Origin of the sequence: Sulfitobacter sp. HNIBRBA3233 (assembly GCF_040149665.1) — a bacterium.
GTDB lineage: Bacteria > Pseudomonadota > Alphaproteobacteria > Rhodobacterales > Rhodobacteraceae > Sulfitobacter > Sulfitobacter marinivivus.
In genome coordinates, this window is sequence record NZ_JBEFLP010000004.1 from 1 (window position 1) to 56196 (window position 56196).

52 protein-coding genes (1 of these 52 only partly in view) are annotated in these 56196 nt (G+C 62.7%); 25 read left to right on the forward strand and 27 right to left on the reverse strand.

From position 1 onward, the window contains the following. Nucleotides 1-275: 275 nt before the first annotated feature. A complete protein-coding gene (gene ubiG, locus ABMC89_RS16735; protein WP_349569938.1) occupies nucleotides 276-986 on the reverse strand; it encodes a bifunctional 2-polyprenyl-6-hydroxyphenol methylase/3-demethylubiquinol 3-O-methyltransferase UbiG in 711 nt (236 codons plus the stop codon). A gap of 101 nt (nucleotides 987-1087) precedes the next feature. Continuing rightward, a complete protein-coding gene (locus tag ABMC89_RS16740; protein ID WP_349569940.1) occupies nucleotides 1088-1399 on the reverse strand; it encodes an ETC complex I subunit in 312 nt (103 codons plus the stop codon). A 136-nt stretch (nucleotides 1400-1535) separates the two neighbouring features. Between ABMC89_RS16740 and uvrB the strand changes: the two genes are divergently transcribed. The 3 genes from uvrB to ABMC89_RS16755 all read left to right on the forward strand — a co-directional run bounded on the left by uvrB (nucleotide 1536) and on the right by ABMC89_RS16755 (nucleotide 4868). Beyond that, complete coding sequence (uvrB, locus tag ABMC89_RS16745) at nucleotides 1536-3740, forward strand: excinuclease ABC subunit UvrB (protein ID WP_349569944.1); 2205 nt, start codon at nucleotides 1536-1538, stop codon at nucleotides 3738-3740. Between the two features lie 150 nt (nucleotides 3741-3890). Next, the gene (locus ABMC89_RS16750; RefSeq protein ID WP_349569947.1) at nucleotides 3891-4076 is read left to right on the forward strand and encodes a PLD nuclease N-terminal domain-containing protein; all 186 of its coding nucleotides are present in this window, start codon (nucleotides 3891-3893) and stop codon (nucleotides 4074-4076) included. A 123-nt stretch (nucleotides 4077-4199) separates the two neighbouring features. After that, nucleotides 4200-4868: a hypothetical protein gene (locus ABMC89_RS16755; protein WP_349569949.1), complete on the forward strand. Its 669-nt coding sequence runs from the start codon at nucleotides 4200-4202 to the stop codon at nucleotides 4866-4868. Nucleotides 4869-4874: 6 nt separating this feature from the next. On the opposite strand, the gene ABMC89_RS16760 is transcribed toward ABMC89_RS16755, so the two are convergent. From ABMC89_RS16760 to ABMC89_RS16770, 3 genes are all read right to left on the reverse strand, one after another. Continuing rightward, complete coding sequence (locus ABMC89_RS16760; protein WP_349569951.1) at nucleotides 4875-7169, reverse strand: glycosyl hydrolase family 28-related protein; 2295 nt, start codon at nucleotides 7167-7169, stop codon at nucleotides 4875-4877. Nucleotides 7170-7279: 110 nt separating this feature from the next. Then, nucleotides 7280-7681, reverse strand: a complete 402-nt coding sequence (locus tag ABMC89_RS16765; RefSeq protein WP_349569953.1) for a DUF4864 domain-containing protein — start codon at nucleotides 7679-7681, stop codon at nucleotides 7280-7282. Between the two features lie 63 nt (nucleotides 7682-7744). Beyond that, nucleotides 7745-9325: a lysine--tRNA ligase gene (locus ABMC89_RS16770; RefSeq protein WP_349569955.1), complete on the reverse strand. Its 1581-nt coding sequence runs from the start codon at nucleotides 9323-9325 to the stop codon at nucleotides 7745-7747. 124 nt (nucleotides 9326-9449) lie between these two features. Between ABMC89_RS16770 and ABMC89_RS16775 the strand changes: the two genes are divergently transcribed. Then, a complete protein-coding gene (locus tag ABMC89_RS16775; RefSeq protein WP_349569957.1) occupies nucleotides 9450-9872 on the forward strand; it encodes a tellurite resistance TerB family protein in 423 nt (140 codons plus the stop codon). 82 nt (nucleotides 9873-9954) lie between these two features. On the opposite strand, the gene dacB is transcribed toward ABMC89_RS16775, so the two are convergent. Next, nucleotides 9955-11445 (reverse strand): D-alanyl-D-alanine carboxypeptidase/D-alanyl-D-alanine endopeptidase, encoded by a 1491-nt coding sequence (gene dacB / locus ABMC89_RS16780; RefSeq protein WP_349569959.1) that lies wholly within the window; start codon nucleotides 11443-11445, stop codon nucleotides 9955-9957. 90 nt (nucleotides 11446-11535) lie between these two features. Here dacB and ABMC89_RS16785 point away from each other — a divergent pair, with 90 nt between their 5' ends. Next, on the forward strand, nucleotides 11536-12360 hold the full coding sequence (locus ABMC89_RS16785; protein WP_349569961.1) for a DMT family transporter: 825 nt from the start codon (nucleotides 11536-11538) through the stop codon (nucleotides 12358-12360). Here the strand turns inward: ABMC89_RS16785 and ABMC89_RS16790 are convergent. Then, nucleotides 12352-12942 carry a nicotinate-nucleotide adenylyltransferase gene (locus ABMC89_RS16790; RefSeq protein WP_349570210.1) on the reverse strand — a complete coding sequence of 197 codons (591 nt, stop codon included), beginning with the start codon at nucleotides 12940-12942 and terminating at the stop codon, nucleotides 12352-12354. The two genes, ABMC89_RS16785 and ABMC89_RS16790, sit on opposite strands and share 9 nt — an antisense overlap. Before the next feature lie 197 nt (nucleotides 12943-13139). Between ABMC89_RS16790 and ettA the strand changes: the two genes are divergently transcribed. Continuing rightward, a complete protein-coding gene (gene ettA / locus ABMC89_RS16795; protein ID WP_349569963.1) occupies nucleotides 13140-14795 on the forward strand; it encodes an energy-dependent translational throttle protein EttA in 1656 nt (551 codons plus the stop codon). Nucleotides 14796-14853: 58 nt separating this feature from the next. Here ettA and ABMC89_RS16800 read toward each other — a convergent pair whose 3' ends face one another. After that, complete coding sequence (locus tag ABMC89_RS16800) at nucleotides 14854-15834, reverse strand: response regulator (protein WP_349569965.1); 981 nt, start codon at nucleotides 15832-15834, stop codon at nucleotides 14854-14856. 457 nt (nucleotides 15835-16291) lie between these two features. Between ABMC89_RS16800 and ABMC89_RS16805 the strand changes: the two genes are divergently transcribed. The 3 genes from ABMC89_RS16805 (at nucleotide 16292) to ABMC89_RS16815 (ending at nucleotide 17847) form a co-directional block, all read left to right on the forward strand. Beyond that, the gene (locus ABMC89_RS16805; RefSeq protein WP_212704843.1) at nucleotides 16292-16498 is read left to right on the forward strand and encodes a cold-shock protein; all 207 of its coding nucleotides are present in this window, start codon (nucleotides 16292-16294) and stop codon (nucleotides 16496-16498) included. A gap of 154 nt (nucleotides 16499-16652) precedes the next feature. Beyond that, nucleotides 16653-17207: a L,D-transpeptidase gene (locus tag ABMC89_RS16810; RefSeq protein ID WP_349569967.1), complete on the forward strand. Its 555-nt coding sequence runs from the start codon at nucleotides 16653-16655 to the stop codon at nucleotides 17205-17207. A 160-nt stretch (nucleotides 17208-17367) separates the two neighbouring features. Then, nucleotides 17368-17847 carry a DUF6841 family protein gene (locus ABMC89_RS16815; RefSeq protein WP_349569969.1) on the forward strand — a complete coding sequence of 160 codons (480 nt, stop codon included), beginning with the start codon at nucleotides 17368-17370 and terminating at the stop codon, nucleotides 17845-17847. Between the two features lie 34 nt (nucleotides 17848-17881). On the opposite strand, the gene ABMC89_RS16820 is transcribed toward ABMC89_RS16815, so the two are convergent. The 6 genes from ABMC89_RS16820 to ABMC89_RS16845 form a co-directional block, all read right to left on the reverse strand. Then, entirely contained in the window at nucleotides 17882-18877 is a 996-nt protein-coding gene (locus ABMC89_RS16820; RefSeq protein ID WP_349569971.1) for an ABC transporter substrate-binding protein, read from the reverse strand. 48 nt (nucleotides 18878-18925) lie between these two features. Beyond that, the gene (locus ABMC89_RS16825) at nucleotides 18926-19768 is read right to left on the reverse strand and encodes an ABC transporter permease (RefSeq protein ID WP_349569973.1); all 843 of its coding nucleotides are present in this window, start codon (nucleotides 19766-19768) and stop codon (nucleotides 18926-18928) included. Beyond that, on the reverse strand, nucleotides 19765-20685 hold the full coding sequence (locus tag ABMC89_RS16830) for an ABC transporter permease (protein WP_349569975.1): 921 nt from the start codon (nucleotides 20683-20685) through the stop codon (nucleotides 19765-19767). Before ABMC89_RS16830 ends, ABMC89_RS16825 begins: the two co-directional genes overlap by 4 nt. A gap of 153 nt (nucleotides 20686-20838) precedes the next feature. Beyond that, nucleotides 20839-21624 (reverse strand): ABC transporter ATP-binding protein, encoded by a 786-nt coding sequence (locus ABMC89_RS16835; RefSeq protein ID WP_349569977.1) that lies wholly within the window; start codon nucleotides 21622-21624, stop codon nucleotides 20839-20841. 30 nt (nucleotides 21625-21654) lie between these two features. Continuing rightward, nucleotides 21655-23115, reverse strand: a complete 1461-nt coding sequence (gene hydA / locus ABMC89_RS16840; RefSeq protein WP_349569979.1) for a dihydropyrimidinase — start codon at nucleotides 23113-23115, stop codon at nucleotides 21655-21657. Between the two features lie 112 nt (nucleotides 23116-23227). Next, nucleotides 23228-24478 carry a Zn-dependent hydrolase gene (locus ABMC89_RS16845; protein ID WP_349569981.1) on the reverse strand — a complete coding sequence of 417 codons (1251 nt, stop codon included), beginning with the start codon at nucleotides 24476-24478 and terminating at the stop codon, nucleotides 23228-23230. Between the two features lie 169 nt (nucleotides 24479-24647). Between ABMC89_RS16845 and ABMC89_RS16850 the strand changes: the two genes are divergently transcribed. Together ABMC89_RS16850 and ABMC89_RS16855 are read left to right on the forward strand one after the other, a co-directional pair. Next, the gene (locus ABMC89_RS16850) at nucleotides 24648-25262 is read left to right on the forward strand and encodes a TetR family transcriptional regulator C-terminal domain-containing protein (protein WP_349569983.1); all 615 of its coding nucleotides are present in this window, start codon (nucleotides 24648-24650) and stop codon (nucleotides 25260-25262) included. 111 nt (nucleotides 25263-25373) lie between these two features. Continuing rightward, complete coding sequence (locus ABMC89_RS16855) at nucleotides 25374-25751, forward strand: hypothetical protein (protein ID WP_349569985.1); 378 nt, start codon at nucleotides 25374-25376, stop codon at nucleotides 25749-25751. Here the strand turns inward: ABMC89_RS16855 and preA are convergent, their stop codons facing one another. The 4 genes from preA to ABMC89_RS16875 form a co-directional block, all read right to left on the reverse strand. Further along, complete coding sequence (preA, locus tag ABMC89_RS16860; RefSeq protein ID WP_349569987.1) at nucleotides 25752-27056, reverse strand: NAD-dependent dihydropyrimidine dehydrogenase subunit PreA; 1305 nt, start codon at nucleotides 27054-27056, stop codon at nucleotides 25752-25754. 31 nt (nucleotides 27057-27087) lie between these two features. Then, nucleotides 27088-27873 carry an Fpg/Nei family DNA glycosylase gene (locus ABMC89_RS16865; protein WP_349569989.1) on the reverse strand — a complete coding sequence of 262 codons (786 nt, stop codon included), beginning with the start codon at nucleotides 27871-27873 and terminating at the stop codon, nucleotides 27088-27090. Next, nucleotides 27866-29197 carry an NAD(P)-dependent oxidoreductase gene (locus ABMC89_RS16870; protein ID WP_349569991.1) on the reverse strand — a complete coding sequence of 444 codons (1332 nt, stop codon included), beginning with the start codon at nucleotides 29195-29197 and terminating at the stop codon, nucleotides 27866-27868. The genes ABMC89_RS16865 and ABMC89_RS16870 overlap by 8 nt, the downstream gene beginning before the upstream one ends. A 134-nt stretch (nucleotides 29198-29331) precedes the next feature. Then, complete coding sequence (locus ABMC89_RS16875) at nucleotides 29332-29997, reverse strand: arylesterase (protein WP_349569993.1); 666 nt, start codon at nucleotides 29995-29997, stop codon at nucleotides 29332-29334. 48 nt (nucleotides 29998-30045) lie between these two features. On the opposite strand from ABMC89_RS16875, the gene ABMC89_RS16880 reads away from it, so the two are divergent. From ABMC89_RS16880 to ABMC89_RS16890, 3 genes are all read left to right on the forward strand, one after another. Continuing rightward, complete coding sequence (locus tag ABMC89_RS16880) at nucleotides 30046-30714, forward strand: ABC transporter ATP-binding protein (RefSeq protein ID WP_349569996.1); 669 nt, start codon at nucleotides 30046-30048, stop codon at nucleotides 30712-30714. Next, the gene (locus tag ABMC89_RS16885) at nucleotides 30711-33227 is read left to right on the forward strand and encodes an ABC transporter permease (RefSeq protein ID WP_349569998.1); all 2517 of its coding nucleotides are present in this window, start codon (nucleotides 30711-30713) and stop codon (nucleotides 33225-33227) included. The genes ABMC89_RS16880 and ABMC89_RS16885 overlap by 4 nt, the downstream gene beginning before the upstream one ends. Nucleotides 33228-33293: 66 nt before the next feature. Continuing rightward, nucleotides 33294-34178 carry an inositol monophosphatase family protein gene (locus ABMC89_RS16890; protein ID WP_349570000.1) on the forward strand — a complete coding sequence of 295 codons (885 nt, stop codon included), beginning with the start codon at nucleotides 33294-33296 and terminating at the stop codon, nucleotides 34176-34178. 6 nt (nucleotides 34179-34184) lie between these two features. Here ABMC89_RS16890 and gcvH read toward each other — a convergent pair whose 3' ends face one another. After that, nucleotides 34185-34550 carry a glycine cleavage system protein GcvH gene (gcvH, locus tag ABMC89_RS16895; RefSeq protein WP_349570002.1) on the reverse strand — a complete coding sequence of 122 codons (366 nt, stop codon included), beginning with the start codon at nucleotides 34548-34550 and terminating at the stop codon, nucleotides 34185-34187. 77 nt (nucleotides 34551-34627) lie between these two features. On the opposite strand from gcvH, the gene ABMC89_RS16900 reads away from it, so the two are divergent. Further along, entirely contained in the window at nucleotides 34628-35212 is a 585-nt protein-coding gene (locus ABMC89_RS16900; protein ID WP_349570004.1) for a gamma-glutamylcyclotransferase family protein, read from the forward strand. A 62-nt stretch (nucleotides 35213-35274) separates the two neighbouring features. Here ABMC89_RS16900 and gltX read toward each other — a convergent pair whose 3' ends face one another. Then, on the reverse strand, nucleotides 35275-36615 hold the full coding sequence (gene gltX / locus ABMC89_RS16905; protein ID WP_349570006.1) for a glutamate--tRNA ligase: 1341 nt from the start codon (nucleotides 36613-36615) through the stop codon (nucleotides 35275-35277). A 258-nt stretch (nucleotides 36616-36873) separates the two neighbouring features. Here gltX and ABMC89_RS16910 point away from each other — a divergent pair, with 258 nt between their 5' ends. After that, a complete protein-coding gene (locus ABMC89_RS16910; protein ID WP_349570008.1) occupies nucleotides 36874-37800 on the forward strand; it encodes an MBL fold metallo-hydrolase in 927 nt (308 codons plus the stop codon). Between the two features lie 81 nt (nucleotides 37801-37881). On the opposite strand, the gene ABMC89_RS16915 is transcribed toward ABMC89_RS16910, so the two are convergent. The 3 genes from ABMC89_RS16915 to ABMC89_RS16925 all read right to left on the reverse strand — a co-directional run bounded on the left by ABMC89_RS16915 (nucleotide 37882) and on the right by ABMC89_RS16925 (nucleotide 41386). Then, nucleotides 37882-38685: a CE1 family esterase gene (locus ABMC89_RS16915; protein ID WP_349570010.1), complete on the reverse strand. Its 804-nt coding sequence runs from the start codon at nucleotides 38683-38685 to the stop codon at nucleotides 37882-37884. Between the two features lie 139 nt (nucleotides 38686-38824). Beyond that, complete coding sequence (locus ABMC89_RS16920) at nucleotides 38825-39502, reverse strand: DUF1236 domain-containing protein (RefSeq protein WP_349570012.1); 678 nt, start codon at nucleotides 39500-39502, stop codon at nucleotides 38825-38827. 225 nt (nucleotides 39503-39727) lie between these two features. Further along, entirely contained in the window at nucleotides 39728-41386 is a 1659-nt protein-coding gene (locus ABMC89_RS16925; protein WP_349570014.1) for an NAD+ synthase, read from the reverse strand. A 165-nt stretch (nucleotides 41387-41551) separates the two neighbouring features. Here ABMC89_RS16925 and ABMC89_RS16930 point away from each other — a divergent pair, with 165 nt between their 5' ends. The 4 genes from ABMC89_RS16930 to ABMC89_RS16945 all read left to right on the forward strand — a co-directional run bounded on the left by ABMC89_RS16930 (nucleotide 41552) and on the right by ABMC89_RS16945 (nucleotide 45675). Beyond that, nucleotides 41552-42997 (forward strand): MORN repeat-containing protein, encoded by a 1446-nt coding sequence (locus ABMC89_RS16930; protein WP_349570016.1) that lies wholly within the window; start codon nucleotides 41552-41554, stop codon nucleotides 42995-42997. 97 nt (nucleotides 42998-43094) lie between these two features. Continuing rightward, a complete protein-coding gene (locus ABMC89_RS16935; protein WP_349570018.1) occupies nucleotides 43095-43439 on the forward strand; it encodes an antibiotic biosynthesis monooxygenase family protein in 345 nt (114 codons plus the stop codon). Between the two features lie 333 nt (nucleotides 43440-43772). Next, complete coding sequence (locus ABMC89_RS16940) at nucleotides 43773-44195, forward strand: acyl-CoA thioesterase (RefSeq protein WP_349570020.1); 423 nt, start codon at nucleotides 43773-43775, stop codon at nucleotides 44193-44195. 58 nt (nucleotides 44196-44253) lie between these two features. Then, nucleotides 44254-45675, forward strand: coding sequence for a tetratricopeptide repeat-containing sulfotransferase family protein (locus tag ABMC89_RS16945; RefSeq protein WP_349570022.1), 1422 nt, complete (start codon nucleotides 44254-44256; stop codon nucleotides 45673-45675). Here the strand turns inward: ABMC89_RS16945 and ABMC89_RS16950 are convergent. Further along, nucleotides 45672-47198, reverse strand: coding sequence for a cryptochrome/photolyase family protein (locus tag ABMC89_RS16950; protein WP_349570024.1), 1527 nt, complete (start codon nucleotides 47196-47198; stop codon nucleotides 45672-45674). The genes ABMC89_RS16945 and ABMC89_RS16950 overlap by 4 nt on opposite strands. After that, nucleotides 47195-47860 (reverse strand): SDR family NAD(P)-dependent oxidoreductase, encoded by a 666-nt coding sequence (locus ABMC89_RS16955; RefSeq protein WP_349570026.1) that lies wholly within the window; start codon nucleotides 47858-47860, stop codon nucleotides 47195-47197. Before ABMC89_RS16955 ends, ABMC89_RS16950 begins: the two co-directional genes overlap by 4 nt. A 323-nt stretch (nucleotides 47861-48183) precedes the next feature. On the opposite strand from ABMC89_RS16955, the gene ABMC89_RS16960 reads away from it, so the two are divergent. Next, the gene (locus ABMC89_RS16960; RefSeq protein ID WP_349570028.1) at nucleotides 48184-49749 is read left to right on the forward strand and encodes a 2-isopropylmalate synthase; all 1566 of its coding nucleotides are present in this window, start codon (nucleotides 48184-48186) and stop codon (nucleotides 49747-49749) included. 87 nt (nucleotides 49750-49836) lie between these two features. On the opposite strand, the gene ABMC89_RS16965 is transcribed toward ABMC89_RS16960, so the two are convergent. Continuing rightward, entirely contained in the window at nucleotides 49837-50700 is an 864-nt protein-coding gene (locus ABMC89_RS16965) for a porin (RefSeq protein WP_349570030.1), read from the reverse strand. Between the two features lie 152 nt (nucleotides 50701-50852). After that, complete coding sequence (locus ABMC89_RS16970; RefSeq protein WP_349570032.1) at nucleotides 50853-51437, reverse strand: VOC family protein; 585 nt, start codon at nucleotides 51435-51437, stop codon at nucleotides 50853-50855. 200 nt (nucleotides 51438-51637) lie between these two features. Between ABMC89_RS16970 and ABMC89_RS16975 the strand changes: the two genes are divergently transcribed. The 4 genes from ABMC89_RS16975 to mrdA all read left to right on the forward strand — a co-directional run. Next, complete coding sequence (locus tag ABMC89_RS16975; RefSeq protein WP_349570034.1) at nucleotides 51638-52684, forward strand: rod shape-determining protein; 1047 nt, start codon at nucleotides 51638-51640, stop codon at nucleotides 52682-52684. A 109-nt stretch (nucleotides 52685-52793) separates the two neighbouring features. Next, on the forward strand, nucleotides 52794-53705 hold the full coding sequence (gene mreC / locus ABMC89_RS16980; RefSeq protein WP_349570036.1) for a rod shape-determining protein MreC: 912 nt from the start codon (nucleotides 52794-52796) through the stop codon (nucleotides 53703-53705). A gap of 2 nt (nucleotides 53706-53707) precedes the next feature. After that, nucleotides 53708-54340 (forward strand): rod shape-determining protein MreD, encoded by a 633-nt coding sequence (locus ABMC89_RS16985; protein ID WP_349570038.1) that lies wholly within the window; start codon nucleotides 53708-53710, stop codon nucleotides 54338-54340. 16 nt (nucleotides 54341-54356) lie between these two features. Then, nucleotides 54357-56196: the 5' portion of a penicillin-binding protein 2 gene (gene mrdA, locus ABMC89_RS16990; RefSeq protein ID WP_349570041.1), read on the forward strand. Its footprint extends 83 nt past the window's final position; the window shows 1840 of its 1923 coding nt (coding positions 1-1840); its start codon is at nucleotides 54357-54359; the stop codon falls past the right edge of the window.

Sequence of the window (56196 nt, forward strand, 5' to 3'; positions counted from 1 at the left end):
AATAAACGACCAAAAGATCGCTTTTTTCCGCCTGCCTCGGGTTCACCGCTCATTATCTCCTTGTTTTTATGGCCCTCTCGAAGAATTCCGCCAAGAAAAATCTTCGCTGTTAGCGCAAAAAACTGCCCTCTGGCGGCCAGCTGCCCCCGATTGCAGCACCGGTTTGCCCGAATTTGGAGGCTTCGGGCGAGTCGCTTGGGGTGAATCGGGGATTCTTTGCCCCGTTCCGACTCGCGGCGCGCAGATCAGCGGGCCGTTCCGAGGGCTTCGCCCCGTCATTCCGGCTTCGTCGCGTGCCCCATGTAGATGATCGCCGTCAGCGGCAGCCGTCCGAATACCAGATCGCCACGTCCGTTGAGGCCCCTCGGGCCGAGTCCTGTCAGCTTGTGCGGCTGCAAGCCTGCGTCCTTCAGTGCGCCGGTCAGTTCCCGTGGCTTGATGAACATCTGCGGGTCGTGTGTGCCTTTGGGCAGAAGCCGCAGAATATCCTCTGCAATCGTGATCGTCGCCAGACGGGCGAGCGGGTTGCGGTTGATCGTGTCGAAGAAGAAGGTCCCGCCGGGCCGCAGGACCCGCGCGACGTTTCGCAGGACCTCGGAGAGATCCTGCACATGTTCCAGCACGTCGACGCAGACAACCGCGTCGAAACTGGAGTCCTCGTAGGGAAGTGTCTCTCCGGCACCGACATCATAGCGGATATCACGCCCGCCGGCCTGCGCGTGGCCACGGGCCGCCGCGATCGCGTCCTTGGCGGGATCGATCCCCGTCACGCGGGCACCGCGATCGTCCAGCGCTTCGGCCATGAAACCACCGGCACATCCCAGATCGAGCACCTGTTTGCCCTGCCAGTCGATCAGCCGGTCAAAATAGTCGAGCCGCCCGGGCACCATGTTCTTTAGTGTCCGGACCCAGCGGATATCGTCGGACCACCAGTTTGCGGCGACGTCGTCATATATAGAGAGATTGTTGCGCGTTCTGTCTGCCATGCTGCCCCCGCTGCGTTTCGCCTCGCGGGGGACGTAGACCTAAACTGCGCGGTGGCCAGATAGCCGGGCCATATCGGCAGGGCGGCAGCGCCGCCCGCCCGTCAGTGTGTCCAGGCGCCGCGCCGGGAAGTGGCAAAGTTCTCGCCGTATCCGCCGGGGCGGATGTTGGGCTTGCGGCGCTTGGGGTCCTGCACAATCGCGTCGATGCCCTGTTCCTCGGCGTATTCCACTGCTTCCTCGCGGGTGTCGAATTTCAGCCGGACCTGGCTTTGGGTGTCGCTGGAGGATGTCCATCCCATCAGCGGATCCACCTCGCGCGCCTCCGACGGGGCGAATTCAAGCACCCAATGGTGCGTCTTCGCAGTACCGGACGACATCGCTGTACGGGCTGGCTGATAAATTCTCGCGCGCATGGTGCACTCTTTCATCGTTGGCTGGGATGGATATGCCACGCAGTCGGCAGCGGATCAAGTGGCACAGTCCCGCGTGGCGGCCTTGAACAGCCGACAAAACATGACACCTATAGGGCACCCTCGGAGAGAGAGATTCATGCCCTACGCCCATTCCGACAAATCCGACGCGCCCCCCATCCTGTCGAATCCCGCGCCCGATGTGCGGTCCCGCCCCAAGCTGGAGGGCGGCAAGATGTTTCGCATGTCGTCCGAATTCAAACCGGCGGGCGACCAGCCTACGGCGATCAAGGAACTCAGCAGCGGCGTTCTGGACGGCGAGCGCGATCAGGTGCTTCTGGGGGCCACCGGCACGGGCAAGACCTATACGATGGCCAAGGTGATCGAAGAGACCCAGCGCCCCGCCATCATTCTGGCGCCGAACAAGACACTGGCCGCACAGCTTTATGGCGAGTTCAAGGGCTTCTTCCCCGACAACGCGGTGGAATACTTCGTCTCCTACTACGACTACTACCAGCCCGAAGCCTACGTCCCGCGTTCCGACACCTTCATCGAGAAGGAAAGCCAGATCAACGAACAGATCGACCGGATGCGCCACTCGGCCACCCGCGCGCTTCTGGAACGCGACGACGTGATCATCGTGGCCTCGGTGTCGTGTATCTACGGCATCGGCTCCGTCGAGACTTACGGCGCGATGACACAGGATCTGAAGGCGGGGGAAATATATGACCAGCGGCAGGTGATCGCCGATCTGGTGGCGCAGCAATACAAGCGCAACGATGCCGCCTTCCAGCGCGGCAGTTTCCGCGTGCGCGGCGATTCACTCGAGATCTTTCCCGCGCACCTTGAAGACCGCGCATGGCGGTTGTCGTTCTTCGGTGAGGAACTGGAAGCGATTACCGAGTTCGATCCGCTGACCGGCGAAAAGACCGACACGTTCGACCAGATCCGCGTCTATGCGAATTCGCACTACGTCACACCGAAACCGACGATGCAGCAGGCGATCATCGGCATCAAGAAAGAGCTGCGCACGCGGCTCGACCAACTGGTCGGTGATGGCAAGCTCCTGGAAGCGCAGCGGCTGGAACAACGCACCAACTTCGATCTTGAAATGCTGGAGGCAACCGGCGTGTGCAACGGGATCGAAAACTATTCGCGCTATCTGACCGGACGCGCCCCGGGCGAGTCGCCGCCCACCCTGTTCGAGTTCATTCCCGACAATGCCATCGTCTTTGCCGATGAATCCCACGTGTCGGTTCCGCAGATCGGCGGCATGTACAAAGGCGACTTCCGTCGGAAGATGACCCTGGCCGAGCACGGGTTCCGCCTGCCGTCGTGCATGGACAACCGCCCGCTGAAGTTCGAGGAATGGGACGCCATGCGCCCGCAATCCGTCTTCGTCTCGGCGACCCCCGCGGCGTGGGAGCTGGAGCAGACCGGCGGCGTCTTTACCGAACAGGTCATCCGACCGACCGGGCTTATCGATCCGCAGATCGAGATCCGCCCCGTCGAGATGCAGGTCGACGACCTTCTGGACGAGGTGCGCCGCGTGGCCGCCGACGGCTACCGGACCCTATGTACCGTTCTGACCAAGCGGATGGCAGAGGACCTGACCGAATACATGCACGAACAGGGCATCAAGGTCCGCTACATGCACTCCGACATCGACACGATCGAGCGGATCGAGATCCTGCGCGATCTGCGTCTGGGGGCCTTCGACGTGCTGATCGGGATCAACCTGCTGCGCGAGGGGCTGGATATTCCCGAATGCGGGCTGGTGGCGATTCTGGACGCGGACAAGGAAGGCTTCCTGCGGTCCGAAACCTCGCTGATCCAGACCATCGGACGGGCGGCCCGGAACGCCGACGGGCGCGTGATCATGTATGCCGACCGCATCACCGGCTCGATGGAGCGCGCGATGGGCGAAACGGAACGCCGCCGCGCCAAGCAGCTTGCCTATAACGAAGAGCACGGGATCACGCCGCAAACCGTGAAGAAGAACGTCGAGGATATTCTGGCCGGCCTCTACAAGGGCGATACGGATCAGTCGCGGGTGACCGCCAAGATCGACAAGCAGATGGCAGGCGGCAACCTTCAGACCGTGCTCGACGGGCTGCGCAAGGACATGCGCAAGGCAGCCGAAAACCTCGAGTTCGAGGAAGCCGCACGCCTGCGCGACGAGGTGAAGCGGCTGGAAGCCGTCGATCTGGCGATCTCGGACGATCCGATGGCACGCCAGTACGCGGTCGAGAAAGCCGTCGGCGACGCGCAATCGAAATCCGGCAGATCCACGATGGGCCGCGGGGGAATGCGCGGCGGGGTAAAGCGCAAACGCGGCCGCTGACCGCCGCCGGATCGACCATCCTTCGGCCTTTGGCAGAGCGTTTCAGCCGGACCCGGCACCCCCCGGTCCGGTAAATAGAGTGGAACCTTTTGTCGCACCAATTGTTCTTTTCACAGAACGATATGAGTACAAACGTCAAGGAGCGAACCAATGGAATATGGTCTTCTGGGTCTTCTGATCCTCATCGCCGACATCTACGCAATCTACCAGATCATCACGTCCGGCACATCCGGCGTGAAGAAGATCCTCTGGACACTCGGCGTCCTGATCTTCCCTGTCATCGGCTTCATCGTCTGGCTGATCGCCGGTCCACGCGGATCGTCCGTTCACGTCTGAAGCTGAACACATCCGATGAAAGAGCCCGGCCTTGTGCCGGGCTTTTTTGTGTGGACAGAAAACTTCGCGGTAATGGTTTATTAAGCATTATTAACCAAGATCGGGGCAGGAGTGGTCTGCCCCGTGTTTCTTCGTTTCGCGATTTTCATTCTTGCCTGCTGGGCCTGTGGGCCGGCCCTTGCGGGGCCGTGGCTGCGCGACCGGGGCGATGGGTTCTCGGCCTACACATTTGCCAGCAACGCGAATTACGATACGGCCACCCAGACCTATCTGGAATTCGGTCTGACCGACACGACAACAATCGGGGCGGACATCGGGTTTGTCAGACCGCGCTACGGGTTTCAGGGCGGCTACGCGACGCTTTTCATGCGCCGCGCACTCAGCAAACCGGACGCGGTTTCGAAATGGGCCTACGAGATTGGCGTCGGTGCCAACTGGGCGGCGGATCTTGTCCTGCCGCATTTCAAGACCACCCTGACATGGGGCCGTGGGCTGAGTTTCGCGGACAAAACCGGATGGACGACCGTCGATGCGGCAGTGATCTGGGATCCGGTCTATGCGCTGCATGTGGCGAAACTTGACGGGACGCTGGGCATCAATTTCTCAGACAAGGTCGCGGGCATGATGCAGGTCTATATGGTCCACGCAAACGGGGCGAGCGCTGCAACGCTCGCCCCGTCGATCATCTTCTCCCCCGCCGACAGCAAATTCCGGTTCCAGATCGGGACGGAAACAGCCGTGGGCAATGTGCGCGGCACCGTGCTCAAGCTAGGGCTTTGGCATAATTTCTAGACCCGCCTAAACGACATCATTGTCGATGCGGACCGTCACACCGATCTTGCCGCTTACGGCCTCGCTCCAGATCACATGCACCTGATCAGAGTCTGGCCCTTGCTGCGCGCGGATGTAGGGCGTGTCGAAATTCGTGACATTGGCCGCGTTGCGCACCCCTCCGCGCACCACGACCGCATCCACGCTGAGCGAACGGGCACTGAACGGAAGCCCCGGCCCGGTTGGCACGACCCATGTCTGCTGCGGCGTATTCTGCGAGAATTCGAGCAGCAGAGGGCTCGCAACAGACTGCCCGATGCCGTGGAACGAATTGCCCTCGAAGCGGATATTGCGAAAGCGGGTATAGTTCAGATCGGCGAGACTGGTATCGATCCTTTCAGCGCGCTCGATATATCCGTTGATCGACCGGAACCGGTTCCCGGCCACGTTCAGCCCGTTGATGAAATGCCCCGCGCCGTAGGGTTTGACGACGATATAGCTGAAGCTCGACGCCGCTTCTCCGGACAGGAAGATGTTGCTGGAAACCTCGAGCGCACTGAAGGAAAACCCGCTCGTGAAAGCCGGCGCCGCGTCACGTTCATTGGTCCATTCCAGATAGGCGTTGTCGCAATAGTTGCCCGTCACGATGCACGAGGAATAGGCCTCGGCCAGAACGATACCGGCAGACCGCGGCCCGCCCTCCAGAGGATCACCCTGAAAGAAGTGGTTGCCGCTGATCAGGTGGTTGGACCCGGACGCGACAAGGAAATGCAGGAACCGCGTTGCGCGACAGTTGCGGATCTTGGTGTCGTTGGCATTGACGTTGATCGCGATGGTCTTGCGGTCAGAGACTGGCAGGTCCTCCTCTGCCGACAGGAACTGGCACCGTTCCACGAACATCCCCTGACACCCGCCGCCCATCGACGTGATCCCGCGATCCTTCGGCGTGGTGATGAAACAGTCGCGCACGGTAAAAATTGTGCCCGCCCCTGCCAGCATGATGGCGCTGCACACCTCCTGGCACTGGAATTCGATGTTGTGGAGGATGAACTTGCTCACCACTTCGAAACCGCTGAAATCAAGCAGATACTTGTAGCGCCGGAAGGTGAAGTTCTGCGTTCCTTCCGCATCATAGAGCGGACCGTTCAGCGTCAGCTCGCCACGCGCCACGTTCTTGTCGCGAACATAGATCTCGCGGCCCACACCCGGGCCGGACACATGGCTCCCGATGGGGATGTTGGCGACGTTGGCGACGCCGGTCAGCGTTCGGGCGTTGCTGGCGCTATAGGTCGCCTGTGCGACAATCGTTGTCGTGTCCCAGTTGCCGTCCGCCAGCGCGATCAGCTGGCCATTGTGGATGGCGCGGCGGGTTTGATACCGGTTGCGGTCCGGCACGGCGGCCTGCATGTCGACAGGCCCGGTCAAAGCCACCTTGCGCCCGCCCAGATCAAGGGATTCGTGGTCCGAATTGTTCAGCAGCGCCTGAAACGCCTTGCGAAAGGCCAGTTCTTCATCACCGAAGGCCTCGATATAGTTGGGCAGATCGAAGTTGCGGCGCAGCAGCAGCACCGCCCCGACCGGCATGCTGACCGTACCGGTGAATTTGGTCGGCGCGTCAAAGGTGACATCGCCGTTCAGCCGGAATGTGCATTCGGGGATCAGCACGGTCCGCCCGTTCGCATTGGAATTGGCCCGCTCGAACGCGGCGGTATCATCGGTGGTGCCGTCGCCGACCGCGCCGTAATCTTTCACGTCGATGGTCGAGACGACGTCGCCGAGGAAAAAGCTGGAAACATCGGTGATCTCGATGTCATCGACGCGCACGATGCCCCCGTTCGGCCCCAGCAGATCGAAGCCGAAATGCCCGTAATCCGCATTGATGCCCCAGACCATGTCAACGCCGGTCCGGTTGCCGACCCCGACAATCGCGCTCAGCTCGACGACCTGACCGTAGGTGGTCAGGGCGACAGGATCGCCTGTGGTGGTCACCCCCGGCACGGGATTGCCGTTCGACAGCGCGGCGTAGCTTGCGATGCGCACCGACGGCAGGCTGCCGCTGATCGCTTTCACCCTGATCTTGATCTGCAGATAGCATCCGGGAAGGATCGGCGTCTCGCCCTTGTAGCGGACGCGCTGTGTCGACTCGGTCTTGAGCAGTTCCAGCGCGCCGCCGAAATCCTCGTCGTTCGGGGCAAAGACACCGTTCGCGCTGCTGGCATAGGTAGGCGTGCCCGGCGTGCCATTACCGCTGGAGTATTGATCGAGCCCGTCTGCATAGGGCGCGGGGGTCAGCTGGATGCCGTCCGTGATCGCTTTGTTCATCAAAAATTCCCTTTCCCACGATATCCGGCACCATGGGCCGGTCAGGGAAAGGGAAGTACCAACGCTATCTTAAGGCGCGCCTAGACCACCGTGACGGTCGTGTTGCGCGCTCAGACGGATGCGCCGGGCGCGTCCAGCACCTGAACCCCCGAGATGCGCCAGCCAGCGTCCGTCTGCACCATCCGGTATTCCAGGATGTGAAATCCGCCCTTCAGGTCGGTGATCTGAACCTTCTGCCAGTAGACGCCCCCCTCTTCGCGCAGATCGAGGTATCGCACATCGGCGGGACGCCAGACCATCGGATAGCCCTGCGTGACCATGCGCCCGAAAGTCTCGGGACTTCCGAAATACCGTTGCAGATCGGGGCTCGCAAAAGAGAAGGCGGTGCCAAAGTCGTCGACCTTGAAGGCTTCGATTTGCCGGCTGATGGTGGCTTCGATGTCCGTCTGCTGCGCGTCGGCGCCGAAGGCAAAGACGAGGCTGAAAGCCGCCGCCTGAAGTATCGTTCGCATGCCCGTTCTCCCTGCGTGATGTATTGACTTAGGGTAAGTCACGCATCCCGCAGGGCAACAGTTTCAGCCCGCGACCAATTTACCCGCAAGCGCGTCGTCGATCAGCGCCACGGTCTCATCCACGCCGTAAAGCGCGATGAAGCCGCCGAAACGCGGGCCTTGCGACGCGCCCAGAAGAACTTCGTAAAGGGCGGTGAACCAATCGCGCAGGGGCTCGAACCGGTCGCGGCCACAGGCGAAAACCTCCGATTGCAGCGCCTCGGCATCGAGCCCGCCGTCCCATCCGACCAGACGCGCGCGCAGATCCTCAAGCGCTTCGCGCTCCAGATCGCTGGGCAGGCGGAACTGTTTGTGCGGCTTCACGAAATCATTGAAATAGCGCAGCGCATAGCCCACGGCCGCATCCATTCCGGGGTGGGTTTCGGGCGACGCATCCGGCGCGTAGCGCTGGATGAATCCCCAAAGCTGGGATTTCTCTTCCGCCGACGAAACCGATGCGAGGTTGAGAAGCATGGAAAACGGTACAACCATATCCGACTTGGGCACATCGCCGCCGTGGATATGCCAGACCGGATTGTTCAACTGGCCTTTGAGGTCCTGCGTTTCATAGGCGCGCAACTGCTGGTGATATTCATCCATCGCCTTCGGGATGACGTCGAAATACATCCGCTTCGCCGTCTTGGGCTTGAGGAACATGAAATACGACAGCGATTCCGTCGAGGCATAGGTCAGCCACTCGTCGATCGAGATGCCGTTACCCGACGATTTCGAGATCTTCTGCCCGTTCTCGTCGAGAAACAGCTCATAGCTGAAATGCTCGGGCTTCTTGCCTCCGAGGATCTCGCAGATCCGGTCGTAGATCGCCGTATTGGTGGCGTGCTCCTTGCCGTACATTTCGAAATCGACATCCAGTGCCGCCCAGCGCGCGCCGAAGTCCGGCTTCCACTGGAGCTTTACGTTGCCGCCGGTGACCGGAAGGGTCATCTCCTCGCCGTCCTCGGTGTCGAAGGTAATCGTACCGTCCTTGGCGTTCACCTGTTTGATCGGCACATACAGAACACGCCCGGTTTCGGGGTGGATCGGCAGGAAGATCGAATAGGTCTGGCGACGCTCCTCGCGCAGGGATTTCAGCATCACGGCCATGATGTCATCGTAGCGCTCTGCCGCCCGCAACAGGATCTCGTCGAATTGGCCTGTCTCGTAGAATTCCTTGGCCGAATAGAATTCGTACTCGAACCCGAATGTGTCGAGGAACCGCCGCAGCATCGCGTTGTTGTGATGCCCGAAACTGTCGAATTTACCGAACGGATCGGGCACCGACGTCAGTGGCTTGTGCATGTGTTCTGCCAGCATCTCCTGCTGCGGCACGTTGCCCGGCACCTTGCGCATCCCGTCCAGATCGTCGGAAAAGCAGATCAGCTTTGTCGGAATGTCGCTGATTTCTTCGAAGGCGCGCTTGATCATCGTGGTGCGCAGCACTTCGCCGAAGGTCCCGATATGCGGCAGACCGGAGGGGCCGTATCCTGTCTCGAACAGCACAAACCCCTTTTCGGGCGGCTTTTTCTCGTAGCGTTTGAGCACACGGCGGGCTTCTTCGAAGGGCCAGGCCTTGCTTTGCATCGCTGCTTCACGCGTCTGAGACATACCTAAAGTTCCAAAATTCCATTCCACCGCACCCCTTGTGCGGGTCCGGCATCATCTATTGCGTCACCCCGACCACGTCAATATTCTGCACCGCAGAGGCAAGTGTTCCTGAAAGGATCCCCCGATGACCGATGAGACCACTTTGGCGCTGAGCGCGCAGGACTGTCTGATCGCGCTGATGGTTGCGGTGTCAGCCTCGGACGAGAACATCGGAACCACGGAACTGATCAAGATCCAGACGTCGGTGAACCTGCTGCCGATCTTTTCCGATTACGATACCGACCGGATCAAGGTCGTCAGCCAGATGGTGTTCGACCTCTTCGATCAGGAGGACGGGCTGGATGCCCTGTTCGGTCTGGTCCGCGAGGCACTGCCCGAACGTCTGCACGAGACCGCCTATGCGCTTGCCTGCGACGTGGCCGCCGCCGATGGCACGCTCGAAGAAACCGAACTGCGGCTTCTCGAAGAGATGCGCTACGAGCTGACCATCGACCGGCTGCACGCGGCGGCGATCGAACGCGGGGCACGAGCGCGCCACCTGACCTGACGGTATCCGGCAGAAGTGCTGCACGGGCTGCCAGCCTCGGTCCTGCGCAACGCGCGGGATTTACTTTCGAAATAGAAAGAGGTCAGGCGCCGTAAAGAACGGCCCATCTTTCAATGAGTTCCTGCTGGGCGGTCTTCGAGCGACCGATCCACGCCCGACCGCCGGCAGGACGCTCGCGTTCTTCACGGGTGATGGTGGCACGGATCGCCTCGTCAGCGGTGAAGATGGCAAATGCCATTTCCGTTCCGTCCGGCGCGGTCATGTAACCCGCAAGCGCCGATACGAAATTCAGCGTGCCGGTCTTGGCATGGACCGTGACCGGGTGGTCGCGGACGATCCGGCGCTGGTCGTCGCGCAGGGCAATCGGTTTGAGAATATCGCGCAGCCCCGTGCCCTGCATCCGCACAAGTGCCGTCACCATATCGTGTGCTGTCAGGCGGCTATCGTCCCCGAGACCCGAATGATCCACCAGGGCGACACTTTGCATCCCCAAGGTTTCGCGGGCCCAGTCGTTCATCTGCTCTGCCGAGGCCTTCAGGCTGTCCGGCCTTACGCCCCTCGCTTGCGTGGCGGCCATGCCGACCATCTCGGCGGTCAGATTCGTGGACCATTTCAGCATGTCTTTGAGAAGCGGGCGCAGGGCCTCGCTCCGCTCGGTCACGACGGTTTCGCCCGCAGGCACCGATGCCGTCAGTTCCGGTGTGCCCAGCTTGATCCCCTCGGCACCGGCAAGCACGCTGAAAACCTCGGCGGCATAGAGGCCGGGCTTGCGCACGGGCAGCCAGCGCGCACCGCTTTTGCCAAGTGCGGGGCGCGCCACGGTCCAGTTGTCACGACCGTCGCGATCCTCGTAGGTGTAGACAGGGGCGGCACGGTCCTCCAGCCGCATCACGGCGACGCGAACCGCAGGGCGGTACCGTTCCGACCGCCCCTCCATCGTCACATCATAGCCGTTACCGCCGCGCTTCCATTCGAAATGCACGCGGTTGTAATTCAGCGCGAGGCCCGAGATCCCGGGGTTGTAGCCGACCTGATCGGGCTGGGCCGCGTCGATGCGCGCCAGCACCGGCAACGCCTCCTCATAGACCCGGAAAGAGCCTTTGACACCGGTCACGCCAGCCGCACGCAGGCGTTCAGCCATTCCGGCCAGCCGGTCGGTATCAAGGGTCGGATCCCCGCCCCCCGCGAGCACGAGATCCCCCTGAACGATGCCGTTGACGATACCGCCGGTCGCAATCAGCCGTGTCTCGAACCGGTGATCCTGCCCAAGCGCGTCCAGTGCATAGAGCGCCGTCAGCACCTTCGCCACGCTGGCAGGCGGGCGTGCGGTCTGTGCGGCAAATGTTTCAAGCCGCAGCCCCGTCTGGGCGTCCGCCACCGCGAAGGATGCGAGCCCCTCCAGCCGCGCCTTGCCGAGGATGTCCTCGACGCTCGGAACACTGCGCTTGAACAGATCCTCGCCCCGCAAAACGGGACGAAGCGAGGCCGCCGGCGGCCCGGAGAGCGCCGGTGTGGCAACAAGGCCTGAAAGGGCGGCCGCAAGGAACCGGCGGCGGGAAAAATCAGTGCTCATGATCTAGGCCTATCGCAACTCAGACCCCGCCGACAAGCCGTCCCAGTCTATGCATTTCCAAGATCACTTCCCCGTGATAGCGCAGCACAAATGCAGCGTGCCGTCCTGATCATGTTTGTTGCCATGTCACTGATCCCCGCCGGGGATGCGGCGGGCAAGTTATTGACCCAGACCCATGGGGTTGCACCGATATTCGTCGCATGGTCACGCTTTGCCATCGGCCTTCTGGCGATCCTGCCTTTCATGCCGCGCAGTGGCTGGCGGCTGCTGCGGAACTGGCGGATCTGGGCGCGGGCCGCGCTGCTGGCCGGGGGGATCAGCGCCATCCAGATGGCCCTCAGGCTGGAAGAGATCGCAACCGTCTTCGCCGCTTTCTTTGTCGGGCCGCTGCTCAGCTACGCGCTGGCGATGGTTTTCCTGCGCGAAGCCGTCACGCCGCTGCGGTCAGCGCTGATCGTGATGGGTTTTTGCGGCGTGCTGGTCGTGGTGCAGCCGGGCGGCGGCGCGAGTGTGGGCCTGCTCTGGGCGCTGCTGGCGGGAAGCTGCTACGGGGTTTTTCTGGTGATGTCGCGCTGGCTGGGCCATCTGGCCTCTCCGCTGGCGCTGACGTCAACGCAGCTTTTTATCGCGGCGTTTCTGCTGTTGCCGCTGGGGCTGTGGCACCTGCCACCGCTCGACCTGCCGGTGGTCGCCCTGACGGCCACGTCGGCGGTCTGTTCGATGCTCGGCAATCTTCTGCTGCTCTATGCCTACCAGTTTGCGCCCGCGACGCGCGTGGCGCCGCTGGTCTATTTCCAGCTGCTCGCCGCGGTCGGTCTGGGCTGGGCCGTCTTTGGCGACTTGCCGGACACATGGACGTGGGTCGGGCTTGGCATCATCATCGTCGCAGGCTTCGGATCTGCGCGGCTACGCTGACCAGCCGCCCGATCTGCGGATCGCCGACGAGGACACATCCATCATCGGGACATTGACGAAACACCATGCCGGTGGTCGCGCCTGTCCCAGCCTGTGGCTTTCGCGCGCCGGTATCCTGTAGGGCGCATAGAGTGTGGCGGCACGGCTCATCCGTGCCGAAATCCGTTGTCCGGGCCGCGCGAGAATACCCACTGGGACGCGCGCGACGATGTCCTGCCAATCCTGCCACAGATGCAGCTGGGCGAGGTTGTCCGCCCCCATCAGCCAGACAAACCGCTGCCGTCTGTACCTGTCTTGCAGCGCGGCCAGTGTCTCGGCGGTATAGCGGGTGCCAAGACGCGCCTCGATGTCGGTGATCGTCACGCGCGGGTCATCCATCACGCGCGCCGCCTGATGCAGGCGTTCGGACATCGGCGCGGGCCCGCGGGATTTCAGCGGATTGCCGGGGGACACCAGCCACCACACCGCATCCAGCCCGAACCGTTTCAATGCCTCGCGCGTGATATGCGCGTGGCCGCGATGGGCAGGGTCAAACGATCCCCCCAAAAGCCCGATCACCTGATCGGGTGCCGCGTATGGCATCTGGTAGCGCACGGTCTCTCCCCCTTGCCAACCGCGAGAGGGATGCGAAGCGACCGCCGTTGTCAACCGTGCGCCCGTCCCTCCCTGTCGCGGCAGGGGCGACCACGGCGGCCCCCAGCCCGCCGCGACGTCTTGTTGATCTTGGCGCGGTCGGCAGATATTGCAGACAAAATCTTTCCCATGCGAGGAGTCCCGTCATGGCGGCCTATCAATACGTCTACCACATGCAGGGCGTGTCCAAGACATATCCCGGCGGCAAAAAGTGTTTCGAGAATATCCACCTGAATTTCCTGCCCGGCGTGAAGATCGGCGTCGTCGGTGCCAACGGCGCCGGTAAATCGACCCTGATGCGGATCATGGCCGGCCTCGACAAGGATTTCAGCGGCGAAGCATGGTCGGCCGAAGGCGCCAAAGTCGGCTACCTGCCACAGGAACCCAAACTGGACCCCGACCTGACCGTGCGCGAGAACGTGATGCTGGGCGTCGCAGAGAAGAAAGCGATCCTCGACCGCTACAACGAGCTTGCGATGAATTACTCGGACGAAACCGCGGACGAGATGGCCAAGCTTCAAGACGATATCGATGCCCAGAACCTGTGGGATCTCGACAGCCAGATCGATGTGTCGATGGAGGCATTGCGCTGCCCGCCGGACGACGCCGACGTCGCCTCGCTTTCGGGCGGTGAAGCGCGCCGTGTCGCACTGTGCAAGCTGTTGCTCGAAGCCCCCGACATGCTGCTGCTGGACGAACCGACGAACCACCTCGACGCGGAAACCATCGCGTGGCTCCAGCAACACCTGATCGACTACAAAGGCACGATCCTGATCGTCACGCACGACCGCTATTTCCTCGACGACATCACCGGCTGGATCCTCGAACTCGATCGCGGGCGCGGCATTCCCTACGAAGGCAACTATTCGGACTGGCTGGAACAGAAAGCCAAGCGGCTGAGCCAGGAAGCCCGCGAAGACAAATCCCGCCAGAAAACGCTGGAGCGCGAACTGGAATGGATGCGTCAGGGCGCCAAGGCACGGCAGGCAAAATCGAAGGCACGGATCAACGCCTACAACGAAATGGCCGAACAGTCCGAGCGCGAGAAACTCAGCCGCGCCCAGATCGTCATCCCCAACGGCCAGCGTCTGGGATCGAAGGTGATCGAGGTCGAAGGGCTGACCAAGGCCATGGGCGACAAGCTGCTGGTCGAGAACCTTGATTTCTCGCTGCCGCCGGGCGGGATCGTCGGCGTGATCGGCCCCAACGGCGCGGGTAAATCAACCCTGTTCAAGATGCTCACCGGGCAGGAAACACCGGACAAGGGCACTATCGAAGTCGGCGACACGGTCGAGCTGAGCTACGTCGACCAGTCCCGTGACGACCTCAACGCGGATGACACGGTCTGGCAGGCCATCTCCGGCGGTGCCGAACTGATCCAGCTCGGCGATGCCGAGGTGAATTCGCGCGCCTACTGCTCCTCGTTCAACTTCAAGGGCGGCGATCAGCAAAAGAAGGTCGGGCTTCTGTCAGGGGGTGAACGCAACCGTGTCCACATGGCGCGCCTGTTGAAATCCGGTGGCAATGTGCTGCTGCTCGACGAACCGACAAACGATCTGGACGTGGAAACCCTGCGCGCCCTCGAAGACGCGCTTGTCGATTTCGCAGGCTGCGCGGTCGTGATCTCGCACGACCGTTTCTTCCTCGACCGGATCTGCACACATATTCTCGCCTTCGAGGGCGAGGCGCATGTGGAGTGGTTCGAGGGGAACTTCGAAGACTACGAAGAAGACAAGAAGCGCCGCCTGGGCGCGGACGCACTTGAGCCCAAGCGCATGAAGCACAAGAAATTCGCCCGCTGAGCGCTGGCGATATCCGGAACACGAAAGGTGGGCAGTTTTCGGACTGCCCCTTTTTCTATCAGTCGCTCGAGATCTTTTTCGACAGGCGCTGGAACAGGTTGAGAACCTCTTCGGGCTCGGCCGGATGCAGGATGTCGGCCCGGCCGCCGTGTTCGCGAATGGCTGCCGCAGCAGAGCGGCCGGTCCAAAGCCTGCGGTCCCCGATCATTTCCACGCGAAGGTCCGGCGCTTCGGGATCCAGTGCCGCTGCTTCGGCCTTCCAGGCGGCGGGCAGCGCGGCATTCGCCTGCAGTTCGACCGCATCAGTATCAATCCGCTGGCGGCAATAGACAATCGCGACAAAACTGCCCCGGCCCGCATAGGCAAACCGAGTCTTTTCGATATCCAGCGTTTCCGAAAGAACGGTGCCGACGGTCTCTACCGCCACGCGGAACTGCGCGGGTGTCCCGGCGCGGAACAGCTGGAGCGCGTTCTCGATCTGGATGCTGAGGATCGTCATTGCATAGAGCGAATCATCCGCACGCCGAAGCAGCTCGTTCTCCATCGTCAGAAACGGCTTGATCCCCGGCCCCGCACGCAGATCGAACCGTTCGTCAAAGGTGATCGTGGTCAGCTTGGTCAGTTCCTCGAGCTTGTGCTGGCTCATCCGTTCGCGCATCAGGCTTTCGTTCAGCATCCCGGCCAGATTGATTCGCGTGCCCAGCTCGAGCCCGTCAAAAGGTTTGGTGACGAAATCCGTCGCACCCGCCTCGAAGGCGCGCGCCATGGTGTCGTGGGCGCGGCTTGCCGTGATCATGATGATCGGGGTGGTGCGATACGCAGGTATCTGGCGGATTTCGCGGCACATTTCGATGCCGCAGGTCCCCGGCAGCATGATATCCAGCAGGAACGTATCGAAGGGTTCGCGCGCCGCATCGATCAACGCGCGCGCTTCCTCGGCACTTTCGGCATAGGCCACATCGCCAAACCCACTCCCCGACAGGGAGGTCCGCAAAAGTTGCAGGATCATCGGGTCATCATCGACGGCAAGGATACGCATAACATTCACTCCTCAAGGATCCGCCGTTGGGCGGACGCCTAAAACTCGCTTAGCACTGCGTTTACCATGCGGATACAATAGGGCCGGATTGCGGCTATTCTTCGGGAAAAACGCGATGATTGGCCATTTTCCTCCATCTTTCCGCCGCCAAGCCCGAAAATCCGTCCCCGCGGGTGCCCTTGACGAGGAATCATCCGCGATCGCCAGCGCGCTCCCGCAGCGTTTTATCCGGGCCTCAGAGTGGGGAAATCCGGCTGCCGCACATGCGATCCGGCACGAGATTGCCGCTTGCTTGCCTGAGACTTGAAATGAAAAAAGCGCTTTGCCATATTTGAAATGCAGAAGTTAGCTTTATCAAGACCACTGTCTCCGCCCTCGCGGTCAGTCTCTCGATGACAGACCAACCAAGCCGTACCATCGCACTTCCGCGGATGGTGAAACAACAGGAGACGACGGAATGGCCACTGGCACCGTAAAATGGTTCAACACTACAAAAGGCTACGGCTTTATCGCGCCCGACGGCGCCTCCAAAGACGTATTCGTTCATATCTCTGCGGTCGAGCGCGCGGGTCTGACCGGCCTTGCCGACAACCAGAAAGTCACGTTCGACATCGAAGCAGGGCGTGACGGTCGCGAGTCTGCAACAAACATCGCCCTCGCCTGAACGGCTTTTGCCTCTGAAACTGGGGTAAAAACGCAATAGTTACCGGTCAATCCACGCGGATAGGCCGGTTTTCCTATGTGTCACTTGAATTGTAGTGCTGTCTTGCGACAATAGGCGTGCATCACATAAATTTCCGCTGCCAGAGGTTCATTAAATGCACAGACGTACTTTCATCGCGGGAACGCTCGCGACCGCCGCAATGGCGCCCCAGGCTGCATCCGCGCAGGCCATCGCATTCGATCCCACACCGCAACTTGTCCGCATCAAGAAGAACTATCAGGTCGGCGAACTTCTGATTCTGCCGCGCAGCTATTACCTGTACTTCGTGACAGCCCCCGGCCAGGCGATGCGCTACGGCGTCGGTGTCGGCAAGGCGGGTCTTGAGTTTACCGGATCAGCAGTCATTCAGGTCAAGAAGGAATGGCCAACCTGGCGCCCGACCGACGAGATGATCGAGCGAGAGCCCGAAACCTACAAACGCTTCATCGGCAACACCGAGGCACAGCCCGGCGGCCCCGATAACCCTCTCGGTGCGCGCGCGCTCTATCTGTTCCAGAATGGCAAGGACACGTATTTCCGCATTCACGGGACAACGGCGCCGAAATCAATCGGCAGATCGGTATCCAACGGATGTATCCGTATGCTCAACGAGCATGTGATGGATCTGTACCAGCGCGTACCGATCGGTACGCGCGTTACCGTGCTCTGATAGAACGATTCCCGTTCGAGGAAAGGCCGTCGCAACGCGTCGGCCTTTTTTCATTTTCAGGCCAAGGCAGCCTGCGCGACCGATGATAGGTCAATTTTGATGACTTAATTTCCGCACCGCAGCATATTTTTCCAGACGCTCTCGACAAGGTTCTTCGGGTGTGAAATTGGATCGGAAAATCCTCCTTCGCGGACTTCCGATGTCACTCTCAGACTTCCTCGCCCAACGCGCCACGGCCTTTGCAGAAAAGAACTTGGCCGCCTTGCGCGATACCATGGCCTATCCCTGTGCGGTGGTCATCGACGATCATATGATCGCTCTGGCCAAGCCGGCGGACTACGACCGCGAACTGGCGGTCCTCTATCAAAAATCAGCCGAATTCGGCGTGACCCATGTAGACACAAAGGTCCTGCGGTGCCGCACCGTGGGACAAAACGGCCATGCCGAAGTCAGATTCACCGGCTATCGCGCAGACGGCACAAAGCTTTGCGATCTCGACGGGGGCTATCTTTGTTCGCGCTGTCCTGACGGTGCATGGCGGATCAACATGGTCGAACTCGTCCTGCCCGAGACGATCACGGGCGGTCTGGAAGATCTGAAACCATCGAGGTGTCCGGACAGAAAAAGGGCCGGCCCCTAGGCCAGCCCCTTCGTTTGTTTCCCGGCTATCGCGCTTACTGAAGCGCTTGATCCGTGATGACATGTGTCCACGCGCCTTCGGGCGCTTTGGAGATCACCGGATCCGACCCACCGGCCAGCAATGTGTCGACTGTCCGCTGGTAATCGGCTTCGTCCAGCGTCCCGTCCGATCCGGCGGTGAGCTTCGCGATTTCCTTCATCATGCGCACCTGCGCTTCCTCGGACTGCGCGCCTGTCTCGTCGTTCTCGACCACGATTGCGCCTGCTTCTTCGGGGTTTTCCTCGGCGTATTTCCAGCCCTTCATCGAGGCGCGGACGAACCGCACCATCTTGTCGACGAACACAGGGTCTTCGAGGTTCTCTTCGAGCACGTAAATCCCGTCCTCCAGCGTTGCGACCCCTTGATCCTCGTATTTGAAGGTCACCAGCTCGTCCGGGTCGACCCCTGCATCCAGCACCTGACCGTATTCGTTGTAGGTCATGGTCGAGATACAATCAGCCTCACGCTGCAACAGCGGGTCGACGTTGAAACCTTGCTTGAGCACGGTCACACCGTCCTCGCCCCCGTCGGTGGAAATACCTTCCTGGCTCATCCAGCTGAGGAACGGATATTCATTGCCGAAGAACCAGACACCGATGGTCTTGCCCTTGAAGTCTTCCACGCTTTCGATGCCGGTGTCCTTCCAGCATGTCAGCATCAGACCGGATGTCTTGAACGGCTGCGCGATGTTGACGACCGGCAGGCCCTTTTCGCGCGCGGCAAGCGCCGAAGGCATCCAGTTCAGCATGGCGTCCGCGCCACCACCGGCCAGAACCTGTGGCGGTGCGATATCGGGACCGCCCGGCAGGATCGTCACGTCCAGCCCCTCTTCTTCATAGTATCCCTTTTCCTGCGCGACGTAATAGCCCGCAAACTGCGATTGCGTGACCCACTGCAACTGCAATGTCACCGTGTTGGCGTGTCCGTCCGCCAGAGCAGGCGTTGCCGCCATTCCGGCGGCACAGGCCGCTCCTATCATCCAGTTTCTCATTTGATACCCTCCAGTTGGTATGGTTGCGGTCCGGTTCCGGACCTTTTGTTATCTCTGTGACGGGTGCCAGAAGGTCACCCATTTCTCGATCATGACCATAAGGCCATAGAATGCGCTTCCGGCGATTGCTGCCACAACAATCTCTGCCCAGACCATGTCGAGCGCAAGCTGACCAAAGCTGGTCGAGATGCGAAAGCCCATGCCCACGGTGGGCGAGCCGAAAAATTCAGCAACGATCGCACCGATCAGCGCAAGAGTGGTGCCGATCTTCAGGCCGTTGAAGACAAAGGGCATCGCAGACGGCAACCGCAGCTTGAACAGTGTCGCCCAATAGCCGGCTGCATAGGTTCGCATCAGATCGCGCTGCATCGCGTTGGTATCCTTCAGCCCCGCAACGGCGTTGACGAGAATCGGAAAGAACACCATCACGCCGACAACCGCCGCCTTGGATTCCCAGTCACTGCCCAGCCATTTGACGAATATCGGGGCCGTGCCCACAATCGGAAGCGCCGCCATGAAGCTCCCCACAGGCAGGATCCCGCGGGTCAGGAAATCCGACCTGTCCGCGATGATCGCCACGACAAAGGCCGCCGCTGCCCCCAGAAGATAGCCCACCAGCGCGCCCTTCAGGATCGTCTGGCGGAAATCGGCCCAAAGCGTCGCACCGGAAACCCCCAGCCGCTCGATCACATCCGAAGGCGCGGGCAGGATCACCGGATTGATCTCGAACCCACGCACCATCAGTTCCCAGACGATCACGATCGTCAGCCCGAAGATCGCGGGGATCAGTATCTTGATGGCAATCGCGTCCGACGATGCGCCGTTGGCCAGACGCACGTTCATCCACCAGCCGAGTATCCAGACCGCACAGGCTACCGCTGCCAAAGTCATGACGCTTGCATCCCCATTCGCTTCAGCGTGATACGTTCGATCATGCCGAACAACCCGACAAGCGCCGCCGCCGTCAGCGCCGCGGCAAACAGTGCCGCCCAGCTGACCAAGGGCTGGCCGTATTGATCGCCAACCAGCATCCGCGCCCCGAACCCCGCGCGTGCCCCGGTCGGCAGTTCTGCCACGATGGTCCCCACCAGCGATGCCGAAATCCCGATTTTCAGCGAGGCGAACAGGTAGGGCGTGGAAGCGGGCAACCGCAGCTTCCAGAATCCTTGCGATTTCGACGCGTTGTAGGTCCGCAAGAGGTCCAGCTGCATCGCATCGGGGCTCCGCAAGCCCTTCACCATGCCGACGACCACCGGAAAGAAGGACAGATAGGCCGCAATAAGTGATTTGGGAAACAGCCCCTGTATGCCCATGGACCCCAGAACGACGATGATCATCGGCGCAAGCGCAAGGATGGGTATGGTCTGACTGACAATGGCCCAGGGCATCACCGACCGGTCCATCACCCTGCTGTAGACGATCCCCACCGCCAGCAAGATCCCCAACCCCGTCCCGATGGCAAAGCCCAGCAGCGTCGGCGCCAGCGTCACCCAGCCGTGATAGACCAGACTGCGCTTCGATGTGATCCGCTTGTCGATGATCGTATCGTACATTTCCACCGCGACCTGCTGCGGCGCGGGCAGCCGGGGCCGGGTCAGGCTGTAGGTATCGGCCACCAGCCCGGGATTGCGCAGCGCCAGTGTGATCCCGCCAAGGTCCTGTCGCGCTGCCGGGGTGTCGGGCGTGACGACCCTGTCATCGCGCTGCGCCTGATCCGCGACCAGATGCATGTTCATCGGAATGACGGCCAACAGCCACAAAAGCAGAATGCCCGCCACTATCGTCATGACCGGGATGATCGACCTCATGACCGTTGCCTCCCCTGCCGGGCGCGGGGCTTCTCCATTTTGCCGGATAAACTCAATTCTGCCGCCTCAACCTGCGGCACACCGGCTGCCCGCCCCCTGCGGGAGGGCGGGCGGGGCGTCGCGGGACGCGCGCGTCGCCCGACATCCCTGCCCTCACGCATCGGAGTGCCCCGCCCGCAGACCTTCACGGACCCTGTGCGCGATCTCCAGAAATTCGGGCGTATCGCGAATATCGAGCGGCCGTTCCTTCGGCAGCGGGCTCTCGATCACATCCGTGATCCGCCCCGGCCTCGGGCTCATCACCACGATCTTGGTGCTCAGATACACCGCTTCGGGGATCGAATGGGTCACGAAGGCAATCGTTTTCTCCGTGCGCGCCCAGAGCTTCAGCAACTGCTCGTTCAGGTGGTCGCGCACGATCTCGTCCAGCGCACCGAAGGGTTCATCCATCAGCAGGATATCCGCGTTGAAGCTCAGTGCCCGCGCGATACTTGCCCGCTGCTGCATCCCGCCCGACAGCTGCCACGGGAACTTTCGCTCGAATCCCTCCAGATCCACCAGTTCCAGCACCCGCTGGACGCGCTCGCTCTGCTCGGCCTTCGAGATGCCCATGATCTCCAGCGGCAGGCGGATGTTGCCACCGATGGTGCGCCACGGATAAAGGCCCGCGGCCTGAAAAACGTAGCCGTAGGCCCGTGCCTTGCGCGCGGCCTCGGGGCTGACTCCGTTTACCGTGATCGTCCCGCCCGTCGGCTGCTCCAGATCCGCCATGACCCGCAGAAACGTTGTCTTTCCGCACCCGGATGGCCCGATGAAGGATACGAAATCCCCCTGCTCGATCTCGAGGTTCACACCTTTGAGCGCATGGACAGGTCCATCGTTCGTCCGGAACGTCAGATCCAGATCGCGGGCGCTGATCACGCTCTTCTTCTCAGTCACGGCTCGATTCCTTTTATCCCCGAATTTCGATCAGATGCCGGCGGGGATGTTCAGCGGATCACGCTTGATCATCTTGGGAGAGTTCAGCTCTTTCCACTTGCTCAGCGCGACGTTGGGCGCGGCAAAGGCGGGGCGCGGGATGAACTTGCCCCGGCCCGGCTGCGGCTGGCTGTTCTGCCCCCACGCCCAGATCACTTCGCCGCGGCTCAGGGTGAACCGGCTCTGCGCCGTCACCTCGAACCCTTCGAAGACGTTGTAATCGAGAACCGAGTGATGGTTCGCGGGGCTGATGGTCTTGGTGATCTTCGGATCCCAGACCACGATATCCGCATCCGCCCCTTCGACGATCGCCCCCTTGCGCGGATAGATATTGAGAATCTTCGCGACATTGGTCGAGGTCGCGGCGACGAATTCGTTCGGCGTCAACCGCCCGGTTTCGACCCCTTCGGTCCAGAGCACGGACAGGCGCTCCTCCAGCCCGTTCGACCCGTTCGGGATGATCCGGAAATCATCCTTGCCGGCGCGCTTCTGCTCCGTCGAGAAAGCGGCGTGATCGGTTGCAACCACCTGCAACGACCCGGCCTGCAAACCGGCCCAGAGGCTGTCCTGATGGTCTTTCGACCGGAATGGCGGCGACATCACGCGCCGCGCGGCATGATCCCAATCCTTGTTGAAATACTCGGATTCGTCGAGCGTGAGGAACTGGATCAGCGGCTCACCGTAGACGCGCATTCCCTTCTGGCGCGCGCGCCGGATCGCTTCATGGGTCTGCTCGCAGGAGACGTGGACGATATAGAGCGGCACGCCCGCGGTATCGGCGATCGTGATCGCGCGGTTCGCAGCCTCGCCTTCCAGTTCGGGCGGGCGCGAAAACGCGTGGCCTTCGGGGCCGGTGATCCCCTGATCGAAATACTTCTGCTGAAGCTCCGCCACCAGATCGCCGTTCTCGGCGTGGACCATCGGCAGAGCCCCCAATTCGGCACAGCGCTTGAAAGAGGCGAACATCTCGTCGTCCTCGATCATCAGCGCGCCCTTGTAGGCCATGAAGTGCTTGAAGGAGTTCACGCCCATCTCGACGGCGTCCTTCATTTCGTCAAAGACGTTCTCGTTCCAGCCGGTGATCGCCATGTGATAGCCGACGTCAGAACAGATTTGCGGCGCGCTCTTGCGGTGCCATTCGTTGATCGCATTCTTGATGCTGCCGTCGGCGCCCGGCAGACAGAAATCGACGATCATCGTGGTCCCGCCGCAGGCAGCGGCCCATGTGCCGCTCTCGAATGTTTCGGCGGCAGTGGTGCCCATGAAAGGCATTTCGAGATGCGTATGCGGGTCGATCCCGCCCGGGATCACATAGGCGCCCTCGGCATCGATGTATTCGTCGCCAGACAGGTCCTCGCCGATGCGGGCGATCTTCTCGCCCTCAATCAGAACGTCCGCTTTCCACGTCCGGTCTGCCGTGACGACCGTGCCGCCCTTGATGACTTTGCTCATGTTATGTCTCCCAGTCGGGCCCTTTGACGGGCTGTCTTACTCTTCTGGCCGCATGCGCTGCGGGGGCCGGGGCTGGCCCCCGGCCAAAGGCCTGCTGACCGGCGTGCGGTCGTCAGCCGACGATCTCTGCCGTCTCCACCACAGCATGCATCAACACATCCGCGCCCGCCATGGCCCATTCCTTGGTAATCTCTTCCGCTTCGTTGTGGCTCAGCCCGCCCACGCAGGGGCACATCACCATCGCCGTCGGCGCGACACGGTTGATCCAGCAGGCATCGTGGCCCGCGCCGGAGATGAGGTTCATGTGGCTGTACCCCAGCCGCTCTGCCGCGTTGCGCACGGCCGTTACGCAGCCTTCGTCGAATGCCACCGGCTCAAAACCGCCAACCTTCTCGAATTCGACCTCAAGCTCCATGTCGTCGGCGATTTTCTGGCCCTCGACCCGCAGGCGCGCTTCCATATCTTCGATCACGCTCAGGTCGGGCGACCGGAAGTCGACAGTGAAAACGGCCTTGCCGGGGATCACGTTGCGCGAATTCGGAAAGACCTCGATATGGCCCGCCGCCCCGACGGCGTGGGGTTCGTGCGACCACGCGATCTCCTCCACCTTTTCGAGGATACGCGCCATGCCAAGGCCCGCGTTGCGGCGCATCGGCATGGGGGTCGACCCTGTATGCGCGTCCTTGCCCGTTACGGTGACCTGCGTCCATGACAGACCCTGACCGTGGGTGACCACGCCGATATCCTTGCCCTCGGTCTCCAGAATGGGGCCCTGCTCGATATGCAGCTCGAAGAACGCGTGCATCTTGCGCGCGCCGACTTCTTCCTCGCCCTGCCAGCCGATCCGCTTGAGCTCATCCCCGAAGGTCTTGCCCGCCGCATCGGTCTTGGCATAGGCCCAGTCCTGCGTGTGGATGCCTGCAAAAACACCCGACGACAGCATCGCAGGTGCAAATCGCGTGCCCTCTTCGTTGGTGAAATTCGTCACCACGATAGGATGCTTTGTCCTGATGTTCAGATCATTGAGCGTGCGCAATATCTCGAGCCCGCCAAGAACCCCCAGAATACCGTCGTATTTGCCGCCCGTGGGCTGCGTATCCAGATGCGATCCGACGTAGACCGGCAAGGCATCCGGGTCGGTGCCGTCGCGCTGCGCGAACATATTGCCCATCTGGTCCAGACCCATGGTGCACCCTGCGTCCTCACACCATTTCTGGAACAGCGCACGGCCTTCGGCGTCTTCATCCGTGAGGGTCTGGCGGTTGTTTCCACCGGCCACGCCGGGGCCGATCTTGGCCATCTCCATCAAGCTGTCCCACAAACGGTCTGGGTTGATCTTGAGGTTTTCTCCGGGCGCTGGCATCGGCTGGCTCCTGTGTTATAGATTGATCAGGAAGTGGCGATCAAATTTTTACCATTTGGTAAATCCACGATTGCGACTCCCCCGGTTCCTGTCAAGAACTGCTTCGAAAACTTGTGTCAGCGGTTCGGCATTCTGCCCAAATTCGCAGCACTCCAGCCAAGTGTCCTCGATGCCCGATCCCAAGACCAAAAAGCCCAGCCGCATCCAGATGCGCAACCGCCGTCTGATCCTTGATGCCGCGCTGGTGGTCTTTTCGCGCGACGGCTACGGCGGGGCGACGCTCGACGCTATTGCGGCCGGGGCCGGGCTGAGCAAACCGAATGTCCTCTATTACTTCGAGGGCAAGACGGAAATCTACGTCACCCTGCTGAGCCAACTTGTCGAAACATGGCTGGATCCGCTGATCGAGCTCGATCCCGAAGGCGATCCGGTGGAGGAGCTGCTGGATTACGTGCGCCGCAAGCTCGATATGTCCTCAGACATGCCTGCCGAAAGCAAGCTTTTTGCGGGCGAGATCCTGCAAGGCGCGCCGCAGATCCGGCAGCATCTGGCGAATGATCTCAAACCCCTGTTCGAAGAAAAATGCGCCGCGATCCAGGCGTGGATCGATCAGGGGCGGCTGGCGCCGGTCGATCCCGCGCATCTGATCTTTTCGATCTGGGCAACGACGCAACACTATGCAGACTTCGACACCCAGATTTCCGTCCTGCTGGACCGCGAGGATCCTTTCGACCGTGCCCGCGCACATCTGGAGCAGATGTACCGTAAACTGCTGACGCCCTGATGCCGCGCCAGCCGGTTCCGGCAGCGCTGGCGGGTGTTAACTCCGCGTTCAATGTTTCTGAATTAGGCTCACGTCAGGTGGCGGGCTCTCTTTTCGAAGGAAGGAAGCACCATGGCATCACTCTATCTTTCCGGCGTCGCGGCGGTGCCTCTGTCGGCCCCGGCAAGCAGCGGTATGGAAAAGCCCGCGCGCGCAACGGAACTGCCGCCAGCCGAGGCCGTGTCCGGCGCGGCGGCCTCTTCCGGCAGCAACGGCGATACCGCATCGGGGGATCATGCGGACCGCGGACGGGACCGTTTCCAGCAAGAGGCGGCTGCGCTTTTGCGACGCGGACTTCCTGTTCCCAGCCGTGCAGCACCTTCATCGGTGATCACAGCACAAGCCCAGCAGGACCCTTTCGAGGGACTAAACCCCTTTGAACCTCTGGCGCTGCCGGATCCACTTCCGACAGCGCCGATACTCAAACATTTTTCCGGATCGCAGGGCTGATTACTCCGCCGCGGTTGCGGCGGGATTGTTCGGGTGGGTGGTCCAGTTCGCATAGTCCGGCTCGACAACCTTGCCGGTGCGGGGATCGGTCTGGCCTGCCGCCATCGGGACCATGGTGATGCAATTCTCGATCGGGCACACCTCGACACACAGGTTGCAGGCCACGCATTCTTCGTCGATCACACTGAAGGTGCGGTCGTCGGACATTGCGATCGCCTGATGCGACGTGTCCTCGCACGCGGCGTAGCAACGGCCGCATTTGATGCAATCGTCCTGGCTGATCGACGCTTTGGAGATGTAGTTGAGGTTCAAATACTGCCAGTCGGTTGTGTTCGGCACCGCAGCGCCCATGAAATCCTTGATCGAGGTGTGGCCTTTCTCGTCCATCCACTCGCTCAGACCGCTGATCATTTCCTGCACGACCTTGAAGCCATAGGTCATTGCCGCCGTACAGACCTGCACGTTGCCACAGCCCATGGTGATATATTCCGCCGCATCGCGCCATGTGGTGACACCGCCGATACCGCTGATCGGCATTCCCGCCGTCGCGGGGGCGCGGGCGATCTCGCTGACCATGCTCAGCGCGATCGGCTTCACAGCCGGACCGCAATAGCCGCCGTGCGTGCCCTTGCCGTCGATGCTGGGATGCGGGCTCATGGTGTCGAGGTCGACCGAAACGATGGAATTGATCGTGTTGATCAGGCTCACGGCATCCGCCCCGCCGCGTTTGGCCGCTTCGGCAGGTTTGCGGATATCGGTGATATTCGGCGTGAGCTTCACGATGACCGGCTTCGAGTAGTACTGCTTGCACCAGCGCGTGACCATTTCGATGTATTCCGGCACCTGCCCGACAGCAGCGCCCATACCGCGCTCGGACATCCCGTGCGGACAGCCGAAGTTCAACTCGATCCCGTCCGCGCCGGTGGCTTCAACCTTGGGAAGGATGGCTTTCCATTCTTCCTCTTCGCAGGGGACCATGATGGATACGATCATCGCGCGGTCGGGATAGTCTTTCTTGACGCGGGTGATTTCATCGAGGTTGGTTTGCAGATCGCGGTCGGTGATCAGCTCGATGTTGTTGAGGCCCAGCACCCGCCGGTCCGCCCCGTGGATCACGCCGTAACGCGGACCGTTGACGTTGACCACCGGCGGGCCTTCGGAGCCGAGCGTTTTCCAAACCACCCCGCCCCAGCCAGCCTCGAACGCGCGGCGCACATTGTATTCCTTGTCCGTTGGCGGCGCCGAGGCCAGCCAGAACGGATTGGGCGATTTAATCCCCAGAAAGTCAGTTGTCAGATCAGCCATGTCAGCTCTCCCTTCGTGAAGCGGTGCGCGTTCAGACGCCCTTTTGGTGGGTCGGGCAGAAGTACGACGTACGCCCGCCCACTGTTTTCTTTTCGATACTGCCATCGCAGCGGGTGCAGGCATCGCCGGCCTCGCGGTGATGGATCAGCCAGTCGTCCGGCAGCCTGGAATAGTCGGCGCCGGTATCCACGACCGCCTGTAGTATCTCTTGCGAGGCGCGGTGCATCCGGGCCACGCGGTCAGCCGCCAGATCGCAGGCGCGGGCCTCGGGATCGACACCGGTGCGGTAGAGCGTCTCGTCCGCCCAGAGGTTGCCGATGCCCGCAATCTTCTTCTGGCTCAGAAGCGCAGATTTTACAGCACCACGGGTCCCGCCGACATTTTGCGCAAAAGCGTTGTCCCCGATCAGGAGCGCATCGGGGCCCAGCCCCTTTTGCGCAATGAAATCATCGACATCCTCGATCACTTCGATATGGCCGAACTTGCGCGGATCGCGGAAGTGCAGCGTATTGCCGCCCTCGAAAACCAAGCTGAACCGGATGAAGTCCGGCAGATCGCTTTGTCCATGGGTCACCCGGATCGACCCCGCCATCCCCAGATGGATATGCAGCCATGGCCCCTCCACCGATCCCACGAAAATGTATTTCCCGTGACGGTGGGTGCGGGTGAACTGCGTTCCGATCAGACGCGCCTGCGCCTCCTCGTCCGGCAGGTCCATGTGAGAGACCTCTCCAAGGGTGATGCGTTCGATCGTGCGGTGCAGCGCGCCATCCTCAATCCGCTGGCGCGCGGCTTCCGCTTCGGGAAGCTCAGGCATTGCCGCCCGTCAGTGCGGCGTGGATGTCCATTGCCGCGTCGCGCCCTTCCGCCACCGCCGTGACTGTCAGATCGTCGCCGCCGCTGGCGCAATCGCCCCCGGCCCAGACACCCGCAACCGAGGTGCGGCCGCTGCTGTCGACCCTGATCTTCTTGCCGGCCAGTTCCGGCAGCCCCACCCCTTCGAGAGTCTGGCCGATGGCCTTGAACACCTGATCCGCAGCCAATGTCAGGGTCTGTCCGGTAGGCGTCATGTCGTCGTTGACATATTCGAACTCGATCTCGCGCACCGCGCCATTGCCGATCACTTTCATCGGCACCGCATGGGTGACGATGCGCACGCCTTTCGAGGCGGCGAGGTCCTGCTCGAAGGGGCTTGCGTTCATCCGCTCGCGCCCGCGCCGGTAGACCAGCGTGACGTTGAGCGCGCCCAGAAGCTTGGCCTGAACCGCCGCGTCCACTGCTGTCATCCCGCCGCCGATCACCACCACGTCACGCCCGACCGGCACCTTTGCCAGATCGCCGGCCTGCCGCAGGTCGGCGATGAAATCGACCGCGTCCGATACACCCGCCTTGTCGTCGCCCTCGGCACCCAGACCGTTCACACCGCCCAATCCCATCCCGAGGAAGACGGCGTCGAAATCGTCTTTCAACTCTTCGAGCGTCACTTCGCGGCCCAGCGCCATATCGTGTTTCAACGTGATCCCGCCGATTTTCAACAGCCAGTCCACTTCGGCCTGCGCGAATCCTTCGGGCGTCTTGTAAGCGGCGATGCCGTATTCGTTCAGCCCGCCCGGTTTCGGCCTCGCATCGAAGACGGTCACCTCATGGCCGAGCATCGCAAGCCGGTGCGCGGCACTCAGCCCCGCCGGACCGGCACCGACAACCGCAACCGTCTTGCCCGTTGCGGCAGCGCGGGTGAAAGGATGCACGCCCTGCGCCTGCAGATGGTCTGTCGCATACCGCTGAAGCTGGCCGATCAGAACCGGCTTGCCTTCGGCCTCTTCACGCACACAGGCCTGTTCGCACAGTTGCTCTGTCGGACAGACACGGGCGCACATGCCGCCCATGATGTTCTGGCTCAGAATGGTCTTGGCCGCCGCGTCGGGCGTACCTGTCGCGATCTGGCGGATGAAAAGCGGGATATCGATGTCCGTGGGGCAGGCCGTGATACAGGGCGCGTCGTGACAGAAATAACACCGGTCCGCCGCGACTGCCGCTTCATGCGCGTCGAGCGGGGGGTGGAGATCCGAAAAATGGCTCTCGTAGGCATCGGCGTTCAGCCTGCCTGCCTGTATGCCCGGCTCAAAAACCTTCTCCGCCATGTGCCACTCCTATACCTGTCACGCTTGGGTTGAGAAAACGCTGGCACAGGTCTATTTTTTTATCAACTGGTAAAATTTAGAGGGGTCACGAATTTCTCGCACGACCCGGAAGCTGCCGTTATTTTGAGCAGCACTCAGCCGCCGGCGTTTTCCTCCGCCCTTGCCACAAGCTCCAGCACCATGGGTCCGACAGCGTCGACAATGCGCGCGACACCTTCGCTGTTGGGGTGAATGCCATCGGCCTGAAAGAACTCGCGCCGCCGAGCGGGATCGGCGGGCATGCCGCTGTCGCTGAGACCGGCAAAAAAGCTGTCGAGCAGCAGGGTGTCGTACTGTGCAGCAAGCGCCGGATAGATCGCGTCGAAGGCCGCCTTGTAGTCGGCTCCGAAATTTCCCGGCGCCTGCATTCCGATCAGCAAGACTTCCACATCGGCCTGCTGCGCCGCCTCCAGCACACCTGCAAGGTTTTGCCGGGCATCCTCCGGCGGCAGGCCGCGCAACAGATCGTTGCCGCCCAGCGCCACAATCATCGCATCGACCTCGGGTGTCAGCGTCCAGCCCACGCGCGAAAGCCCCCCGGCCGTGGTATCACCGGACACACCGGCGTTGATCAACGCGACATCGGCCCCCTCGGCGGCGAGCCACCTGTCCAGTTGCGCGACGAATCCGTCCTCCGGCGGCAGGCCGTAGCCCTGCGTCAGACTGTCGCCCAGAGCGGCGATCGTCACAGTGTCGGCCTGCGCCCAGAGCGGCAGACCGGTCAGTGCCAGCGTCGAAAAGGCCAGTATAACCTTGCGCATCCGTTCAATCCCTCCATATCGCAACAGGACAGCGACAGAGGCCAGCCCATGAGCGATCCGATCTTCTCCCTAACAGATGCGTCCCTGCGGCTCGATGGCAATGCCGGGCCGGTCGATATCCTGCACGGCATTTCCCTGACCGTCGCAGCCGGAGAGAGCGTCGGGCTGATCGGGCCGTCGGGATCCGGCAAGTCGTCCTTGCTGATGGTGATGGGCGGTCTGGAACAGGCGACCGGCGGGCAGGTGGTATCGATGGGCCATGACCTGACGGCGATGGACGAGGACGCGCTGGCGCGGTTCCGGCGCGACCGCATGGGCATCGTTTTCCAGTCGTTCCACCTGATCCCCACGATGACCGCGCTGGAGAATGTGGCCACGCCGCTGGAGCTGGCAGGACACCGCGACGCATTCGACCGCGCCGCGGCCGCATTGGCAGATGTCGGTCTGGCGCAGCGCGCCGGTCATTACCCGTCGCAATTGTCGGGGGGTGAACAGCAACGTGTCGCTCTCGCCCGTGCCACCGCCACCCGTCCGAAGATCCTGCTTGCGGATGAGCCTACGGGGAACCTCGACAGCGCGACGGGGGCCACGATCATGGACCTGCTCTTTGATCTGCGCGACCGGCACGGGGCCACCTTGATCCTCGTAACCCACGATGCTGCTCTGGCAGAGCGGTGTGACCGTATCGTCAGCCTGCGCGACGGGCGTCTGGCATGAGCCTTGCACAGGCCGCACGAATGGCACGGCGCGAGCTGCGCGGCGGGTTGCGTGGCTTCCGGCTGTTTCTGGCGTGTCTGGCGCTGGGTGTCGCGGCGATTGCCGCGGTGGGATCCGTGCGCGCGGCAATCGAGGCCGGGCTTGCCCGCGAAGGCGCGGCCCTGCTCGGAGGCGATGCCGAGCTTGAGCTGACCTACCGTTTTGCCACGGTCGAAGAGCGTGCGTGGATGGAGGCCCAGGCGCTGTCGGTCTCCGAAATCGCCGAGTTCCGCTCCATGGCCGTGGTCGGAGAAGACCGCGCGCTGACGCAGGTGAAAGCGGTCGACGCGCTCTATCCGCTGGTGGGGGCCGTCCGGCTGAGGCCCCAGATGCCGCTTGCGCAGGCGCTGTCGGTTCAGGACGGCCTGCCCGGTGCTGTCATGGAGCGGGCGCTCATCGACCGCCTTGGCCTGCGGCCCGGGGACATCTTCGCTCTGGGCACCCAATCCTACCGCCTGTCCGCCGAAATCACCCGCGAGCCCGACAGTGCTGCGGCGGGCTTTGCGCTGGGGCCGCGCACGCTGGTGACACGCGACAGCCTTGGCCAGTCGGGATTGCTGGCGCCCGGCACCCTTTATAACAGCAAATACCGGCTGGACCTGCCTGCGGGCACGGACATAGACACCGTCGAAGCGGCAGCAACCGAGGCTTTCACAGACACCGGGATGCGCTGGCGCGATGCGCGCAACGGCGCGCCCGGCGTGGCACGCTTTGTCGAGCGGCTGAGCGCGTTTCTCATCCTCGTCGGTCTGTCCGGTCTGGCGGTGGGCGGCGTCGGTGTCTCGGCGGCGGTGCGCAGCTACCTGTCGCGCAAGACCGAAGTCATCGCTACGCTGCGGGCGCTCGGCGCGGACCGCGCCACGATCTTCCAGACCTATTTCATCCAGATCGGGGTCCTGTCGCTGGCAGGCGTCGCCATCGGCCTGATCCTCGGTGGCGGCGTCCCGCTGCTGCTTGCCCCGCTGATCGAGGCACGTCTTCCGGTGCCCGCCTCCTTCGGGCTCTATCCTGCCCCGCTCACCGAGGCCGCGATCTATGGCCTGTTGACCGCGTTCATCTTCACCCTGTGGCCCCTCGCCCGGACCGATGAGATCCGCGCTGCGACGCTGTTCCGCGACGCCTGGGCCGGGGCCGCGCGGCTGCCCCGCTGGCCCTACGTCCTGGCCACGGCCGCTTCGATCTGCACGCTCGTCGCGCTGGCGGGATGGTTCAACGGCAGCTGGTGGCTGACACTCTGGACGCTGGGCGGCATCGCCGGCGCCCTTGTGCTGCTGGTCATCGCCGCGGCGGGCATTCGCGCGCTTGCACGCATCGCGGCCCCGCGCCTGCGGGGATATCCGCGGCTGCGCTGGTCCATGGCCGCCATCGGAGGCCCCGGCGAAGGCGCGGGCGCGGTCGTGCTGTCGCTCGGGCTGGGCTTGTCGGTTCTTGCGGCGGTGGGACAGATCGACGGCAACCTGCGGCAGGCCATCGCGGGCAACCTGCCGGATGTAGCCCCGAGCTATTTCTTCGTCGACATCCAGCGCGACCAGATGCCCGGATACACGGAGCGGCTGGAAAACGACCCTGCCGTCAGCCGCATCCAAAGCGCACCGATGCTGCGCGGCGTGATCACCCGGATCAACGGACGTCCGGCGCGCGAGGTCGCGGGCGAGCATTGGGTGCTGCGCGGCGACCGCGGCGTTACCTACGCCGACCGGCCCGACGCCGACGCCGTCATTACCGCCGGGTCGTGGTGGCCGGAGGGCTATCAAGGCCCGCCGCAGATCAGCTTTGCCGCCGAGGAAGCCGAAGAGATGGGCCTGTCGCTGGGGGATACATTGACCGTCAACATATTGGGTCGCGATATCACCGGCGAAATCACCAGTTTTCAGGAAGTCGACTACTCCACCGCCAGCATCGGCTTCATCATCACGATGCCGCCTTCGGCGCTGGCCGGTGCGCCGCACACATTCATCTCGACCGTCTACGCCGAGCCGCAGGCCGAGGCTGCGATCCTGCGGGATCTGGCCAGCCGCTATCCCAACATCACCGCGATCCGCGTCAAAGACGCGATCGACCGCGTTGCGGATGTGCTGGCGGGGCTTGCGGCGGCCACCTCCTACGGGGCGGCGGCGACGCTGTTGACCGGCTTTCTGGTCCTGATCGGTGCCGCTGCCGCCGGCGCCGAGGCCCGCACCTTCGAGGCGGCACTGCTCAAGACGATGGGGGCATCGCGTCGCATGATCGCAGCGAGCTTCATCCTGCGCGCGGCGCTTCTGGGGCTGGCCGCCGGAGCGGTCGCGCTGCTTGCCGGTGTGCTGGGCGGCTGGGCTGTCAGCACCTTCGTGATGGAGACCGAATTCAGCGTGATCTGGCCGTCGGCGCTGTCGATCGTTGCGGGTGGCATCATCGTAACCGTGCTGGCCGGTCTCGGTTTTGCGCGCCGCGCGCTGAACGCCCGCCCCGCCCGTGTCTTGCGGGCCCGCGAATAGAGCGCGCGCGCCTTGCACCCACCCCGTCACCGCCCCCATATGGTGCAAAAGAAGGAAGCCTGAACCATGTCCGACGCATCCACCACCGAACCATCCGTTCCCGCGAAACTGCCGCCGGCGCTCAGCCCCGCGCAGCAGCGCAACATCATCAACGTCGTGCGCCGCACCGCGCGGGCCGAGATTCTGCCGCGTTTCCGCAGATTGTCCGGCAGCGAAATCCGCAGCAAAAGCTCTACCAGCGATCTGGTTACCGATGCGGACACCCGCGCCGAGGCGATGATCGCCCGCGCGCTGCAAATCGCGTTTCCCCACGCGCAGGTGATCGGTGAAGAGGCCACAGCCGAGACGCCAAAGCTGCTCGATACCATCGCCGACGCCCCGCTGGCCTTCATCATTGATCCCGTCGACGGGACCTGGAATTTCGCCCACGGCCTGCCCTTGTTCGGGGTGATCGTGGCCGCGACACGCTTCGGTGTGCCGGTCTTCGGGCTGATTTACGATCCTGTGGCGGATGACTGGGCCATCGCCGACGAAGACAGCGCGCCGCAGTTGCAGCGCCCCATCGGCCCCGCCCGCACGCTGCGCGCGTCAGCCGCGAAACCGCTCGAAGAGATGACAGGCAGTGTGCCGCTGCATCTGTTCCCCAAGGACAAGCAGGCGCAGATCGCGGCCACCTTCCCCCAGTTCGCGCGGATCGCCAGCTACAGGTGTTCGGCCGTGGAATACCGGATGCTCGCGCAGGGGCATCTGGATTTCAGCCTGACCGCGCTGCTGCACCCGTGGGACCACGCGGCGGGCGCTCTCGTCGCCGCGCGTGCTGGCGCGCATGTGCGCATGCTCGACGGCAGCGATTATACCGCCGCACGGACCACCGGCAATCTGCTGATCGCGCCGGATAAGGCCACATGGGGCAAGCTGAAGAAGCTCTTCGACTTCCTTCTCGACGCCTGAGCGCGCCTAGCGGATGAATTTCTGGTAGGTCGCCTCTTCCATCAGCGCGTCGTAGTCGGAGGGGTCGTCCAGCGTCATCTTGAACAGCCACGCGTCGCCCTGCGGGTCATCGGTGATGACCTCGGGCGCGTCGATAAGGCGTGTGTTGACCTCGACGATCTCGCCGTCGAGCGGCGCGAGGATGTCGACAGCGTCCTCGCTGCCCTCGATCACGACGACGGGATCATCGGCTGAAACGACATCGCCCTCCTCGGGCAATTCGACGAACTTCGCCTCGCCCAACTCGGCGGCCGCGAAGCTGGTGATGCCGACGCTGATCTCGTCCTCGCCCTCTTCGATACGCAGCCACAGGTGCTCTTCGGTGAATTTCATGGCGCAGCTCCTCGTGATTTATTGCGGGCAAGACTAGCATTTTGACAAGCCATCGCCAGAGGGGTAGGGCGAAGAAAATGGATCAATCAGGACGCGGCAACATGCATCCCTATTTCTTCGGTTACGGCAGCCTCGTAAATCGCGACAGTCACAGCTACCAGGGCGCCGAGCGTGCCCAGCTTGCGGGCTGGCGCCGCCGGTGGGTGCGCACCAAAGGGCGCGAACTGGCGTTTCTGAGCGTCGTGCCCGACGGTGCAACGATCATCGACGGGTTGATCGCAGAAGTCCCCGGCGACGACTGGGCGGCGCTGGATGCCCGCGAACACGGATACGACCGCCTGCCCTCCGGCAACGCGGTGCGCCACGGGCTGCGTGCATCGCCGCAGGTGTCGCATTACAGCGTGCCGGAACATTCGTGGGTCGAAGACGGCGACCACGCGGTCCTGCTCAGCTATCTCGATGTGGTCGTGCAGGGATTTCTGCGCGAATACGGCAGCGAGGGCGTCACGCGGTTTTTCGCGACGACCGATGGCTGGGAGACCCCGATCCTGAACGATCGCGCTGATCCGCAATACCCCCGTGCAATGAAGCTGTCAGCGCAGGAAACCGCCCTCGTAGACCAGCATCTTGCCGACAACGGCGCCTTCATTCGGGCCGCCTGACCCGAGCGACCGGTAGCAGAGACGCAAAAGGGGCCCGCAGGCCCCTTTCATCTACCGCCTGACTAGGCCAGATCGCGCGCCTTCACGACCCGCAAGAGCGGCATCAGCTGGCCCATCTCGGGACCGTGCTGCATCCCCGTCAATGCCTTGCGCAGCGGCATGAACAGGCCCTTGCCCTTGCGGCCTGTCTTTTCCTTCACTGCCGCGGTCCAGTCGCCCCAAGTGTTATCGTCGAACTCCCCTTCGGGCAGCAGCGACATCGCCTCGATCACGAAGTCGCGGTCCTCATCATCGACCTCGGGTTCGGCCCCTTCGGTGATCAGCGTCCACCAGCCCTGCAGGTCGTGCAGCGTCGTGATGTTCTCGCGGGTGACGGCCCAGAAGCGCTCCACCTCGGCCTCCGGCACGCCCAGCGCACGGATATCCTCGGCGACGGCGCTTGCCGGCAGCGTTTGCAAATACCGCGCCGTGAGCGGCTTGAGATCTTCAGCGTCGAACTTGGTCGGCGCGGACCCGAACCGCGAAATATCGAAGCCGTCGATCAGCTCCTGCATCTCCACGCGCAGCTCGACGGGGTCGCTGGAGCCCAGCCGCGACATCAGGCTCAGCAACGCCTGTGGTGCAATGCCCTGCTCGCGCAGGTCCTTCAGCGCCAGAGTTCCCAGACGCTTCGACAGCGCGCCACCCTGCGGATCGGTCAACAGCGAATGGTGCGCGAAGGCAGGTGGCGTGCCGCCCAGTGCTTGCATGATCTGGATCTGGGTGCCGGTGTTGGTCACATGGTCCGATCCCCGCACCACATGGGTCACGCCCATCTCGGTATCATCGACAACGGATGCCAGCGTATAGAGGATCTGGCCATCCGCACGGATCAGTACCGGGTCCGACACCGACGCGCCGTCGATGCTGACCTCGCCCAGAATACCGTCTTCCCAGACCGTGCGCTCCTGCTTGAGCTTGAAGCGCCACGCGCCGCTGCCGCGCTCGGCGCGCAGCTTTTCACGCTCTTCGTCCGAAAGGTTCAGCGCCGCGCGGTCGTAGACAGGAGGCTTGCCCATGTTGAGCTGCTTCTTGCGCTTGAGGTCCAGCTCGGTCGGCGTCTCGAAGGCTTCGTAGAAACGGCCCATCTCGCGCAGCTTGTCGGCCGCTTCATGATATTTCTCGATCCGCTGGGATTGCCGCTCGACGCGGTCCCACTGGATCCCCAGCCATTCGAGATCACGCTTGATACCGTCGACATATTCTTCTTTCGAGCGGTTCTGATCGGTGTCGTCGATCCGCAGGATGAAGGTGCCGCCGTTCTTGCGCGAGATCAGATAGTTCATCAATGCCGTGCGCAAGTTGCCGACGTGGATCCAGCCGGTCGGCGACGGTGCAAAGCGGGTAATGGTTTTGTCAGACATAGATGCCTCCTGTTGGCCGCGTGACTGGCATAGGGACACGGGTTTGTCCAGTTGCCAGCCGCTCTACAGGCAGCGGTCTATCGAAATCATCGGCCCCCGCGAGGCCGGGACATGACCCCCCGCGAACCGCCAGCCGCACCCGCCCCCTGCCGGCGCAAAGACGGAATTTCCACTCACGGATAATTCAACACCCTTGCAGTCGACCGGGGCGCCAACGCGACTACATCCCCTTACGCAACGTAACCGATAGGATGCTCCATGATCAAAACCCCGAAACTGACCCGCCGCGCGGCACTTGCTTCTGCTGCCGCCCTGCCCTTTGCCGGTGCCGCTGTCACCTCCGCCCGCGCCGAAGCCCCGATGATGGAGGCAGGCAGCGCTCCGTTCCAACGGGTGAAGATCGGCCAGTTCGATGTCACCACCCTTCTGGCCGGCAGCCGTGCGGTCGAAGACCCGCAGAGCATTTTCGGCATGAATGTCGAAAAAGAGAGGTTCGAGGAAGTCTCGCAAGCGGCGAACATCCCGACCAATGCCGCGCAATTCTTCTTTACACCCACAGTGGTGAATACCGGATCGGAACTGATCCTGTTCGACACCGGCCTGTCGGGCGCGGGCACGACGGCGGCGCTGCAGGCGGCAGGCTATACCGCCGACCAGATCGACACCGTGGTCATCACGCATATGCACGGCGATCACATTGGCGGCCTGTCGACGGACGGTACGCGCACATTCCCCAACGCGCGCTACGTGACAGGGGCAACAGAATTCGACGCATGGTCACAGACCGATGACGAAGGTTTCGCAACCAAGGTAAAACCGCTCGCCGAAGAGATGACGATGCTCGACGACGGTGGCAGCGTGGCCTCGGGCATCACGGCGATGGCGGCCTTCGGCCATACGCCCGGCCACATGAACTACCTCATCGAAAGCGACGGACAGCAGATCTACCTCGGGGCGGATTTCGCCAACCACTATGTCTGGTCTCTGGCGCATCCGGACTGGGAAGTGCGTTTCGACATGGACAAGGCCGGAGCCGCCGAAACCCGCCGCCGCGTGCTGGGAATGCTCGCGTCCGACAAGACGCCGTTCATCGGATACCACATGCCCTGGCCCGCCATCGGCTATGTCGAGGCGCGCGGCGACAGTTTCGCCTACGCGCCGCATAGCTACCAGCTGCTGCTGTGATCTCTCCCGCGGGGCAGGACATCACCTGCCCCGCGCCCAAAGGGCGAGGAGCGCCCGAAGGGCAGCGAGGAGCCCCGGATTCTAGAGCTTTCCTGCATCTTCAAGCCGGTCCAGACCATAGGTCAGAAATTCCGTGCGGAACGAATGGCCGCCGTCAAAGAGGCAGAGCTCAAGTCTCTCGCCCCCCGCATTTTGCGCAGTCCTGCACCGCAAAGGCCCCTCTACGCTGATTTCAAATCCACCGAAGGCGCCGTGGGCTGCGTAATGCGCCACCGCATCGCTGACCCGTCCCTGTCGTGTCGGTCCGATCGCACGCCCGTCCAATGGGACAGTGCCATCGCCGGTGCCGTGGATATGCACGACACTGGACGCCGGACGGGCGCAAGTCTCCGGCGGTCCCTGCCAGTAGGTGCCGGAAAACGGCACGAAACCGGCAAAAAGAGCGGGGCGCGCGCATGCGAGGTTCCACACCATCATCCCGCCCGCGCTGAAGCCGGTTGCAACCAGCCGGTCGGGGGCGATCCCGAATCGCGCAGTCGCATCCGCAATCACCCGCTCGAAATAGGCAAACTCGGCCGCACCGGTGCTGTCCATCGTCCGTGGCCCGTTCGGCAGATCCCAGCTACCGCCGACACCTTCTGCGGCGATCAAGGCCATGCCACGATCATTCACCATTCGCCGCAGGGACATATTGCGCATCACTCCCGCCGCCGATCCCCTGTAGCCGTGGCTCCAGACCACCGCGCCCACCGGAGGATCTGTCCCTTCGGGCAGGGATATGCGGTAGATCCGCTCGCCGATCCGGCAGTCGCTGTCAGCACCGCAGGCCTGCGCCACACCACCCCAGCCGATCAGAAGCCCGCACAAAACCGCCAACCATCGCATCGCTTTCTCCCGTCCATCGCCAGCAAGAGCGAAGCAGCGCCGCCGTCCGATTGCAATTCACGAAATGGACAGGGCGCACAGGAAAGGGGCCCGGCAGATGCCGGACCCCTCGATCTTCTAGCTCAGTGTCGTGCGGTGATCAGCGGATGACCTGCACGATCACACCGGTTTCCGGATCCAACAGGACGGTCTGGCCGTTGATGTTCACATAGCGGTATTCAGCTTCGGGAAGCTCGTAAGTTGTCACTTCCGAAGGAACGCCCGCGCCGACCGCGACCTCACCGTCGAGGTATACCGTTTCGACAGGGTTGCTTTCGATATAGGTGATGGTTTCAGTGCTGGGCTCGACTGCTGCCGATCCGGCCGCGCCGCCCAGAATACCGCCCGCGATCACGCCACCCACGGGGCCGCCGATGGCGTAAGCCACAAGCGCGCCAATGGTTGCACCCGCCGCGCCGCCTGTACGCTGGTTGTCGGCGGTTTCTGCGGTGTCCTCATAGGTCACGGTCGAGATTTCCACAGTCTGCGGGCGCTCGGGCACCACGATCACCTGCTCGTCCACGCTGACCGCGAGGTAAGGCGCATAGGCCCAGCCCTGCGTGTCGCCGTAGTTGACCTTGCACCAGCTGCCGGACTCGAGACAGCCGTCAAGCGTCGCCGCATCACCGCCGGGGATCACACCCACTACATTGTACTGGGGTCCGGGGCCGCTGCGCACGTTCAGATTGGTCACGGCACTGGCTTCTGTCGCCGTTGCCGCAGTGGCCGTCTGTGCCGCGACTGGGAAAGCCGTGGCAAGCGCGATGGCAGAGATCATTCCAACTTTTACAATTTTCATCGTTACGTCCTCACTGGTTGAAAGGGCCCTCGGAGCGCGATTGTCGCGCCCCAATGCAGGGCCCATCAGGTGAAGGTGTAACGGCGGTGGCAGCCGTCCGTTCCGCGCGATTCCGGCCGCGACAGGGGCGTTGCGCGACATTCCGCCACAGGTGCCGGGAACGGGCGGAAATGCTCCGACGCCCGAAATAGGCGGGAACTTTCCTCAGCTCGGATCGCGCCACCGATTGACGATGGGATAGCGCCGGTCGAGCCAGAAGGCCCCCTTCGTCAACCGTGCACCCGGTGCGGACTGGAACCGTTTGTACTCGGAAATATAGACCAGATGTTCGACCTTCTTGACCGTGTCGCGGTCAAATCCCGCTGCCACCGCATCCGCAACCGACCCCGCATCATCCACAAGAATCTCGAGGATCGCGTCCAGCTCGGGATAGTCCGGCAGGCTGTCACTGTCTTTCTGGTCCTCGCGAAGCTCCGCCGAGGGCGCCTTGGTGATGATATTCTCCGGGATCACGCGCCCTTCGGGGCCCATCATCCAGTCCGCGTGGTTGGCATTGCGCCAGCGGCAGGTCTCGAACACCCGCATCTTGTAGAGATCCTTGATCGGATTGTACCCGCCGGCCATGTCGCCGTAGATCGTCGCATAGCCGACCGCCACTTCCGACTTGTTGCCGGTGGTCAACAACATTTCCCCGAACTTGTTGCTCAGCGCCATCAACAACAGACCCCGCAGGCGCGACTGGATGTTCTCTTCGGTCAGGTCCGGGGCCGTGTCGGCAAACAGCGGCGCGAGCGTGTTGGTGATCGCACCCCGCGCCTCTGCGATCGGCACATAGTCATAGCGCACGCCGAGCGCCTTGGCGCAGTCCTCTGCATCCTTCAGCGATGCGGCCGAGGTGTATTCTGACGGCAACATCACGCAGCGGACGTTTTCGGGGCCGAGCGCATCCACAGCGATGGTCGCAACGAGCGCGGAATCAATCCCGCCCGACATCCCCAGAAGCACTTTCTTGAACCCGGTCTTGGCCATGTAATCGCGCAGCGACTGCACCATCACACGGTAATCCTGCGCGTAGTCGCTCGGCAGCACGGTCTTTTCGCCCTCGACGATGCGCCAGCCGTCCGGCCCGCGTTCCAGATCGACATTCTGGATCACGCTGTCGAACGCGGGCATCTGGAAAGCGAGGCTGCCGCCGGGGTTCAGACCGAAACTCGCCCCGTCGAACACCTGATCATCCTGCCCCCCGACCATGTTGAGGTAGATGAGTGGCAAATCCGTCTCGATCACCCGCGACACCATATGGCTCAGGCGGGTGTCGAACTTGCCGCGATAGTAGGGAGAGCCGTTGGGCACCAGCAGGAACTCCGCCCCCGTCTCGGCAAGCGTTTCGGCCACGTCCTCATGCCACGCGTCTTCGCAGATCGGGCTGCCGATGCGGGTATTGCCGACAGAATACGGCCCGCCCAGCGGACCACTGTCGAAGATACGCACCTCGTCGAATACCGTCTCGTTCGGCAGATGGTGCTTCAGCGTGCGGCTGGCGATCTTTCCGCCCTTCAGGATCAGGTAGGCGTTGAACAGCTCCGCCCCCTCGGCCCAGGGCGCACCGATGGCCAACGCGGGTCCGTCGGCGCAATCCGCGGCCAGCGCCTCGATATGGGTCATCACGTCCAGCTGGAAGGCGCGGCGCATGACCAGATCCTGCGCGTTATAGCCGGTGATGAACATCTCGGGCAGCGCCACCAGATCGGCACCGGCCTCGCGCCCGGCGCGCCACGCCTCGCGCGCAAGCTCCGCATTGCCGGCCAGATCGCCGACAGTGGGGTTCAACTGGCCCAGTGTGATGCGGAAACGATCGGTCATTGCGATCCCCCAAAGGTGGTTTCCCGCTGATGTAGCAGATCATTGCCCAAGGGGAACCCCGCAGGGGCCTGTTGCGGCCAAAAGGCCGTTGCCCCCTGCCCGCCTGCCCCTTAGGCTGCACCTGATCCAACAGATGCTCTTTTGCGCAACACCGACAGGACCGTTATGATCTCTCGCCCGCTTGCCCTCGCCCTTGCCTTCCCCCTGTGTCTCGCCGCGCCTGCGCTGGCGCAGAACACGCAGGTGCTGAGCAAGCAGTACGACGACGGCGGTGTCTATGAAGGCACGTTCAAGGACGGGCTTCAGCACGGAACCGGCACCTACACGCTGCCGAACGGGTATGAATATGCGGGCCAGTGGGTCGATGGTGAAATCCGCGGCAAGGGTGTCGCACGTTTTCCCAACGGATCCGTCTACGAAGGGGATTTCGCAAAGGGCAAACCCGAGGGCATCGGCAAGATCACGATGTCGGACGGGTCGACCTATGAAGGGGAATGGCAGGCCGGTTCGATCATGGGCCAGGGCGTGGCGATCCACGCCAGTGGCGAGCGGTTCGAGGGCAGCTTTCGCAACGGCAAACGCCACGGCAAAGGCGTTCTGGTGACCCCGGACGGCTATGAATACAGGGGCGACTGGGTCGACGGTGCCGCCACCGGACAGGCCGTCATCAAGGACACGGAAGGCGCGGTTTACGAGGGCACCGTCGTCAACGGCGTCCGTCAGGGTCAGGGCACGCTCACCCATCCCGAGGGCTTCACGATGGAAGGCCAATGGGAAGCCGGGCAGCTGAACGGGCCGGGCAAGATCACTCAGGCCAACGGTGACGTCTACGAGGGCGATTTCGTCGATGGCCGCCGTGAGGGCACCGGCACTTCCACCACCGCCTCGGGCGATGTCTATGTCGGGGCCTATGTCGATGACCAGCGCCACGGGCAGGGCAAGTTTACCGGCGCGGATGGCTATACCTACGAGGGCCAGTGGGTCGAGGGCCGCGCCGAAGGCACAGGGACCGTCTCCTACCCGGACGGGTCCGTCCAGACCGGCGAATTCCGGGACAATCTGGCCGAGGGGACGGGCAAGATCACCTATCCCGACGGATCAACCTACGAAGGCGATTGGCATGCGGGGGTGATCGAAGGTCAGGGCCGCGCGACCTATCCCAACGGGATGGTCTACGAAGGCGGCTTCGTCAACGCACGCAACGAAGGTCAGGGAACGCTGACCTATCCCGATGGCCGCCTTTACGAGGGCGGGTGGAAGGACGGCTTGCGCCACGGCACCGGCACGGCCACCTATCCCGATGGCACGGTCTACACCGGTGAATTCCGCGATGGTCTGCGCCACGGGCAGGGCAAGATCACCATGGCCAATGGTTTCGTCTACGAAGGCGCATGGGAAGACGGCGACATCGAGGGCGAAGGCACCGCGACCTATGCCAACGGCGATGTCTATGTCGGCTCCTTCGTCGACGGCAAACGACAGGGTCAGGGCACCATGCGGTACGCTACCGGTGAAGAAGCATCAGGCGCATGGGAAGACGGCGCACTGACCGAACCGGCAGCTGCCGACGCGGAGGCGGATACCGACGCCGCCGGCGCAAACGACGGGTGACGATCCCGCACCGCTCCCCGCACTCCGAGCAGCGGATCTTTCCGCGCTTCGCCCGCAGCTTCCTCAAACACCTATCCGTCCCATTTGGAGACCCGACATGATAGCCGTCATTTTCGAAGTCGAACCCCAAGCAGAGCACCGCCAGAACTATCTGGATATGGCCGCCGAAATGCGACCGCTGGTGGAGCAGATCGACGGGTTTCTTTCTGTCGAGCGGTTCCAGAGCCTGACCAATCCCGACAAACTTCTTTCGGTGTCGTTCTTCCGCGACGAGGAGGCGCTGGACGAGTGGCGCAAGCTGACCAAACACCGTGGCGCCCAGCGCGCGGGGCGCGGCACATTCTTCCGCGACTATCACCTGCGCATCGCCCACGTCATCCGCGACTACGGGATGTTCGACCGCGCGGAGGCGCCGGAGGACAGCAAGGCACTGCACGGCTGAGACGCAGGCAGGATTGACAAAAGTTAACAAAGGAAGATTATCCGTAAACATATTAACCTTTTGTTAACGGATTAAGCCCTTGAAACACATATCCCTCGCTCTGATTCTTGCATGCCTGTCAGCTGCCGCTCCGCTACAGGCCGCCACAGCGGTCACCACCGTCACTGAAACCGGCGAAACCGCGCATTCCGGCGGCTGCCGAAAATCATCTCCTCCGGGCCAATGCTGCCACGGTGGATCGCAACCGGTGCACTGCCACTGATCCGGCGCCTTTTCTGGGCAAAAGCGGCAAAAAGCGCTAGGCATGGGGCACCCCTGTAGAAAGGATGCCCCATGTCCAAAATTTTCACCACCACACGCGAATTGCGCTTCGGCGATTGCGATATCTCCGGAACGGCGTATTTCCCCTCCTACCTCGATCTGCTCAACGGCGTGAACGAGGAGTTCTGGACCCACATCGGCTTTCCTTGGCACGAAATCATCTGGAAAGAACGCTGGGGCACGCCGACAGTCCACCTGAGCTGCGATTTCTCCGTGCCGTCGCTGTTCGGGCAGACGCTCACCTTTGATCTGCGGGTGGTCAAGGTCGGGCGGTCCTCGGTGACGCTGAAGCATGAGATCAGCTGTGCGGGCGAAAAGAGGTGGAATTCCACGCAGGTTCTGGCGGCCTCCGATCTGGACAAACACACATCGGTACCATGGCCGGACGCGGTCAAGGCGACGCTGGAGGGCTGGCTCGACCCCGACGCGGCATAACAACTTCTTCAGATGTTGGCGCTACCCCTTGCCGGAGGCATTGTAAGAGGAGCGACAGATGGCACGACCTCAACCGGCGCAGGACGGCACGGCACCCTATGATGCGATCCGGCCCACCGTGGCCGGTTTGCTCGACCAGCGTGCCTACAAACACGCGCTGACGTTGCTCCAGCGTACCTACCGGTCCATGCCGCCCGACACGCGACTGCTTGACGATATGGCCACCTGCTACTGGGAACTCGGCGATGCGCAGACGGCCTTGCAACTTGTCGAACTGGCCGCGACTGATGGCGGCGGGGACGCCGCGACATGGGGTCGGCTGGGGGCCATGGCGCTTTCCACGGGCGATCGCGAGCGTGCGCAATCCGCGTTCCGCCGCGCGCTCTCCCTCTCGCCGCGCGATGCGCGGGCGCTGGCAGCGCTCAATCGCGTCGCACCGCTTGCGCGCGACAGCCGTCAAATGGCCCATCTGCGCGATATCGCCAGATCGGCCAAAGCGACCCCCAACGATCGCGCCATCGCCAGCAATACGCTGGGCCTGATCGAACAGGCCGCAGGCAATACCAAGGCAGCCTTTCACCACTTTGCCCGCGCCAAGGCCCATAAACCCGGCCGCTACGACACCACCGCCGCCGACGAGTTCGTCGCCGAACAGCGCGAGCGCTATCATCCCGACCTGTTGCGCCTAACCGCGAAACCACTTCCGCACCGTTTCGTCTTTGTCGTCGGGATGCCGCGTTCGGGCACGACCCTCGTGGAAAGCATCCTGACCCGCCATCCGCAGGTCACGACCATCGGCGAAAGCATCGCCTTGCAAGACTGCATGCGCCTGTGCCGGCACCGCACCGGCCAGAAACGTGGCTGGGACTGGATGGACGCGATCACGCCCGAGCTTGCCAGCACTCTGGCCCAGACGTTTCTCGACCGCTGCGCGCAAAAACATGTCGGAGAGTTTCCGGAGGTGATCGTCGACAAGACACCACTCAACCTTTTCGAGGCAGGCTTTGCTCGTGCAATCCTGCCGGATGCGCGCTTCGTCTTCATGTCGCGTCATCCTCTTGATGTGGGGCTGTCGAATTTCACCACCAATTACGCCGCCCCCCATCCCTTTTCCAAGTCACTGGCCACGATCGGCCACATGACCCGCACGGTGTTCACCTCCGCCGGGGATTACCAGAGCAAGCTGGGGCAAGCGTTCCGCTGGCAGTCCTTCAGGGCTCTCGTGACCTCGCCAGAGACACAGATCCGCGCGATGCTCGACCATCTCGGCCTCGCGTGGGATGACAGGTGTCTTGCCCCGCAGGACAGGACCGGCGCGGTGAACACGGCATCGTTCCTTCAGGTACGCAGCGCCATCAACGACGACGGTCTGGGGAAATGGCACCGCTTCGAGGCCGAGCTTGCACCGCTGGTTCAGGCATTGGGCGGGCAGAAGTGGATCGAAGACTGGGCTGCAAAGGACACCGCCGCAGCGGGCTAGACGATCTTGCCCGCATCCAACCGGTCCAGCACTGCTTGCCCGTCCGCCAGCACGGTCTTGCGCCGGTCTTCGTCCATACGGTCCCAAGTGCTGTACATCTGGCCCATGCGCGGATTGTCAGAAAACCGCTCTCTGTGCCGGTCGAGGAAATGCCAGTAGAGCGTATTGAACGGACAGGCCCCCTCGCCGGTCTTCTTCGAGACGCTGTAATCGCAGCCCTTGCAGTAGTCGGACATCCGGTTGATGTACGACCCCGAGGAAACATAGGGCTTGGAAGCGATGACGCCGCCATCGGCGAACTGGCTCATCCCGACGACATTCGGCGCCTCGACCCATTCATAGGCATCCGCGTAGACTTCCAGATACCACTCGGCAACCTGCTGCGGATTGATCCCCGCAAGCAAGGCGAAGTTGCCGGTCACCATCAATCGCTGGATATGGTGGGCATAGGCATGTTCCTGCGTCTGCGACACGGCGGCCTTCATGCAGGCCATCTTGGTGTCCCCGCCCCAGTACATGTCGGGCAGGTCGCGCGTCTGGTCCAGCCGGTTGCGCGAGGCATAATCCGGCCCCTCCAGAAAATAGATACCCCGCACGTATTCGCGCCAGCCGATGATCTGCCGGATGAAACCCTCGACGGCATTGATCGGCGCATTCCCCTCGTCATAAGCCCGCTCTGCGGCTTTGCAGACTTCCAGCGGCCCCAGCAGGCCGAGGTTGATATAGGCGGACAGGATCGCGTGAAACATGAAGGGTTCGCCGCTCACCATGGCGTCCTGATAATCGCCGAATGTGGGCAGCGAATGCTCTACGAAATGGCCCAGCGCTTTCAGCGCCTCATCGCGTGTGGTCGCGAAAGTAAACGGGCGCAGCGTGCCGAAATGGTCGCCGAATTCTTCCTCGACCAGTGCAAGAACATCTGCGGTCACATTGTCGGGCTCGAAGGTCAGGGGGCCCTTGGGGTCGATGTCACCCGGTGCCGGCTTGCGGTTGTCATGGTCGAAATTCCACTGCCCGCCAGCGGGCTCCTCGCCCTCCATCAAAAGGCCCGTCCGCTTGCGCATTTCGCGGTAGAAATATTCCATCCGCAGCGCCTTGCGGCCCTCGGCCCAATCCTCGAAATCCTGATGCGAGGCCAGAAAGCGGTCGTCGTTGAGGATATGCGTCTTGATCGGCGCGTGGTTGAGCTTGTTGATGAGCCGCCACTCGCCCGGCTCGGTACTGATCACCCCTGCCGCATCGGTTTGCTCGGCGCGTCGCAACAGCTCTCCGACGATGGACCCCGCGTTGTCGGGATCGTCCAGCCGGGTATAGAGAACGCGCCAGCCGTCGTTCTCCAGTGTGGTGGCGAATTTGCGCATCGCGGCAAAGATCAGCGCGATCTTCTTGGGATGGTGCCGCACATAGGTCGCCTCTTCGCGCACCTCGGCCATCACCACAGTATCTTCGGATTTGTCCGCCTTCCTGAGCGCGCTCAAATCCCGCGACAGCTGGTCGCCCAGAACCAGGACCAGCCGGCTCACCAGACCACCCTCTTGCCCGCCCAGTCAAAGAAACCACCGGTGTCCTCGGCCGTCAGACCGTCGAGCACAGCCAGCATATTCTGCGCAGCCTCGTCGGGCGGTACCGACGGATGGCGGCCAAGGTACTTTTCGGTGAACGGCGTCGCGACCGTCCCGGGGTGAAGCGCGACGCAGATCGCCTCGGCGTGGGTGCGCGCAAGCTCGATCGCGGTGGTATGAACGATCTGGTTCGCGGCTGCCTTGGCGGCGCGGTAGCTGGTCCAGCCGCCAATCCGGTTGTCCCCGATCGACCCCACCCGCGCGGTCAGGACGGCCATCACTGATCGCCCCTCGCGCGGCAACAGGCGCTGCGCGTGCCGCAGGATCAGCGCAGGCCCGATGGCATTGACCGCGAACTGGTCGGCCATCGCCCGCGCGGTCACCGCCTTGATTGTCTTTTCCGGCTCCGCCCCGTCAATCTCCAGCGCGCCGGTGGTCACCAGTATTCCGTCGAAAGTGCGCTCCAATGCGCCCAGATGACGATCGACGGATGCCTCGTCGGTCACATCCAGCCCGTCCACCGACCGCGACAGCCCGGTCACCCGGGTGCCACGCGCCTCCAGCGCCTTCGACAGGGCCGAACCGATACCCCCCGACGCTCCAATCACCAAAATCTCTTTCATGCCTGCGCAGATAGATCGCACCCCGCCCGCTTCAACAGGCTTCGCCGTTTCTCCATTTTGCCCCTAAACTCATGTCTGCCTGCCTCTTGGGCAGGCAGACCATAAAAGACTCGTCTTTCCCCTTCCCATCCGCAAACCGCCCGTTATAAATGGCTGCATGTTGACCGCAGCACATATCCCCCCTTTCGCACGCGCCTGCGCGCGTCCGCTGCGCATCCGTCTGCTGCTAAGCCGCCTCTGAGCGTGCCGTCAGGCGCGACCGCTCAGAGGATCCGTGCCGCGCGCCAAAGACTTCAACAGCAGACAAACCGAAAGCCAGACCCATGACAGACAAACCACAGGACCGCGTCTTGATCTTCGACACCACGTTGCGCGATGGCGAACAGTCGCCCGGTGCAACCATGACCCACGGCGAAAAGCTGGAAATCGCCCAGCTTCTCGATGAAATGGGTGTCGACATCATCGAAGCGGGATTTCCGATCGCCTCCGAAGGCGATTTCGCTGCCGTTTCCGAAATCGCTCGCCAGTCGCAAAACGCCGTGATCTGCGGGCTTGCCCGCGCGCAACTGCCCGACATCGACCGCTGCTGGGAGGCTGTGAAACACGCGCGCCGTCCCCGCATCCACACCTTTATCGGCACCTCGCCGCTGCACCGCGCGATCCCGAACCTGACGCAGGATGAAATGGCCGAGCGTATCCACGAGACGGTCAGCCGCGCGCGCAACCTGTGCGACAACGTGCAATGGTCGCCCATGGACGCCACGCGCACGGAACTCGACTACCTCTACCGGGTCGTCGAAATCGCGATCAAGGCGGGGGCGACCACGATCAACATTCCCGATACCGTCGGCTACACCGCGCCGCGCGAAAGCGCCGACCTGATCGCCAAGCTGATCGAGAACGTGCCCGGCGCCGACGAAATCATCTTCGCCACCCATTGCCACAACGATCTGGGCATGGCGACGGCCAACAGCCTTGCCGCCGTCGAAGCGGGCGCGCGGCAGATCGAATGCACGATCAACGGCCTCGGTGAACGCGCCGGCAATACCGCGCTGGAAGAGGTCGTTATGGCCATGAAGGTGCGCAACGACATCATGCCCTTCCAGACCGGCGTCGACAGCACCAAGATCATGAACATCTCGCGCCGTGTGGCCACGGTGTCGGGCTTTGCCGTGCAGTACAACAAGGCCATCGTGGGCAAGAACGCCTTTGCCCATGAATCCGGCATCCACCAGGACGGCATGCTCAAGAATGCCGAAACCTTCGAGATCATGCGCCCCGAGGATGTCGGCCTGACGGAAACCAATATCGTCATGGGCAAGCATTCGGGCCGCGCCGCGCTGCGCTCGAAGCTGGAAAACCTCGGGTACGAACTGGGGGACAACCAGCTCAAGGATGTTTTCGTGCGGTTCAAGGAGCTCGCCGATCGCAAGAAGGAGATCTACGACGAGGATCTCATCGCGCTGATGCGCACCGCGACCGACCCCGAAGCGGACCGGATCAAGCTGAAGTCGATGCATGTAACCTGCGGCACCGACGGCCCGAACGAGGCGCGCATGACCCTGATCGTCGACGGGCAGGAACTCAGCACCGAACAGTCGGGCGACGGTCCCGTGGACGCATCGTTCAAATGCATCAAGGCGCTTGTCGAGCACAGCGCGCGGCTGCAACTCTATCAAGTTGCCGCCGTGACCGAAGGGACGGATGCACAGGCGACCGTATCGGTGCGCATGGAAGAAGAAGGGCGCATCGTGACCGGCCAATCGGCGGACACCGATACCGTGGTCGCCTCGGCCCGCGCCTATATTCACGCGCTGAACCGCCTGCTGGTGCGCCGCAAAAAGGGCGGCACCGACCAGCGCGAAGTCAGCTACAAGGTCGTCAGCTGAGTGCTTTCCACCCGGACAACAAAAGGCCCCGTGAACGATCACGGGGCCTTTTCATTTCCGGCGCTTTCCGGCGCTTTCTGGCGCCTGTCAAAAATCGGTGAGGCCGATGACAGATCCCGTCGCGCCGCTGAAGATATTCGCAACCGACCTGCGCTGTGAGGTCCGGCGGCCCAGTTCGTAGCTGACGCCGAATGTGGCCTGGTCTATCGTATCCGCACCATCGACATCGATCCGGCCCAGGGCCAGCTCGACATTCGCACCCGGCGTGAACTCGTACTGCGCACCGATATTGACCGCCTTACCGCCGAGACCATCAAGATCGAAGGCTCCGAGCGATGCAATCACCGCGAAGCCGTTGCCCAGCTCGTATTTCCCCGCGACCCCGAACAGATCCAGCCCGTCGCTCGAAAGCAGATCGGCCTGAACCGAATACTGGCTCAGATCATAATCGGCGTAGCCTGCAAACAATGTGTCGCCGTCGATTTGAACGATATCGAGCCCAACGGTGCCGCCCTCTGTCACGTCCCACGCGCCGAATACCGAATAGACGGTCTCGTCCAGCTCGGAAGCCTCCCCGATCGAAAGGCCCAGCGTATAGTTCAACACGCTGTACATCGCGTAGACAGAGGTAACGCCGGCATCGTCGCCCAGCAGATCGAATTCAGCGTGGTCAAGACCCAAGGTGATGCCGTTTGCCAGCGTATAGCCGACACCCAGCGTCGCGAAATCCAGATCGATCCCTTCGATGTCCACGCGTCCCAGTTCGCCCGAGAACGTCAGGTTCCCGGTGCGATATTCAGCCGCGCCACCGAAGGTTTTGACATCCGCCGAACCGGCGCTGCCGGCGTCAATATCGTGATACTTTGCAAATGCCGCACCATAGGTAAGTTCCGCAGCAGCGGCCGATGCAGACCCGCAGAGGATCGTTGTGAGAAGAATTTTGCGAAGCATGTCTGGACCTCAATAATTAACAGGTGCTGTTTAACAGCTTGCCCCGGTTATGACGGAGACACGCAAAAGTGGAATAGCTGCCGCGCAGCTATTCCACATCGCGCCAAAGCGTTGCCAGCACGCAACAAGCCGCGCGCCCCACCCGCCGGCGACTAGCGGTACGGGTTCTTCGCCTCGCGGTCATCAGACAGCGACCGCTGCGAGCGTTCAACGATCATCACGCTGGCATCGGCGAGATGTTCGCGCATGATTGCCTTGTCGCCGCGTGCGACGCGCAGCTTGTGCGCCTCCAGCATGACTTCCGCGTGGCTGCTGCCGCGCGGCGGGATGAAGGTGTAGCAGGCCAGTTCGATCAACAGCCCCAGCGGGTCCTTGAAATAGATCGAATGCATGAAGCCGCGGTCCTTGACACCCGAGTTGCCGACGCCGCGGCTTTCCAGCCGCTCCAGCACCTGATCGAACATCGCGCGGTCCACCTCGAACGCGATGTGATGCACACAGCCCGGATCCATCGGCGTGCGGTCATAGACCGGTTTGCGTGCCTCGTTGGTAAAGATCGTGATCAGCCGCCCGTCACCGGGATCGAAATACAGATGCCCCTCGTCGGGATCGTCGAGGTTGGGCTGATCGAACAGAAACGGCATCCCCAGCGTTCCTTCCCAGAAGTCGATACTGGATTGCCGGTCGGCCCCTGTAAGAGTGATGTGATGCACACCGAGTGTCTGGATTTTCTTCATCGTCCCGCCTTTTGTTGATCGCTAATTCCAAGTCTCTGTCCTAGAGTATAGTTCGGTAGCGATAAGATGCCGAGCCTTGACCTCACCCCCCTTTAACCCATGTCTGCATCCCCCTATAAGACGCGCAGCCTGCGCCCTTTCGGGAGTCGCGGGCCAAAGTGTTTTAACGCTCTCACGAGCCATTCAGGATGCAACCGGCTATGTCGATCTTTGGAAATATCCGCGGTCTCTTTTCTTCCGACATTGCAATCGATCTGGGCACAGCTAACACGCTGGTTTACGTGAAAGGCCGCGGTATCATCCTGAGCGAGCCTTCCGTGGTTGCCTACCACGTCAAGGACGGCGTGAAGAAGGTGCTGGCCGTTGGCGAAGACGCCAAGCTGATGCTGGGCCGGACCCCCGGCAGCATCGAGGCGATCCGCCCGATGCGCGAAGGGGTGATCGCCGACTTCGACACGGCCGAAGAAATGATCAAGCACTTCATCCGCAAGGTGCACAAACGGTCGACCTTTTCCAAACCCAAGATCATCGTCTGCGTGCCGCACGGGGCGACCCCGGTGGAAAAACGCGCGATCCGCGAGTCGGTCCTGCGCGCGGGCGCGCGCCGCGCCGGTCTGATCGCCGAACCGATTGCCGCGGCAATCGGTGCAGGCATGCCGATCACCGATCCGACGGGCAACATGGTCGTCGACATCGGCGGCGGGACCACCGAAGTCGCGGTGCTGAGCCTTGGCGATATCGTCTATGCCCGGTCGGTGCGCGTCGGCGGGGACCGGATGGACGAGGCGATCGTCAGCTACCTGCGCCGCCAGCAGAACCTTCTGGTCGGCGAAACGACAGCCGAGCGGATCAAGACATCCATCGGCACCGCGCGGATGCCCGACGACGGGCGCGGCACCTCGATGCAGATCCGCGGGCGCGACCTGCTGAACGGCGTTCCAAAGGAAATCGAAGTGACGCAGGCGCAGATTGCCGAGGCACTGGCCGAACCCGTGCAACAGATCTGCGAAGCGGTGATGACCGCGCTGGAAACCACGCCCCCCGATCTTGCCGCGGATATCGTCGACCGTGGCGTGATGCTGACGGGCGGCGGGGCGCTTCTGGGGGATCTGGACCTCGCCTTGCGCGAACAGACCGGCCTTGCGGTATCCATCGCGGACGAATCCCTCAATTGCGTGGCTCTCGGCACCGGCAAGGCGCTTGAGTACGAGAAGCAGTTGCGCCACGCTATCGACTACGACAGCTGATACCAGACGCGCCGCCGGTCCCGACCGTCTCTGGACCGGTGGCAGGTCGCGAAAACGATCCCGGGCCAGCCCCGGCGGCACGCGGCATTCGGAGACGACGTAGAGCACAATGGCCAGAGACCGCTCGAACGCTCAGGACTACTCGGGACCGCTCAGGCGGTTGCTTCTGGCTGTTCTGGTTCTGCTGCTGGCGGGCATTTTCATCCTGTGGCGCATCGACAGCCCCCGCGTGGAGCGGTTCCGCGCCCAGATCACCGACCAGCTGATGCCCAACCTCGACTGGGCAATGGTGCCGGTGACCGGCACCGTCAACCTGCTGCGCGATTTCCAGAGCTACCAGCGGCTGGCCGAGCAAAACCAGGAACTGCGGTCGGAATTGCGCCGTATGCAGACGTGGAAAGAGGCCGCCCTGCAACTCGAGCAGGAGAACGCCCGCCTGCTCGACCTCAACAAGGTACGGCTGGATCCGCGACTGACCAAGATCACCGGCGTCGTCATGGCCGACAGCGGATCGCCCTACCGGCAGTCCGTGCTGCTGAACGTCGGCGCGCGCGACGGGATCGTCGAAGGCTGGGCCACGATGGACGGGATCGGTCTGGTCGGGCGCATATCCGGTGTGGGCGAAAATACCTCCCGCGTGATCCTTCTGACGGACGCGTCGAGCCGCATTCCGGCGGTGATCCAGCCGTCGGGCCAGCGCGCCATCGTCGCGGGCGATAACACCGGCGCACCGCCGATCGATTTTTTGGAAAACCCCGATCTGGTTCGCCCCGGCGACCGCATCATCAGTTCAGGCGATGGGGGTGTCTTTCCCGCGGATCTGCTGATCGGTCAGGTCGCCGCCGATCCGGGGGGGCGCCTGCGCGTCCGCCTTGCCGCCGATTTCGAGCGTCTGGAGTTTCTCAAGGTGCTGCGCCACCACGGCACCGACCGTGTGTCTGACACGCCTTCCATTATCACGGACAATCTGGACACCGCGCAAACCGCCACCGGCGACACCCCCCCGACCGAGACGGAGTGAAGATGGACGAGATGTCCCCCTTCCGTCTGTGGTTCATGCGTGCGGCATTCGTGGCCCTCGCGCTGGTGCTGATGTTTTTCTACCTTTTGCCGATCGATACGCAGCCCGTCGGTCTGTTCGCGCCCGAACTGTCGCCACCGCTGGCCCAGATCGATCCCGCCGAGGCGCGGCTGCGGGCGCTGCTCGATCAGGGCAAGACCCGGATATTCGTGGCCCCCGACCTGCTGATCTGTTTCGCCTTCGCATGGTCGCTGCGGCGGCCCGAATATGTGCCTGCCGTGTCGCTTGCGCTGGTGTTCCTCCTGGCCGATCTGCTGTTGCAGCGGCCGCCGGGTCTGTGGGCGCTGATGGCGCTGCTGGCCTGCGAGAACCTGAAATCGCGCGGGCGCGCTTTGCGCGACGGTACATTTGGCGCCGAATGGCTGGCTGTCGCACTCCTGCTCGCGATGCTTTTGATCGCCAACCGGATCGTGTTAATCTTCCTTCTGGTGACCCCGCCGCCGCTGGGCCTGAACCTGATCGAATTCGGCGTGACCGTGGCAATCTATCCCCTTGTGGTTGCCGTCACCCATTGGTTGATGGGCGTGCGCAAATCCGCGCCCGGCGAACTCGACGCGCTGGGACAGCGGGCATGACGAAGGATTTTCCGCGATGAAACGCAGCAGAGCCGAAAAGGAAGCGACCCACGCCAAGCTCAGCCGCCGCGCCGCGCTGCTGGGCGGGGCGCAGCTGCTGTTCATGGGCGGGCTCGCCGCGCGGATGCGGTATCTTCAAGTTGATCAGGCCGACCAATTCCGTCTTCTGGCGGAAGAAAACCGCATCAACATTCGCCTGATCCCGCCGAAACGCGGAGAGATTTTCGACCGCAACGGTGTTCAGCTGGCGCAGAACGTCCCGAGCTATCGCATCGTCATCGTGCGCGAGGATGCAGGCGACGTGGAAGCCGTGCTCGACCGGGTGGCACAGCTGATCGACCTGACCGACGAGCAGCGCAACAGCGCGCTGGCCGAGTTGAACCGCTCGGCGCCGTTTCTGCCCGTCACCATCGCCGAGGACGTAAGCTGGGAGGCGGTCAGCGCCATTTCGGTCAACGCGCCCGCCCTGCCCGGGGTATCACCCGAAGTCGGATCGACCCGCGTCTATCCCCGTGGATCGGACCTTGCCCATGTGGTCGGCCGTGTCGGGCGCGTCAGCCAGAAGGATCTGGACGCACTGGAAGATCCTGACGCGGTGCTGCGCATTCCCCGCTTCCAGATCGGCAAAATCAACGTGGAGGCGCGCGAGGAAAGCCTGCTGCGCGGCAGCGCGGGCACCAAGCAGGTAGAGGTCAACGCCACGGGCCGCGTCATGCGCGAGTTGGAACGGCGCGAAGGACAGTCCGGTGCCGACCTGCAATTGACCATCGACGCAAAGCTTCAGAACTACGTTCAGGCGCGTTTGCAGGGCGAAAGCGCGGCAGTCGTTATCATAGATTGCGAGAAGGGCGATATCGTCGCCAATGCCTCTGCACCGTCCTACGATCCCAACCTGTTCATCGGTGGCATCTCGTCAAAGGATTACGACCCGCTTCTGAACTCGAAATACCGTCCGCTGGTCAACAAGACCGTGCAGGGCGCCTACCCGCCCGGATCGACCTTCAAGATGATGACCGCCATGGCCGCCATCGAGGAAGGCATCATCGGCCCCGACGAGACGGTCTATTGCCCCGGCCATCTGGAGATCGGTGGCCGTCGGTTCCATTGCTGGAAACGCGCCGGTCACGGCTGGGTCGATCTCGAAACATCGCTCAAAAGGTCCTGCGATGTGTATTACTACGATCTCGCCCTGAAGGTCGGCATCGAAAAGATCTCGGCGATGGCGAACCGCTTCGGCCTTGGCATCAAGCACGAAATCTCGCTCAGCTCGGTCAATTCGGGCCTGACCCCTACAAAGGACTGGAAGCTGCGCCAGCGCGGCGAGCCATGGGTGATCGGCGATACTGTGAACGCGTCGATCGGGCAGGGTTTCATGCTGGCGTCGCCCATGCAGTTGGCCGTGATGGCCGCGCGCATCGCCACGGGGCGCGAGATTGCTCCGCGTCTCGTCAAATCCGTCAACGGTGTTGAACAGCCGGTGCGCGGGGGTGGACCGCTGAACATGAACGAAAACAATCTGCGCCGGATGCGCCGCGCGATGTATGCCGTGGTCAACGACCGGCGCGGCACGGCGTACCGCAGCCGCATCATCGCCGAAGGCATGCGGATGGCGGGCAAGACAGGAACCAGCCAGGTCCGCTCGGCCGTGGTGAACAACAACGAGGTGCCATGGGAACAGCGCGACCACGCGCTCTTTGTCGCCTTCGCCCCCTTCGAAGCGCCGCGCTATGCCTGCGCGGTGCTGGTTGAACACGGCGGCGGCGGATCGACCGCCGCGGCCCCCATTGCACGCGACGCCATGTTGCAGGCGCTCTACGACGGCGAGCCGCCGCTCGATGCCTATCCGACAGCCGACC

What these genes read in the sequence shown, in the direction of transcription:
- ubiG (WP_349569938.1), bottom strand. Translation starts at nt 986, where the DNA reads ATGGCAGACAGAACGCGCAACAATCTCTCTATATATGACGACGTCGCC.
- ABMC89_RS16740 (WP_349569940.1), bottom strand. Translation starts at nt 1,399, where the DNA reads ATGCGCGCGAGAATTTATCAGCCAGCCCGTACAGCGATGTCGTCCGGT.
- uvrB (WP_349569944.1), top strand. Translation starts at nt 1,536, where the DNA reads ATGCCCTACGCCCATTCCGACAAATCCGACGCGCCCCCCATCCTGTCG.
- ABMC89_RS16750 (WP_349569947.1), top strand. Translation starts at nt 3,891, where the DNA reads ATGGAATATGGTCTTCTGGGTCTTCTGATCCTCATCGCCGACATCTAC.
- ABMC89_RS16760 (WP_349569951.1), bottom strand. Translation starts at nt 7,169, where the DNA reads ATGAACAAAGCGATCACGGACGGCATCCAGCTGACCCCCGCGCCCTAT.
- ABMC89_RS16765 (WP_349569953.1), bottom strand. Translation starts at nt 7,681, where the DNA reads ATGCGAACGATACTTCAGGCGGCGGCTTTCAGCCTCGTCTTTGCCTTC.
- ABMC89_RS16770 (WP_349569955.1), bottom strand. Translation starts at nt 9,325, where the DNA reads ATGTCTCAGACGCGTGAAGCAGCGATGCAAAGCAAGGCCTGGCCCTTC.
- ABMC89_RS16775 (WP_349569957.1), top strand. Translation starts at nt 9,450, where the DNA reads ATGACCGATGAGACCACTTTGGCGCTGAGCGCGCAGGACTGTCTGATC.
- dacB (WP_349569959.1), bottom strand. Translation starts at nt 11,445, where the DNA reads ATGAGCACTGATTTTTCCCGCCGCCGGTTCCTTGCGGCCGCCCTTTCA.
- ABMC89_RS16785 (WP_349569961.1), top strand. Translation starts at nt 11,536, where the DNA reads ATGCAGCGTGCCGTCCTGATCATGTTTGTTGCCATGTCACTGATCCCC.
- ABMC89_RS16790 (WP_349570210.1), bottom strand. Translation starts at nt 12,942, where the DNA reads ATGCCATACGCGGCACCCGATCAGGTGATCGGGCTTTTGGGGGGATCG.
- ettA (WP_349569963.1), top strand. Translation starts at nt 13,140, where the DNA reads ATGGCGGCCTATCAATACGTCTACCACATGCAGGGCGTGTCCAAGACA.
- ABMC89_RS16800 (WP_349569965.1), bottom strand. Translation starts at nt 15,834, where the DNA reads ATGCGTATCCTTGCCGTCGATGATGACCCGATGATCCTGCAACTTTTG.
- ABMC89_RS16805 (WP_212704843.1), top strand. Translation starts at nt 16,292, where the DNA reads ATGGCCACTGGCACCGTAAAATGGTTCAACACTACAAAAGGCTACGGC.
- ABMC89_RS16810 (WP_349569967.1), top strand. Translation starts at nt 16,653, where the DNA reads ATGCACAGACGTACTTTCATCGCGGGAACGCTCGCGACCGCCGCAATG.
- ABMC89_RS16820 (WP_349569971.1), bottom strand. Translation starts at nt 18,877, where the DNA reads ATGAGAAACTGGATGATAGGAGCGGCCTGTGCCGCCGGAATGGCGGCA.
- ABMC89_RS16825 (WP_349569973.1), bottom strand. Translation starts at nt 19,768, where the DNA reads ATGACTTTGGCAGCGGTAGCCTGTGCGGTCTGGATACTCGGCTGGTGG.
- ABMC89_RS16830 (WP_349569975.1), bottom strand. Translation starts at nt 20,685, where the DNA reads ATGAGGTCGATCATCCCGGTCATGACGATAGTGGCGGGCATTCTGCTT.
- hydA (WP_349569979.1), bottom strand. Translation starts at nt 23,115, where the DNA reads ATGAGCAAAGTCATCAAGGGCGGCACGGTCGTCACGGCAGACCGGACG.
- ABMC89_RS16845 (WP_349569981.1), bottom strand. Translation starts at nt 24,478, where the DNA reads ATGCCAGCGCCCGGAGAAAACCTCAAGATCAACCCAGACCGTTTGTGG.
- ABMC89_RS16850 (WP_349569983.1), top strand. Translation starts at nt 24,648, where the DNA reads ATGCCCGATCCCAAGACCAAAAAGCCCAGCCGCATCCAGATGCGCAAC.
- ABMC89_RS16855 (WP_349569985.1), top strand. Translation starts at nt 25,374, where the DNA reads ATGGCATCACTCTATCTTTCCGGCGTCGCGGCGGTGCCTCTGTCGGCC.
- preA (WP_349569987.1), bottom strand. Translation starts at nt 27,056, where the DNA reads ATGGCTGATCTGACAACTGACTTTCTGGGGATTAAATCGCCCAATCCG.
- ABMC89_RS16865 (WP_349569989.1), bottom strand. Translation starts at nt 27,873, where the DNA reads ATGCCTGAGCTTCCCGAAGCGGAAGCCGCGCGCCAGCGGATTGAGGAT.
- ABMC89_RS16870 (WP_349569991.1), bottom strand. Translation starts at nt 29,197, where the DNA reads ATGGCGGAGAAGGTTTTTGAGCCGGGCATACAGGCAGGCAGGCTGAAC.
- ABMC89_RS16875 (WP_349569993.1), bottom strand. Translation starts at nt 29,997, where the DNA reads ATGCGCAAGGTTATACTGGCCTTTTCGACGCTGGCACTGACCGGTCTG.
- ABMC89_RS16880 (WP_349569996.1), top strand. Translation starts at nt 30,046, where the DNA reads ATGAGCGATCCGATCTTCTCCCTAACAGATGCGTCCCTGCGGCTCGAT.
- ABMC89_RS16885 (WP_349569998.1), top strand. Translation starts at nt 30,711, where the DNA reads ATGAGCCTTGCACAGGCCGCACGAATGGCACGGCGCGAGCTGCGCGGC.
- ABMC89_RS16890 (WP_349570000.1), top strand. Translation starts at nt 33,294, where the DNA reads ATGTCCGACGCATCCACCACCGAACCATCCGTTCCCGCGAAACTGCCG.
- gcvH (WP_349570002.1), bottom strand. Translation starts at nt 34,550, where the DNA reads ATGAAATTCACCGAAGAGCACCTGTGGCTGCGTATCGAAGAGGGCGAG.
- ABMC89_RS16900 (WP_349570004.1), top strand. Translation starts at nt 34,628, where the DNA reads ATGGATCAATCAGGACGCGGCAACATGCATCCCTATTTCTTCGGTTAC.
- gltX (WP_349570006.1), bottom strand. Translation starts at nt 36,615, where the DNA reads ATGTCTGACAAAACCATTACCCGCTTTGCACCGTCGCCGACCGGCTGG.
- ABMC89_RS16910 (WP_349570008.1), top strand. Translation starts at nt 36,874, where the DNA reads ATGATCAAAACCCCGAAACTGACCCGCCGCGCGGCACTTGCTTCTGCT.
- ABMC89_RS16915 (WP_349570010.1), bottom strand. Translation starts at nt 38,685, where the DNA reads ATGCGATGGTTGGCGGTTTTGTGCGGGCTTCTGATCGGCTGGGGTGGT.
- ABMC89_RS16920 (WP_349570012.1), bottom strand. Translation starts at nt 39,502, where the DNA reads ATGATCTCTGCCATCGCGCTTGCCACGGCTTTCCCAGTCGCGGCACAG.
- ABMC89_RS16925 (WP_349570014.1), bottom strand. Translation starts at nt 41,386, where the DNA reads ATGACCGATCGTTTCCGCATCACACTGGGCCAGTTGAACCCCACTGTC.
- ABMC89_RS16930 (WP_349570016.1), top strand. Translation starts at nt 41,552, where the DNA reads ATGATCTCTCGCCCGCTTGCCCTCGCCCTTGCCTTCCCCCTGTGTCTC.
- ABMC89_RS16935 (WP_349570018.1), top strand. Translation starts at nt 43,095, where the DNA reads ATGATAGCCGTCATTTTCGAAGTCGAACCCCAAGCAGAGCACCGCCAG.
- ABMC89_RS16940 (WP_349570020.1), top strand. Translation starts at nt 43,773, where the DNA reads ATGTCCAAAATTTTCACCACCACACGCGAATTGCGCTTCGGCGATTGC.
- ABMC89_RS16945 (WP_349570022.1), top strand. Translation starts at nt 44,254, where the DNA reads ATGGCACGACCTCAACCGGCGCAGGACGGCACGGCACCCTATGATGCG.
- ABMC89_RS16955 (WP_349570026.1), bottom strand. Translation starts at nt 47,860, where the DNA reads ATGAAAGAGATTTTGGTGATTGGAGCGTCGGGGGGTATCGGTTCGGCC.
- ABMC89_RS16960 (WP_349570028.1), top strand. Translation starts at nt 48,184, where the DNA reads ATGACAGACAAACCACAGGACCGCGTCTTGATCTTCGACACCACGTTG.
- ABMC89_RS16965 (WP_349570030.1), bottom strand. Translation starts at nt 50,700, where the DNA reads ATGCTTCGCAAAATTCTTCTCACAACGATCCTCTGCGGGTCTGCATCG.
- ABMC89_RS16970 (WP_349570032.1), bottom strand. Translation starts at nt 51,437, where the DNA reads ATGAAGAAAATCCAGACACTCGGTGTGCATCACATCACTCTTACAGGG.
- ABMC89_RS16975 (WP_349570034.1), top strand. Translation starts at nt 51,638, where the DNA reads ATGTCGATCTTTGGAAATATCCGCGGTCTCTTTTCTTCCGACATTGCA.
- mreC (WP_349570036.1), top strand. Translation starts at nt 52,794, where the DNA reads ATGGCCAGAGACCGCTCGAACGCTCAGGACTACTCGGGACCGCTCAGG.
- ABMC89_RS16985 (WP_349570038.1), top strand. Translation starts at nt 53,708, where the DNA reads ATGGACGAGATGTCCCCCTTCCGTCTGTGGTTCATGCGTGCGGCATTC.